This window comes from Novipirellula herctigrandis (genome assembly GCA_007859835.1).
Taxonomy (GTDB): Bacteria; Planctomycetota; Planctomycetia; order Pirellulales; family Pirellulaceae; genus Novipirellula_A; species Novipirellula_A herctigrandis.
This window is the reverse complement of the sequence record SJPJ01000001.1, coordinates 6,348,646-6,406,316: the sequence shown is the minus strand read 5'-3', so window position 1 is coordinate 6,406,316 and position 57,671 is coordinate 6,348,646. Positions and strand designations below refer to the sequence as shown.

Below are 57,671 nucleotides of genomic sequence, written 5' to 3'. Positions count from 1 at the left end.
AAACCCAACGATGGCCGAGAGTATCTTAGTAGAAGCGGAAAGTTTCGAGTCACACGGTGGATGGAGCTTGGACACGCAGTTCATTCGCGAAATGGGCTCTCCGTACATGTTAGCTCACGGTCTGGGCCGACCGGTCGAGGACGCGGTGACCCATGTAAAATTCCCTGCCCCTGGCGATTACCGCGTATCCCTACGCACCAAAGATTGAGTGGCTCGTTAGAACGCCCCCGGCCAACCGGGCCGATTTCAACTAGTCATCAACGGTCATCCACTTGAGGAAACGTTTGGCTCGAAGGGAACCGAGTGGTTCTGGCATGACGGTGGGACAGTAAATGTTTCCGACACCAACGTGGAACTGGGGCTTCATGACCTAACCGGCTTTGACGGTCGCTGCGACGCCATTTATTTTGCCTCGATCGATGAAGGCCAAACAGTGGAACCACCACCAAATGTCTCGGAACCGCTTGCGGATTGGCGTCGCGAAGTGCTTGGACTGACGGAGGCTCCCATTGCAAGAACAGGCTACGACTTGGTCGTTGTCGGCGGTGGCTATGCGGGCATGGGGGCCGCTATTTCCGCTGCTCGCATGGGATGCAAAGTGGCTCTGATTCAAGATCGCCCCGTGCTTGGCGGCAACGGCAGCAGCGAGGTTCGCGTGTGGGCGATGGGGAACATCCGTCGCGGCCGGTACCCCCATCTCGGTGAAATCATTGAAGAGTTTGCCGACAAAGCAACCAAATCGCCCGGCCGCGCCGAAGAGTTCGGAGACGAACAGAAAGAGGCTATCGTCCGAGCCGAAAAGAACATCGACCTATTCCTCAATCATCATGCGTTTGCATGCGAAAACGAGAATGGCAAACTAATTTCGGTGCAAACTTTTGACACTCGAACGAGCCAACACTCCGAGTTCTTCGGTAAGCTGTTCTGCGATTGCACCGGCCACGAAACCGTCGGAATTCTGGCGGAAGCCGACTGGGAAATGGAACCCAAAGATCGCATGGGAATGAGCAACATGTGGACTTGGGCGGAAGTAGATCAAGTGACCGATTTCCCCAAAACACCCTGGGCCCTCGAGCTGCAAATGGCGGATTTCCCTTACCCCAGAGACCATCACGGCCAGTGGTTTTGGGAAAGCGGTTTCAACAAAAATGCAGTTGCTGATGCCGAAGGCATTCGCGACCATAACCTACGCGCCGTGTATGGCGCATTTAATGCGATGAAGAATAACGACGGTGCAGAAAAGCATCGAAATGCCGTGCTGACTTGGGTAGCCTTCATCGGTGGTCCACGTGAATCGCGGCGGTTGCTCGGCGACGTGATTCTTTCACAAGAGGACGTCATAACGAAACGCGAGTTCGACGATGGCTGTGTCCCAAGCACTTGGTCGATCGATCTGCATTATCCAAAGAAACAGTATGCCGAAAAATTCCCCGACAATCCATTCATTAGTATCGCAATACACGACCGACGCATTGATCGCGAGTACGGGTATCCCGTTCCGTATCGTTGCTTTTACAGCCGCAACGTCGATAACCTATTCATGGCGGGCCGCAACATCGGCGTGACTCACCAGGCACTTGGAACGACCCGCGTCATGAAAACGTGTGGCATGATGGGCGAAGTCGTCGGACGAGCAGCGAATATCTGCGTTAAACACGCTTGCCAACCACGAGATGTATACGAGACGCATATCGAGGAACTCATCGAGCTATTGAAGTTGCCTGGCACGACACGCCACAAATCGGTCGGCGGTTCGGATACGGTTGATGCCAATGCGGTCTCGGCAATCAAAACGCACGATGCATCAAGCGGGAAATTGGAATATTCGTCACAATCGAAATAGTGACTCTGCCGCTCCAAACAGGCACTCCCATTCAGTGGTCGACTGAGCGTTATTTAAAACTTACTTAGAAATGTGTGCCATACTTTTCGAGAACAAAGCATTACCCGCGCTACATTTGCGTTCAGAATTCTCAAGAAGAGCATCGACGTGCAAGACACAGCAGAAGACTCTCTGCCGACTCCTGCGGGGGCCGAAGCAACACCGCGGATCACAACCAAGACGCAAAAACGGATCATCGATGAAGAACGCCGTTTCTTGATCGATGAACTCTTTTTTTCGACAACCGATGAACACGGTGTGATTCGTCACGGCAACGAAGTCTTCTCAAGGATTGCGGGAATTGAGCCGGAACGATTGTACGGCTCGCCACACAGTATCATTCGGCACCCCGACATGCCGCGAGTCGTTTTCAAGCTGCTGTGGGAGGCGATTCAGAACGGGCGAACGATTGCCGCATACGTGAAAAATCTGGCTAGCGATGGACGGCATTATTGGGTACTGGCCGTCGTAATGCCATCGACCGACGGTTACTTGTCGGTTCGTTTGAAACCGAGCAGTGTCATCTTTCCCAAAGTCGTCGAACTCTACGCTCGCCTACGAGAGATCGAACGCGAGATTGAACAGAAGCCCAAACAACGCGAAGCAGCAATGAAGGCTTCGGCATTGGAATTGCAAAGCAAGCTTAGTGAACTGGGATTCGCAAGCTATGACGACTTCATGCGGGAAGCACTGTCGGTTGAATTATGTAGCCGACAAGAGATCATGCGTAAGGACCACTTACGAAGAACGCAAAAGGGATCACCCCAATCGGTCCAACAATCAACAAACGAAACCTCCGAGTTTGCCCCAGCCATTTGTAGCTGCGTCCAAGTCGACGCTTTACTCCAAGACGTGTTCGATCGATTAGATGAATTCAAATCGATCAGTTTACGACTGGGTGAGAAAAGCGTTGGAATCTTAGATTCAGCTGACACGATTCGAATATTGGCGATGAATGCGGCCATTGCTGCGAACAAGCTTGGGCCGCGAGCGGGCACGCTTCGCGTTGTATCCGAATCACTCGGGTCGGTATCAAAAGAAAGCTCGGATGTGATCAATGAATTGGCCTCTCATTTGCAATCCGTTGTTTCAATGTTGAACCAATTGATTTTCGATGTGGCGGCAACGAAGCTGCAGAGCGAAATCAGCTTGGTGTTCATGTCGGAGCTTGGCTCGGACGCAGGGCTTGACAAGAATGATCGCGTGATGGCAAGTGTCCGGACGCTGTTTGAACAGATGTCGTCTCGCGTACAATATGTGTTTGAGAATCTGGCACAAGCGACGTTACGGATGAACGAGCTAGAGAGCCCGCTAGAGAATTTGGATTCCAACAATCGAACCCTTCGCTTCATTCAATTCACTGGAAAAAAAGAGTCATCGGGCTGGAGCGAAGCTCACGAATTCGCAGTGGTCCTCGAAGAAGTCCCCGCTCTGATAGCGAAGACGAAAGAGGAATGCGATTGGTTAAACCAATCGATTCAACAGCTGATGACGCACCTGAATGAACTTGCAACCCAACAGAACAAATTCGCAGCACACTTGGGCTCGCTCAACCGCCTTACGACTTCTCTTGACTAAACTCGACGAACGCCATTGGTGTTCGGCATTTTTGCAGCCCAAACGGCAACTTACACAGAAACCATTCAAAGCATGTAAGACGATTCGAAGCGACGGAATGGGAAAGAGGCTACGACGTGAATTTTGACAAGCGGTCCGTGTCAGAAATCTAATAGTCGTACCAAAGGCCAATGCCAAGGTGGTGCTCGTCTTCCATGAAGAATTCAAACTGGGGGGTTGGGCCGTTGTGATATTGAAGGCCCGTTCGAACGCGACGGCCCGATTGGAACCCTTCCCATTGCCAACCAGTCTGCACCGTAAAACCCGGATCGAAATCGACAGCTTGTCGAAGGTCAACATTCAGGGCGGTGAAGGGACTGCCCGATGTCAAGGTAGCCGGCCGGGCAATGTACTCCAATCCAGTTTGAAATTGCCAACGCTTGGCACCACCGGAACGCTTGACTGCGAGTGCCGATTCGCCATACACGCGGACTCGATCATTGGGATGGTAGCTGCCCCCGAGGATCAATGATTCGGTGACATAGTTAATCCGTTCGAATAACGGATTGCGAATCATGTATTCGTCACCCACATGCGAGCTGATGTGGAAATAGCCGAACTTGGCTCCCCACTCGCCTTGACGCGTTGTGATCAAGGTTCCAAAACGAAAATCCATCGATTCGACATCCTCTTGTTCGACGATATCAAGCCGTACCATCACGGCACCTTCGACATCCCACTGCCACCCTTCACCATTTTTATGGTTGTCGGACGAACCGTATCGCAACAGCCCCACTCTTCCTCCCAAAGTAGCGTCCCAGTAACCATTCTCATCTGTGTCGCCAAAGATAGCGGACGAGATTCTTGATTCATGCAGGCCGGCCAAGTAGGAATGCCAAAGTAGATGATCGGGAAGCGGCGTCCAACGCCACACTTTCTCGGAGGAAGGATTGCCGTAGTGGTGGTAGTGATTTGGGTCGGGCGAAGTTGCCGATGCACGGAAATAGGAATCGACCTGGTCGTCAAGCGGCAGTGTAGGAGGATCGAGCGGGGTCGGGGAGCCATCAGCGTTTTGCTGGTAATAGCTGCTCGCTTCCTTCATCCAGTCGTAGGCGGGTTCGGGCGTAAGCGACATCCCATCGCTCGCCTCGGATTCGATGGATTCACTCCGAAGCCAATCACCCGTATTACCATCCGTAATGACTCCGGCACCGATCGGGTTGCTATCATTCGGGACGCTAACATCAACCTCGACTGGCTCGGAAGCCGGCAACAAAAGGGGCATCGATAGGTCTTCCGCATGCGTACGAGGACCTAGCGTGCACACGTGAACACATACCAATAGCCCTATGAGACCAGGGACGAACCATTTGCGGCCCGCGGTATGCGTTGTTCGATGCTGCAGTTGGTGGTAAGTCACAGATTACAGTGAGTGCTGCACCGACGGGTCCCCGCCGATGATTGCCTGGTCCAAGAGAACGAAGGATTGGGAGTCAAACGCGCTGATGAGGAAAGTATCGTCCAGCAGGGCGTCAAAAATGAAGCTTGGTATTGTCAATTTATGGCAGTTATCCTTCCTGTCACCGTTGCCACACTTTTTCTAGTAATCAGGTCAATGTTGATTTTTGCAGCTTCATCAAGAATACGACTCACCTATTCGCAGCGATCGTATCGATTTTGCGGCATTTTCGATTGATTCGGCATTTTCGCCACGAATACGGCCGATCGTCGCAACCAATTGCTTTTTCCGGTTACAAAGCTTGCGTAGACTGTAGAGGACGGCGATGATTTCTCAACGATTCCCGTCTTTGAAGTCCCTTTTCTTTCGCTGCATCCTTTTCGGTTCTCGCAAACCGGGTTTTTCCTTCTTCCGTGCTTCCATCGCATTGGCATTTTTCCGATTCGACGATAGCACGATGCCCTCTCGCATCGTGGCGGCTGCGGTTCTGTCTGAACGGAATAGTGATTTTCGTTTTTGCCATGGCATTTTGGCTAAGCCAGTCTACCGTGCTTGTCGCGCAACCCCCCGGAACCAGGCCGCCAAGTGGGGTAATTGAATCCGGAAGAACGATGGACTTGCCCGCCAAACCGTCGTTGCCAGTGAAGGGATTTTTGTTTCTCGACGAATCAGGAACCCCCGTCTTGATGCCTGGGATCTCGTTCGAGGAAATCGATCGGCTTCAGAATCTTGAGGCAGGAATCGATTCACGTAGCGAAGTGTTTGATTTTCAATCACTTGAGATCACCGGGGAGGCTGCTCAGGGGCGAGCGGAGTTGAAGGTGGTGATCCGCTTGACGATCGACTCGACGAATGGCCGTACCGTCGCAATTCCACTTGAGATGCGAAATTTCCATCCACTTGGTCCGCCGGAGGTCGTCGGTTTAGACGATTTTCGTATCGGAGGTTCCGGCGGCGAATCGGGCCATTTGTTGTTGGTGAAAACGAACGAAAGATCCGAAGCAGTTGTCACGATGAACGTTGCTGCACGGGTCGAGCCGGGGCCACCGAATAGCCTCGAATTCCAGCTTCCTGATGCCCCTTCTCAAATCCGCATCACGACCGATGAATTCGACGTGACAGGTGAAGTCATTGGCCGTGGCGACGAAGTGCTCCAAGAGAAACGCCGCGATGGCGATCCGGCCCAATTTGTTGTCGAGAGCGGTGGAGGCGATTTCACATTGCGATGGGGAAAACTTGACCGCGGCTCGGACAGTTCGCCACTACTTGAAATCGATAACAGTCGTATCGTCGTCCAGTGGGATTCACCTCAAGATCAACCGATTGCATCGTGCCAAATGATTGTACGAAGCGTGCGCGGCTCGGTGAATGTTGTGAAAATTCGGTTGCCTAAAAAATCCGTCCTCATTGGAACGCCAAAATTGGGTTCGAGCGGTCAATCCGTGGAGATCATTGGTCCGACGGCGTCGTCCGACGGTGACTTGATCGAACTGCGAATGCAGGACCAGGAACCTCAACAGCGAATTGACTTGAGTTTGAACTTCCAAATGACCACCGACGCAGCTTCGGCCTCGACACCGCTCGTGTTTCGTGTACCCGAAGTGATTGGCGCGCTGAGACAACGTGGTGAGATTCAAGTGATGACCGGTGATGATTATCGGTTGCGTTGGCGATCAAGACCATGGGTCCAAAGCGTTTTGGCACAACCGTCGGATGAAAGTGGGCGATCCTATTCCTTCCGGTATGACCGTTCTTCGTTCGATTTGCCGATGTGGCTAGCGACGACTCGTCGCCAATTGCGATTGTCCACCGAATCAGAGATTTCGCTTCATGATTCGGTGGCTCGATTGGAATACCAGATCCTTTCGAGTGGGCGAGCAACAGAGGGAACCATCTTGAATGTTGACTTCGGGTCATGGAAGTTACGCTCGATCGAAAACTCGGAAACCGCACAGCGAATCGAAGCCGTTCAGAACGAAAATTTCTATGAAATCTATCTCGAATCGCTCAGCGGCACGGACCCGGCACCGATACGCATCATCGCCGAGCATGACCTAAATCGCAACGAAGACAATCGCATTGTATTTGATCTGCCGCGCATCGCGGACCTCGAAGAGACGATGCTGGTTCAATCATCCTCGGTTTCATTGGCGAGTCGTGGGCGGTCAACGATTGTGGTTGACCTCGAAGCGTCGACCAACATGGATCGATCCATTGAAACCGAGTCGGCCGGGGTGGTCGATTCGAGTCGGACACAATATCGCGTGATCCCGCCTGATGCCGCCGGAAAATTGGTGGGCCAGATTGTCGAACGGTCTCCTAGCATTTCGGTTGCCGGGGATGCGACGATCGAAACCGATGGCATGAATCTACGAACCACGCTCGATTGGGTCGTGAACTCAACATTGGATTTAGAAGGTCGATTGCCCATTCAAATCCAAACGCCTGTGACGTCCCCGCCAAAAAACGATGCGCCACCCTCGGATTCGGAGACAAGCGACGAGACTTCAACCGTCTCAGCAGTGTTACTGCAATCGAAAAATTTTCTGCGGACGTTTGAATCATCGGAGCCAACGGCCGAAGTTGCCCCAACCACCGTCGCTCCTGCTACCGCGTCAACGGCAACGACATCCACCTTACCGGCGGCCCAGTGGAGTGTGATGGTCAATAATTCGCCGGCTGTATTGGAGCGAATCGATGATGATCGATTGATGCTTATTTCGGATCAACTATCCAGTGGATCGATGTCGATCCGTTGGACTTCGGTTCGTCCAATCCCCATCGACTTATCGAAGGATCGCTTGTCATTTGACCAAATAGAACGCATTCCCATCCCGCGTCCTGTCGCGGTCGATATGACGTTTCGTGGCACCATGCGAGTGTCATTGCAGGGAGATCTTGAAACTGAACTATTGCCAACGGATTCGACGGCTTCCAAGGTAATCGTATTTGATTTCCTGCCGCGCGAACCGATCGGCGTGCGAGTTCGGTCACGCGAAGACAAAAACCAAAATTTGTTCGTTTCTAAAGCGGTTCTGCGGACCGCGGTCGGCTACGAAACACGCATGGAACAATTGCTGGCTAATGTCCAAGGTGGCCGAGAATTGCGTTTGGGATTGCCACCAGGCGAGTATGCGATTTCGGCCGAAGCATTTGTTGATTCGGATTCCGTTCATGTTCGCCGAGAAGAGAGTTCGTTGGTGGTGACATTGCCGACCGATGACCAGCCGCATTCGGTTGATTTGCGAGTATGGTTGCCGATGGTGGTGTCACCGATGATGGAAACCGTTCGCCCCGCGTTGACGTTACCGATCGGCGTGGGACGGGTCTATTGGGAAATCGCGTCGCCCAATGATAGCCACGTGATCTGGGCGTCCCCAGCGCTCGGTCGATCGATGGCTTGGCGATACGATGGTTGGCGGCTTTCTCGGGAACCAACGCAAAGTTCGCTTTCGCTGGGCAATTGGGTCGGCGACACCAAGTCAGACGATATTCCGAGCGACACCAAGTTAGTCGATATTCCGAGCGGCAATCGTTATTTGTATATCGGGTCGGATGTTCGAGCGTTTCAAGCGGTCTTTGTGTCACGAACGGTTTTGTGGATGGTGACCGGTTCGATCGTCTTGCTAATGGCAATTTTGATTTCTTTCTTCCCCCAGACACGACATCCGCTGACGGGGATCGTTTTTGCGGTCTTGTTCGCTGGGATGCTGTTAATGGCCCCCGAAGCCGCGGTGTTGGCCGGGCAATTTGGGATGATTGCAATGGTGTTAGTGGTGGTGATGGTGGCCATCCGCAGTCTGGTCCAATCAAGAGATCATTCAAGCGCATTGGCACCTCGAGCAAGAACACGACCAAAGGACAATTCATCGCGAAGGGGCAAAGAGGGTTCCTCAAAGAGTTCGGGACCACTGTCTGCGACGCGTTCGATGGCTGCCTCCTCGCGAATCAACCGCGTCAGCATTTTATTCTTCGTGTGCATACTGTGGGCCGCTTCGGGCGCCACCCCATCACTCGCTCAGCAGCCGGAAAGCCTGGAGGGGGCCGCCGCATCACCACAAGAACCGGCAACCACCGAGCCTCCAGAAGAGACGGAGCCTCCAGAAGAGACGGAGCCTGCAGAAGAGACGGAGCCTCAAAAAAAAACGGAAGACACTGACGATTCGCAGGCACTCCCTTCCGACCCACTCGAAGTATTGCCGCTTGAATTACCCGACGGGAATCGCCTGCGACCGATCGCACTTTTTCATTCTCAGCTAACGGAACTGGTCCCCGATGGATTCCAACCGGTATCAATCGACCGGTTCCGAAGTGCATTAAAAATCGCAAAGAGTTTGATACCGGACAAAAATGCGTGCCAAGTTCGCAAGTCGTTGTACGTGATCCGGCTTGAAGGCGACACGCTGATTAGTGACCGGTCCGAATTAGAAATCGAGTGTGACACGGACCAACCAAGTCGTTGTGTCCTAGGGCCAGTAAACCTAGCACTGAGTCCATCTTCGTTAGCAACCCGCACGCTTGGTACCGAATCGTTGCCACGGTTGGAATCTCAAGCAGATGGAAATCTCGTTGCCGTGGTAAGCGGAGATTCATCCATTGCATTTTCATGGAGTTTGAAAAGCAAGACGGATGAAACGACAAAGTCTTTTGATCTTCGGATTCCCGTTTCACCACAAACTCAGATTGTCTTGCAGACCGATGCATCGATCGCGATCGAAACAGCGGATGGAGTCCTGCGTTATTCGCAAAGCCCACCTCCGGAAATGGAATCGCCATCGCTTGCGGCGGATTCGGCCTATTACCTGATTGACGCAGGCGGGCTTGACCGTGTTCGATTAGTCGCCAAACGTAGAGATACGGCCGACGCGCCGGCGGCGATATTGGTGCGCAGCAGGTTCACTCAGTACGACATCGACGCGACGCGAGTGATTTGGACAAACCAAACAACGTTGCAACTTGGTCCCGATGATCGCTTGCCGCCGCTGCGAATTCGTGGCAGCACGATCGCCTCGATTAAAATCGATGACACAGAAGTTCCGTTTACATCCACGCGTGTTGCGGAGGATATCGAACAAATCGAACTCAACCTAGCTCACCGAGCAAGCGACAAGAGTAACGCACCGCTCTCTTTGCGAATTTCAGGGCAATCGGTTTGGGCTAACAGGAATGGTTGGTGCGACTTACCGCTGCCACAATTCGTTGGCGAGGCAATTGTTTCCACGGAAGTGACAAGCCAAGTCCAACTAACCATGCATACGCCACTAAGGGTGCTCCATTGGCAATTGCCGGAGGACTGGGCGGTGCAGAGCGAAACCGCGATGAGCGAACAAACGCGCACCTTAATCGCAAAAGGAACGCCCTCCTTCACAAGTGATCCCTATTGGTCGCGAGTCCGATTAGCCACCGAATCCCCGCTTCGGGAAGCGACATCGACAGTCAAAATGACGCTTGATGACAATTCCCTCGTGGCGACTTCCGAGTTGCGAGTTCGTTTAGACCCACAACGAATCGAACCGGTAGAGATTCAGTTACAACGAGGTTGGACTTTGCAATCGGTCGTGCTACCTCAATCCGGTCGTACGATTGAAACGCCGGTGGTGAACCCAAACAGTTCTCGCTTTTTGGTTTGGCCCGAAGTATCGGATGTGTTTGATTCAGAGCTTGTCGTTCGCGCGACCGGGCAAATTCGAATCGATAGAAATGACTCGCAAATCGTGATTCCACCCTCGTGGTTTCTTCGTTTCGTTGATATCCAAGGTGATTTTTTCGCATCGGTTTTGCCGCCCGCGAATCTTGACTGGTCGAGTCAAATGGCGTTACTGGACCAGCGAATCGAACGCAATGAAATCCCAGAGAGACTTCGCCCCTTTTTTGACTCTGTCGAAAGCAAGGCTCTGCTGCTTCGTGACGAAACCGGGCAAACACCCGCGATTTCACTGCAACCGCCAAGCGTTGCGATGGATGTCGCATCCACGCTCTCGTTTCAACTCGATGGCGAGGAGCTACACGAAAAGTTGGTTGTCGAGATGGCGTCGATGAATCAATCGCCTTCCGAAGTCACGATCCAAACGGGCCCCAGCCTTGATCGCCCGCCGATGACTTGGAGTCTGCGAAAAACAGACGGTGATGGTGCAGTCAGCTTGCCAGCATCCGATGTGTTCCTCGAAAACTTAGAGGGTGAAGGCATCTACAGCATCGATGTTTCAGACTGGAGTTTGCGTGGGCAACAATTGATTGGCCAACGCCGCTATCCCATCACGGATTCACTCGCGATTCGGTTACCGGTGGTTCCAAATGCAACCAGCCAATCAGCGGAAGTATCCATTGGCGAAGGCCTAACGGTCAAGCAGTGCGACGAATCGGTGTTGCGTGTTCCCGTTTATCCGGGCCTTCGTGTTGACGGCACAACCGTTCCAGCCCCGATTCCGATTGTCCTACCAGACGCGATCCCCAATCGATTGAGCGAAACGCAATACGATTTCCGCGGAGCATCGGAGCGGGCAAATCCCGCAAATTGGCTTGCTGAAACCGACATCAACACTCGGCTTCGATACGATGCAATTGATCAACCATCGATGATTCTTGCCAGAGAAAAATCGAATCCGAACGTTAGCATCGTTTGGCGTGAAACAGTGACGCTCATCGCATCGAATCATGGCACCGACCGCATCGAAGCCAAATTCAAAGTCTCGGCAAAAGAACCGGTCATCGTCCATGCGGATGCGGACATGCGAGTCGTATCGATCAGTCGCAACGGCATTGCTCAAAAGCTTCCTCAGCCTTCGTTTGGACCGCTGACAATCGAACCGAGCAAAATCCAACCGGTCGATCTGATCGAAATCGTATGGAACCGGCAAGAGTTCCAGAGACACTGGTTACGGAAGTGTGTGATTCCCCAAATTTCGATTGCAGCCGTGGTGATGCAATCACAATATCTGGTGCGCGCTTCGTCGGATTCATTCCTACCTCTGTCGCTCTGGCCAAGCAGCATCGACCGCCCTGGCTCGGCTCTCGCAGTGACCAATCCAGGCAACTCAGTCTGGTTGGTTCGTGGAAATAATGCTCTGGCATTTGGAACTTTATGCGCGATCGTGCTGTTTTCGGTTTGCTGGTTTGTGTCTCGCAAATCGCTTGTCGCAATTGTTTTCGTAACGATCATTGTTGGCGTGTTGGTTTCGCTTTGGTGGCCATGGCGATCGATTGCCGTTGGATGGATGCTTATGCCCGGGGTTACTGCGGCCTTGTTGGTTAGCAGTTTGCAGTGGAAAGAGCGGATGGCGAATCAACGGCGGAACCTTTCCAGACTTGCAAGCGAATTGGAGGAAACAACCGAGGGCAGCCGAAGGGAAGACTCTGCTGATTTTTCAGCTTCGACGTTAATGCGAGGCATCCTATTCGTGGCAGTGACGGTGCTTGCATCGCCAAGCGTCTTCGCGCAGCAGTCCCGGCCCCCCGACTCGACAGCGGTAGACCTCTTGGTGCCTGTCGATAAAGAAGGAAACTTGGTCGGCGACAAAATCTACATTCCCGGCCAGTTAAAAAGGCATCTGTTGGCCAACGAGACGCGATCGAAACCAGAAGACGCTCGAATCCAATCAGCCAACTACCGATTGCGAATTGATTCGCCGGAGGGCACGGTCCGCAACACCGCGCCTCTGGTGGAGGCCGATTTCTTAATCCACACCGATCGAGTGACCGATCGCATTCGATTGCCGATTGCCCCAGAATCGGTTCGCCGAATCGAATGGATCCAAGAGGACCAAGATCGGATCGTTCAGTACGTCGCTGAGTCACCGACCCACGGTGTTGTGAATGTGCCCAGTGCAAAACGATTACGACTTCGGATGACACTGATTCCTGAATTGCTGAGTGCCGAAAACAAGCTGCAACTGCGAATCAACGTCCCGCCGGTTGCGGCAGCACGGATGACAGTCGAAGGAAGTGGAAACCTTGAGAATGTCCACATCAAAAGTGGCAAAACCGAAGATAGAGTCCTGGGGCAGTCAATCTCGCAGCGGCAACTACAAATATGGACTGCGGATCTCGGCTCGGTCCAACAATTGAACATCGAAGTGGAATACAGCCGGGTCGTTTCACTCGTGACCGAACGCCCGCTGAGTCGACGCTATTGGATTCATGCCGGCGTCGAGCAAACGGTGGTCGAATGCCAAGTGGTCCCGTCATATCCAGTGGCGTCTGGCGACACGGTCTCATTAATGATTCGCGATTCACTGATGCCGATGGTGGTATCGCCGAATTGGGAGATCGTGCAAACCGATTTACTCAGCCCAACACGTCGGCAAGTCACCATGGCGGCGTTGGTCGAAGAACCGGGGCCAATTCAATTGCTTTGGACTTTAGCATCAAGGGTAGCCGATGCTCAGTCGGTCGAAGATGCTGTCGCGATGGTGGTTCCGGACGTGGTTCAATCCATTGCCACTGAAACGGAACCGGCTTGGGTCGCAATCAGTAACGATCCTGCAATCCGAGTATTGCCGCTCACCCGCGAACCACTTGACGCATTGACCGATGACCAATTTTTAGCTGCCTGGGCAGGTTATCGCGGTCAAAAACCCGATCGCACATTCGTGTCGATTGGCCAATTGCCATCGATTCAATTGATTCGGATTCCTAAGGGCGTGCCAACGATCAAGCAGTCCCATCAAATCCATGTTACCAAAGAAACGATGGAGATCCGCTATCACGCCGACATTAGTCAATCGCGTCAATCGCCAGCGCGTTGGCTGTTAACGTTACCCAGTGGTGTTTCATTGCGAGCCATCACGATCGATGACCAACCGGTGATGCCTCGATTGATCGAGGCCGATGGGGCGACCGAAGTGTTACTAAATGACTTGTCGGATCGCAATGCGTCGCGGTTGGATGTCATTGCAACGGCTAACATGAATCGCAACGGTCGTTTTCGCTTGCCGCGACTGCAACTGCATCCTACGTTGCTGACATCGGATCGCTACGCGTTGACGCGAGACCAGAATGTCGATGTCGCAATGGTTTCGACCGTTCCCGAACAGTTCCATGAAGTCTCCTTTGCCGAGAGCCCAGAGTATATTGCCCGCGGTTGGGTGCCAATCGCCGCTTATGAGTTTGATTCGGAACCACTCGGTGATGTTGATTGGGTACCGAACGTCACGTGGGCGGCCAAAGAACGCGAGATTGATTTTGCAACCAATCAACTGATCGCTTTGTCGTGGGCAGATGGACGCTGGAGCATGCAGACGTTGTTGCGATTGAGTGGCGGACGATTACCCGACTACATCGACATTCAAATTCCGACGCGGTGGTGCGAACAACTCGAAGTCGCTCCGGCAATTCGTTGGTCACGACAACCGGCAAGTGATCTGTCGACACAGTTGGTGCGTGTGTTCTGCGACGATGAAATTCGCGAAAGTCGAATGATCACGATTCAAGGAACGCTGTTGGCATCCGAAAAAACACGTGTCAGTGTGCCAAACATTCGTGTGTTGGGGGAAGGACGACGAACGATTCACATTTCCGTTCCCAGCCGATTGACTAACGATCCCATTCGATGGCGATCGAGTTCACTGCGTGCCGCATCGCCCCCAGCATTTTGGAGTCGCTTGGCGGATTTGAGTGGTCCCCGCGCTCAATTCATGGTGACGCAATCGGGTTGGTCGTTGGAACTGGCTCCGCTTCAGCAACAAAACGTCATCGCACGAGCATTGTCGGCCGACACGCGAGTCTATCCCGGTCAAGAGCGGGTCTTGGTGATGACACGGTGGGATTTGGTGCCTGGGGCGCTTTCTGCTGTCGACGTTGATTTACCTCGCGGAGCTCGCTGTGTTGCCGCATGGACAGCAAACCAAGCTGTCTTGCCAGAAACGATCGCTCAGCCCGCCGGGGACCGTGCGACCGTTCCCCCTAAAGACGCTCGGAATCTTGTTCGAATACCTTTGTCACTTAGCCGGCTATCGCAATCGGTTGAAATTCTAGTCGAGGTTCCGCCTGAAAGTGCGCGACGTGGCGATTTCGTTCCGAAACTGCTTCAGGTGCCTGTGTCCGAACGATGGGTTTCGGTTTATGAGCTATCCGATTCGGGAGTGAGAGCGTCGAACACAGAATCAGGCCAAACGAACCGGCTGCTCGACGGGCTACTTCAGCGTCGAGCGGAATCATTGGCACAGTCAGCCAACGCATTGGTGAAAAGTTCGAGCGACATCTTGGCCGAACGCCCCACTGCGGAAGTGAGTGCGTGGTTGCGTCCAATCGTGGCTCGCTATGAAGAGATCGCAAAGGAAGGCGGGCGTGAGATTGATTGGAAGGCTGTTTCCAATTCGCTTTCTGGGCCAGTGACAACCGACTCGGAACCGGAATCGTTCTGGATTCGTTTGGACTCAGAAATGTTGGTTCACGTTCGGCGTTATTGCTGTGATCAACCGCAGCGAGAGTTTTTGCTATCGAGTAGTTCGAATTTGAATGGTTACCGGCTCCGCCGAATTGAAAACGTTACGGAAACGACGAAGTACGACCCAGTTTTATTAGCCGACCGAAGTGAATCAAGTCTTCGTATGATCTTGATCAATTCGATCACCATGTTGTGCGCGATCGCCGTGGTGGGGATACTGTGGCCGATCCGGCGCCATATCGAACCGATCGCTGGGCACCCTGCATTTTGGTTGGCGTTAGTCGCGTTTTGTGGCTTTTTCGTCGCCCCCATCTCTGTCGCCGCCAGCCTGTTGCTAGTCGCAATCTCGTTACCGGTGTTTCCATCGAAGACATAGTCGCTGGTTTTTCTCCGATCCCCAACGACAATGCTGCCCGTCCACAATGCTGCCCGTCCACAATACTGCCCGTCCACAATACTGCCCGACGACACAGCTCGGCAATTATGCAGCTCGACGTTGACTAAGTCGCGAAACCGTCACGGGGCGACCGAGTTGCTGAGAGACCGATCGGTCACTCAACGGATAGCGAATTCGGCTGACAGCATTTTGCATCGCAACCGCATCTCGGAAACGACGACTTGGAACCGGGTCGATTGCTTTACGAATCAGTGCCACGAAATCGCTCGACAAACCTTTGCGAAGCTTTTGGTAGCCCGGCAACGGTGCTTCGAACGGATAGTCAGGCAATTCCCCGGAAAGCAATCGATAGATCACCAATCCAAGAGAAAACACATCGCTGCGATACCCGGGATGGCCCATCGCTTGCTCGGGGGCCATGAAGCCGAGCGTGCCCGAAGCCGAGACATGCTTGGCCGTGGTTTGGATTCGAGCTAAACCAAAATCGGTCAATTGAATCAATTTATTGTCAAAAAGAATAAAGTTTTCCGGCTTGATGTCCCTGTGCAAAATCCGTTGTTCGTGCGCATAGGCGACCGCGTCGATCATTTGTAACGCATAGTCGACGGCGGTCGAGCGAGCGATTCGCCGTGTGATGCGATCGGCGAGCGTTTCTTCGCCCATGGGGAAAACCATCACGAAGTGGCCATCGACAAAGCGTGCATCTTTAAGGCGTAGAATGCCCTGATGATTTAATCTCGCCATGATCCGGACTTCTCGCTGCAAATCGTCAATCGTCTGCGAGTTTTCGAGATAGCGGCTCTCGGGGATTTTCAGAGCCACCCGGCGATCTTCGATCGTGTCGTAGGCAGCATAGACGGTTGCGAATCCCCCCTCACCAAGCCTGCTAACAATGCGATATTTGTCGAGTCGCGTACCAACGCGAAGCAATTTTGGACTTTCGGATTCTTCGTTGAAAATTCGCAGGGATGGGGCCACGGGCGTCTCAGCTTATCTCGGGTAAAGGTTATCTGGTCTCTCGCTCGTATTTACCGGTCTATTTTCGTCTCAAAATCGGACTTTAGCGGTAGTAACAAATTGGTGATCGTCATAGACGCCCAACTTGTTACAATCTTATCTGTGCTCCGGTGGCAACCTCAGCACAAATAGGTATGTCTATCCCGTACAATCAGCATTGTTTATCAACAAGCTTTCACAATCCGCCCTTCAACCCCCCAGGCTTCCCTCCATGTCTAAGCCCAATTCCATGCTCAATCGACGCCAACTTCTCGCCGCCGGTATGGCAACCGGACTGACAACCGCGATCGCTCCTCGCTTCCTTCATGCTGCCAATGCAAACGATGAAATCAATGTTGGTTTCGTTAGCTGCGGGGGTCGTGCGAATGGGCTGATGGGGATGTTCGATAGTATCGACGGAGTGAACATCGCGGGTCTTTGCGATCCAGATGAGAATCGGTTGGGCGCAGCAAAACAGCGTTTCCCCAAGGCGCAAGGCTGGGCGGATTTGCGAGATTTGATTCAAAGTGATTCGATTGATGTCGTGGTTGTGGCGACATGTAACCATTGGCACTGCTTGGCCGCAATCATGGCGATGGAAGCGGGCAAGGATGTCTATGTCGAAAAGCCACTTTCGCATTCTCAGTGGGAAGGCAAACAAGCGGTTGCAGCGTCACGCAAATACGACCGAATTTGCCAAATTGGCACACAGCAACGTTCGGATCCAATGCAGGCCGAAATCAAAAAATTCTTGCACCAAGAAAAAGCGCTCGGCGACATCGTTTCGGGCCGAGTCAATCGTTATGGCATTCGGCTGCCAATCGGTTTGCGTGAAACACCGCTGGAAATTGAAAAGAACGTCGCTTACGACCTGTGGCTTGGACCGGCACAAGACCAACCCATTTATCGCAACAACTTACACTACGATTGGCACTGGGATTTCAACACCGGATCGGGTGAAATGGGCAATTGGGGTGTTCACGTTCTCGACGATTTCCGAAACAACGTCCTTCAAGATTCCGTGAAGTTGCCCCGACGGATCTTTGTCGGTGGTGGCCGACTTGGGGAGAAAGACGCCGGCAATACACCCAATGTTCACTTCGCCTACTTTGACACCGGCTCGATTCCTGTCGTAATCGGGCTTTCCGGTTTACCTGAGAAACCAGGAGCAAAGAAAAGTCCCGGACATCCTGGTCCTAACAGCGGCTACATTGCCTATTGCGAAGGAGGGCGACTTGAAGGCCAACGTGGATCGGCATCCGCGTTTGACGCGGACGGCAAAAAGATCCGCTCGTTCAAAGGTGACGCGGGAAGAACGCATCAAGCCAACTTTATTGAAGCCGTTCGAACGCGAGACCGATCGATCCAAAATGCGGACGTCGAAGTGGGTAATGACAGTACCGGGTGGTGCAACTTAGTCAACGTCGGTTTCCAAGTCGGCGCCCCTTACACGGCGGCCGAAGCGAATGGGTTGGAAATGCCTCAGTGGCAATCGTTGATCGGAGAGATGAAAACACATTTGGCCGAAAACGAGATTCAAATCGAAAGCGACCAAATCAAGTTGAGCCCAATGCTTGAGTTGGACCCCGAAACGGAACAATTTGTCGGCGAGGGCTCGGCCCAAGGAAATGCCATGCTCAAACGCCAATACCGATCGGGTTACGAAGTGCCCGAATTGGCGTAACCAGCGACTCGAAGGTTTTCGATGCAGTCACACGTGATTCTCGACCCGCTGGTTAATTCAAATAACCATTTTGCGATGCCGGAAAATCACGTTCCGCCCCAAGCGTGGCTGCTTCGAGCTTTTGATCCCCCCGCCAATCCGAATGTTTCGAGAAAAAGTTTTTTGCTCGGCATCGGTGGTTTGGGAGCCATTTTTTGTGCCTTGGCAACCTTCTTGCCGGGCGTGCAATGGTTGGTGGAGGATTCGTCACCGTTCGCAAGAACGTTTTATCCCGGGATGATCGCAGGACAAATCATCGTTTGTCCGCTGATTGCGCTATTCAGCCTTTGCATTGTCACGGCGGTGTTGTGGCACGGGCGAGTCTTGATCCGTTTTTCAGCGGCGCTGTTTTCAATCTTTTTCGGAACATTCACACTATTCCTTGTCTGGATGCCCGAGAGTCCCGATCCAAATGTTTCGGCACTTCTTTTCCAATCCACCATCGTTGCGTTTTTATCGATCGCATCGATCGCAATTGTGTTCCAGTGGTGGACGCCATGGTCGGCATCGCAATTCCGCGGTCACTTTGAACCGATTCGGCCGATGGGCATTCAAGCGATCATTGAGTTAACCGTGATCGCAGCGATTGCTTTTGCGGTCGCCACACCAATGAGATCGACGGACACACCCGAAGCAATTCTCTACGCCGGGATAGCGGGGGTTGTGTTGGGTGCAATCGCAATCGCAGCGATGTCATCATGGTTGCCAAAGCAAGCCCGATCGCTTCGAGGCACGTTTTGGGTCGCGACCAGTTGCTTTGTCGCAGTCTATGCGACGAACTCGATCTTCGTAATGAACGAATTTGGCGTGGGACAGCTTGGTGCATCGTTCCCATCGGTTCTTGCGTTAACGGTACTGGGCACGGCAATGCTTACTGGCACCTTGTGGCTAGGAATGGATTGGCTGCGAGCCACGGGCTGGTATTTCTTCAATCGCAAAGCACCCGTGATGGGCGATTATCCCATTGGAGCATTTTGCTACACCAAAGCCATGTTTCTCAAAAAACGCGCGTCAGAGATGGCGGGCGACATACGATGGGAGGGATGCGATGAGTCAACCGTGATCGATGAGCAGTACCCCGTGGACGCTTGGGTGCTTCCCAAATTAGATCTGCCGAATGGTAGCTCGATAGAAAGAACCAGTTTAATCGCGGGGTTTGCCGGGCTCTCCATAGCACTTACCGTCCTGTGCATCATGGTTCCCGTGACAATGGAGTTGATCGAGGATTTCTTTCCTGGCCAACCATCGTTTGCCATGATGATGATTGTGTTCCAATCCATCGCGTTCCCTGGGATGATCCTGTTTTCGCTTGCCATTAGCGCAGCGATGTTTTGGCACGGATCGGTTCTGCTTCGCTTCGCCATCGCCACCTTGATCGTCTCGCCAGGAACGATTGCGTTTGTGATTGCCTATCGTGTCGTGATCAATGCTAACGACATCGACTTCATCGAGGGATTTTGCGCGGTGATGTTTACTCAGATGCTTGCCACTGGATTGGTCGCGGTGGCGATCCAATTTTGGACTCCATGGACGCTCACACACTATCGCGAATCGAGCGAGGCGATACCACCGACGGGGGTTCGATCGATCATCGAATTGACGTTAATCGCAGCAGTAGGCTTCGCCGCATTTGGAGCGATCGATGTTCCTCAATTGCTTGAAGGGCTACTTTTTTTTGCGGCCGTCGGGTTGTTAGCAGGATTGATTTGCATTGGAGCGATAATCGCTTTACTGCAGGGAAAAGAACGGAATAAGCGACGACTCGCTGCCTCTGCAATCACGGCTTTTGTCGCCGCATTCGGTTTCAACGCCTTCTTTGCTGTAATGGAATATGGCTGGTATTCGATTGCTGATTATTTCTTCATTGTTTTGCCAACGTCGATTTACGGAACCGTATTGATTTTGGGGACCGTGTTGCTTTCGATTCATTGGCTGCGCGGTTGTGGATGGCAGTGCGAAAATCGCAAGGAGTTGCTACAACAGGGGCACTATGAATGATCAGCCCAATGACATCCCTGATCGCGACACGCTCGCTGCCGAATACTTTGACAAGATTCCGTACGAACCGTATCCCGTCCAAGAAGAGGCTTTGCTCGCCTATTTCACCAACGAGCAAGGCGTTTTGGTATGTGCACCGACCGGAACGGGAAAAACGTTAATTGCCGAAGCGGCCGTGTACGAAGCGTTGCGGACGGGCAAACGGATGTACTACACCACGCCGTTGATCGCACTGACGGATCAAAAACTTGACGAGCTTCGCCAATCGGCCGTTCGTTGGGGTTTTTCGGCCGACCAAGTGGGATTGGTCACCGGAAACCGCCGGGTCAATCCCGATGCGCCAGTCTTGGTGGTCGTTGCCGAGATCTTGCTCAATCGGCTGCTCAACCCCGAGTCATTCAACTTTGGCGAAGTCTCCTCCGTCGTGATGGACGAATTCCATTGTTTCAATGATCCCGAACGGGGCATTGTTTGGGAATTGACGCTGGGGATGTTGCCGCCGCATATCCGGACGTTGTTGCTCAGTGCGACCGTGGGCAATGCGATGGATTTCACCTCGTGGTTGTACCGTGCCCACAACCGTCGACTGCAGCTAGTCGTCGGCACCGAGCGAAAAGTCCCGCTGCAATATGAATGGGTCGACGACGAAATTTTGGCCGACTTCGCCGAGAAGATCGCTGCGGGTGACGAAACCGCTCGCCGGACGCCGGCTCTGCTGTTTTGTTTTAGCCGCTCGCAATGCTGGACCACAGCGGAACTGCTCAAAGGCAAGAAGCTAATCGACAAACCCCGACAAGCCGAATTGGCCGACTACTTGAACGCAGCCGATATGAGCGAAGGAGCCGGCCCGAAGTTGAAAGCAATTTTGATGCGAGGCGTCGGTGTACATCATGCGGGTGTGTTGCCGCGATACCGCCGCATCGTCGAGGAATTGTTTCAACGTAAACTCCTTTCGTTTTGTGTCTGTACCGAAACATTGGCCGCCGGGATTAACCTGCCTGCCCGAAGCGTTGTCCTGCCGAGCCTGCTAAAAGGACCACGTGATAAAAAGAAACTAGTCGATGCAGCTTCGGCTCAGCAAATTTTTGGCCGCGCCGGTCGGCCTCAATTCGACGATCGCGGCTACGTCTTTTCGCTGGCTCACGAAGACGATGTAAAAATCAACAAGTGGCGTGAAAAGTTCGATCAGATCCCCGATGACACGAAAGATCCAGGGCTACTAAAGGCGAAGAAAAAGCTCAAGAAAAAAATGCCCAAACGGCGGGCTGGAGAATCGTATTGGACGGCTTCGCAATTCGAACAATTGCAGCTGGCTGCGTCGGCCAATCTGTCCAGCCGCGGACGATTACCGTGGCGGTTGTTGGCTTACTTATTGGGCCAAGACTCAGCGGTGCAACCGATTCGCGATCTCGTCGCTCGCCGACTGTTACCACCAAAGGGGATCGAAGAAGCTCAGCGTGATTTAAATCGAATGCTAATCACGTTGTGGTCAGCTGGCTACGTCGAGCTTGATCCAAAACCGCGAGCTGCTCAGCCAAAGGCAATGAAGCCGAAAGCGGATCCAACAGAGGCACCGCCCGCGACCGAGGGGCTGTTTGGCCAAATTTTGGACCAAATGCGAGAAGGCGATTCTAGAAAACCCGAAGTGGAAACGGAAGAAAATCAAGACCCGAGTTTAATCGAAAGTCGTGGATACGAAGTCGACGATTACCAACCCCAACATGCTCGTCCGACCGAGCGGCTCGAACGATTGGTGCATTTGCGAAGCATCAATCCACTGTTTGGCGTTTATTTGGCAGATCAATTGGCGATCGCCGATCCGAACGAACGGATCGCGGCTCTCGAAAGTGTTTTGGAAGTCCCTGGGACCGTCGCTCGGTTCACTCACATGCCTTCGTACGACGATATGCCGGCGGGGACGTTGGCAACAACCCGACTCGATCCTCAACTATTGAAGTTAGGCTTGGCGACGGCCGAAGAACTTGGCGCGAAAAGTGACGATGAGGAAGAGGAGGTTCGCGACCGTGGGTTTGGCCGAGTCATGTTCGAAGAGCCGAAGGTTTGGCCGCTGACCATTGGAGAAAAATTACTCCGCCTGTTCCGAGATGCGTTTCCGCGAGTGCATAACGTCAATGTACGGCCGGTTTGGATCGTAGGAGAATTGCTCGAATTTGGTGGCGACTTCAACAAATACGTTACGGCTCGAAAGCTACAAAAAGAAGAAGGCATTTTGTTTCGACATTGCTTGCGAATGATCCTTCTACTCGACGAAATGGCAAACGTACCGCCGGCCGAATCCACCGTGGACACGTGGGAAGACCCGCTCGATGATTTAGCCGATTTGTTGACCGAAGCGTGCCGCAATATCGACCCGCAAAGCACGGACGAAATGCTGGCCGATGCGAAAAGCCCCGTCGATGACCTCGTCGGCTTAGGACGAAGGAACCAGTAGCATGGCGTTTGATTTCCGATCGGTAATGAGCGGCAAACGCAAAGACTCACTCGCAGTGTTGATGCGAACCGGCTTGTCGATCGCAAAGTTGCCCTATGGGCTAGGAGTGTGGTATCGCAATCTTAGTTTTGACAACGGTCGCAACGAAATTCATCGCTGTGGCGTTCCCGTCATCAGCGTCGGCAACTTAACCACGGGGGGAACAGGAAAAACGCCGATCGTTTGCTTTTTGGCGAAATGGTTTCGTAGCAAAGGTGTCCGTGTCGCAATTGTCAGCCGCGGTTACGGACGCGGTGAAAGTGGTTCCAATGACGAGGCGATGGAATTGCATGCCCGATTGCCCGATGTGCCTCATGTGCAAGACCCCGACCGCGTCGAAGCGGCACGAATTGCAGTCGAAGAATTGCAAACTGAATTGATCTTGATGGACGATGGTTTTCAGCATCGTCGTTTGCATCGCAATCTCGATATCGTCGTCGTCGATGCAACCGAACCATTTGGGTTTGGACATTTGTTACCGCGAGGCCTACTACGCGAACCGTTGTCGAGTTTGCGGCGCGCCGACATCGTGATGCTGTCTCGTTCCGATGCCGTTAGTGAAGAACGAACCGTTGAAATCACCCAGAGAATTCATCATGTGAAAGCGGATATTCCGGTGGTTCGTTGCACGCACGCGCCGACGTCACTACTCGAGTATCCCGATCAAACTCGGCCATTAGCGGATATCGCGGGCCAGAACATTGCGGTCGTTTCGGCGATTGGAAACCCCGAAGCCTTCAAAGAGACACTGCGAAAGTGTGGAGCCAACATTATCGATTCGCGTGACTTGCCCGACCATGACGCCTATTCGCCCGAGACAGTCAAAGGGATTCGCGAGTGGTGCCGTTCTTTCGTTGCCCCGGTTTCGATGATCGTCTGCACGCACAAGGATTTAGTGAAGTTGTGCACAGACCAACTGGGCGGAGTCCCCGTTGCAGCTTTACTAGTTGAATTGAAGCTCACATCGGATGCGAAAGTGCTAGAGAGAAAGCTCAAAGCAGCCTTACCGACCGAGAGCTAAGCACCACGTTATAAATCGACGAACTAATCGGCGGCAGCGAACTACCCACTAAGAACCTAAAAGAAAAGGGGCCTACAAGCAGAGGGTCCCCGCAATCAAAACAAACTCGTTCCCAGGTCGTTGGCCCGGGAACAAGTGCTTGGATAAACAAGTGCTTGGATATAGGTCTTTCGCGAACGAAAACCGTGCAACTCGAACTACGGAGTTTCACCAGCAGGAGTTTCGACGCCGGTGGTCGTGTTGCTGCTTGGTGTTTCAACTGCCATCGTGGTATTCGATTCGGTTGCTTCTTCAACCGTTACATCGGTCGATACGTCAGGTTTCTTCGCTGGCGGTTGGCAACCAACAGCGACCACGAGTAAAGCGGCAGCAAAGGTGGTCGTTAGAATCGTTACGAAGTTTCGCACTGTCTTAATCCTCAGTCTCAGAGTGTTGTATAGAAGTCATGTTTCGCCGTAGCGATGCATTTACTCACTTGGCTCTATTCTAAGCAAGCCTCGCACCGCCGTCAGGCATCAACGAACACTAACAGTGGAATCGCTTTTCGTAGAATTTGAAGGGGAGGACCCAAATAATCCTCAGTTTCCCCACCTAAAACCAACGAAGTGGGGCATCTTGTAACGGTCATGGTGATGCAGTGCGTCGTTAGACTCCGACTTTCTACCTAAAGCCATCGATTTGGCTGCGACTCTCCGACGCACCCTCTGTATTTTCGAAGTGAGTAACCATGAACGTCCGTTTTCCTTTTGTGATCATGATCGCTGCTACTACCTTTTCGCTGTGTACCGGTTTTCTTGGCATGCATCAACGTTCTTTTGCACAGGAAAACGAATTCGGGGACGTCGTCGATGTGCTCGACGATTTTGGTTCCATGGAGAAACCGGTCAAAGCAGACGCGGATGACCAACTCGAACGATCGAATCTGTTCGAATCGTTGTCTTCAAGTCCATCACGCGTGTCGCCACCCATTCCATCGGGTCCAACCGATACAAGTGAACTTCGTTCGAGAATGACCCCTGCCGAAATGCGGCAAGCCAGAGCGATGCTGCAAGCTCAACAGCGACTCGCCCGCCTTGAGAACCGCTTATGGACGGGATACGAACCGCTACGCCCCCGCTGGAACTCGATCCCGATGACCAGCAGTCCCTATCCAATCCGTCGGACCATCTATGTTCCCATCTACGTCCGGAACTAAATCGTGGCGGCAACGAGATTGATTGGCCGCAACACGATTAGTTGGCCGCAACACGATTGGTTGGCCGCAACACGGTTGGTAGGCCGGAGCGTGATGGCGGGCGGCTGATGGCAGAGCGAGAATGGGGAATCACGCGGGGTTGCGCCGTGGTGGTTCACGGTATCGCGTGGCGGCGATTCACAGTCATTTAACCAAATTCCAAAGAAACTTGGCGTGCCACGTTGACGGATTGGTACGGTTGAACCTACCATACGCGGCTCAAATCAATCGAATTCCCCCTCTCTATGGACCCCCAGAGATGGCCGTCCCAAAACGAAAACACTCCAACGCCCGCACGGGCTCACGTCGCGCTCACGATCACGTCAAACGACGTCAAGTGACATATTGCCCTCAATGCAGCTCCGCTGTGCCAACACACACGGTTTGCCCAAAATGCGGGTATTACCAAGGTCGTACCGTTGTTGAGCAAGCAGAAGAGTAACATCGGATCACTCGGTCTTCTGGTCTAAAAGACTCAGCTTCGAGGTCGAAAGACTCCGTTTTCTGAGCTTTCCATGGACGAGTCCCTTTTTCAGACGATCTGCTCTCAATCTCTCTTCGCAGCGTATCTCACGCTCTCTTAATCTCTACCGAAGGAGCCAATAGTGGCACTCGATGTGGAATCCCCTGGCATTTTGTTCCCTGGACAAGGTGCCCAGGCAGTCGGCATGGGCAAGTGGCTTTGCGAACAATACCCTGACGCACGCCGTCGTTTTGACGCCGCGTCCGAAGTTCTGGGGTATGACCTCGCAAGCCTTTGTTTCGATGGCCCAGCAGAAAAACTAAATTTGACCGAATTTTGCCAACCGGCGTTGTTTGTCGTTGGCATCGCTGCGGCAGACGTCTTGGCCACTTTACGGCCTGAGTTGATCCAATCGATCAAAGCCGCCGCTGGCTTAAGCCTTGGCGAATACACTGCGGTTTGCTTTGCTGGCGGAATGAAGTTCGAAGACGCCGTTCGCGTCGTCCAACGTCGTGGTGAAGCGATGCAGGCTGCTTCCAATGTGGTCGGCAGCGGAATGGCAAGTGTCGTCGGACTGGATCTTGAAAAAGTTCAATCGGTTTGCGACCAAGCTCGCGAAGAAGGCGAAGTGCTTCGCCCAGCGAATCTACTTTGCCCAGGCAATATCGCGATTTCAGGCCATTTGTCGGCAATCGATCGCGTCGAACCGATCGCCGCCGAGGCGGGCGCGATGAAAGTGATCCGTCTAACGGTCGCGGGTGCGTTCCATACTTCGCTAATGCAATCGGCGGTCGAAAAGTTGGCCGAAGCTCTTGACCAAATCGAAATCACCGACATGCGGATACCGGTCTATAGCAACGTCGACGGTAAGCCGCATACCAAAGCAAGCGAAATCAAGGACTTGCTGAGCCGCCAAGTCGTCAATCCCGTCCTCTGGGAAGCATCGGTCCGGCAAATGATGGACGATGGAATCGAAGGCTTCATCGAAGCCGGGACCGGAAAAATCCTGCAAGGGACTCTGAAGCGAATCAAACGCAAGACACCAATGGAAGGCTTTGGTGACGGTTGATCCTAATCGGGCGACCTTCAACGGGGCCAATTTTGGCGGACGGAAGGGCCCTTTGTTTCCAAAATTTTCGAAAGAACCCAAAAGATGCAATTGTCGATTTCCGTAGACCTGAAAGATCAAGTAGCAATTGTGACCGGCGCGTCACAGGGCCTGGGCAAAGCAATCGCCGTGGCAATGGGCCAAAACGGGGCCAAAGTCGTCTGCATGGCGAGAAACGCGGAGAAATTGGCTACCACCGTCAACGAGATTGAGGCCGCAGGTGGCTCTGCTGAAGCCGTTTCCGTCGATGTGACCGATCGCAAAGCGGCTGCTGAAGCCATCAATGATGTCAAGAAAAAACATGGCCGGCTCGATATCTTGGTCAACAATGCCGGGATTACTCGCGACAAGTTAATGCGAGGGATGTCGGACGAGGAATGGGACGACGTCATCGCCACGAACCTGACGAGCTGTTTCGTCTGCTGTCGCGCCGCCGCTGGGATCATGCGGAAGGCGAAATATGGCCGAATCATCAATATGTCGAGCATTTCGGGGATGATCGGAAACCCTGGCCAAGCAAATTACTCGGCTAGCAAAGCGGGGATGATTGGCATGACGCGGACAATGAGCAAGGAATTGGTCAACCGCGGCGTGACCGTCAACGCGATTTCTCCGGGATTTATTGCCAGCGAAATGACCAAAGAACTCGGCGATGTGATTCTCGACGAAGTCAAAAAACGGATTCCCGCCAAGCGAATGGGCGAACCGGAAGATGTCGCAGCGGCGGCTTTATTCCTGGCGTCCAAGGATGCGGGCTATATTTCCGGCCAAACACTCGTCGTGGACGGCGGAATGATCGGTTAATTCACCGCGGTCGCCACAACGCAACCTGCCGGAGATGGAAAAACACGGCACTTCCGCCCCAGAAAGGCCCTTCGGTGTATTGACGGGATTTAGCTGTTTGACCTATTCTTTTCCGCGAAAGCATTGGTTGTCACCGGGCTCTAATTTATTCAGATCACCGGTTTTACGAATTTGGTCTTCACCAGATCCTAACCGCCATACCTTCCTCCCCATTTCACACATTTGCTGACATTTCCCCTGGAGTATAGCCCATGGCTAGCGTCGAAGAACGCGTCGTCGATATCGTTGCTGAACAACTTGGCGTCGACAAAGACAAGATCACACTCGAAACTTCGTTTGTAAACGATCTAGGTGCCGATTCGCTCGATACCGTTGAATTGGTAATGGAACTTGAAGAAGAGTTCGACATCAGCATTCCTGATGAAGCTGCTGAAAAGATCCAAAAGGTTGGCGAAGCGGTCGCCTTTATCGAAAGCTCCAAAGGCGAAGATGTATAAGTTCGCCCCGAACTTGATGACATCTCCCCATCGAGCCAGACGCTTCAATCAACTTTGATGTTGATGATTTTGCCGCCCAAGAATGTTGCCACCGCCCGAAACACAGGTGAGTGCGATATTTCAAAGGCGGCATTTATTTTATGCCTAATGAACGTTATCCGTCAGAAGCAACGAAGATCAGTCAAAAGCAACGAAGCCCTTGCTTTGTTACCGCTCCATTTTTTTGTCCATACATCCTGCAATTTAATTTTTTCTTGAAGGCTCTTTTCGATGCAAACGCGGTCGGCACGTCGTGTGGTTATTACTGGTATGGGCGTGGTTACGCCGCTCGGAGTCGATGTTGCGACGGTTTGGCAGCGATTGGTTGCTGGTGAGTCGGGTGTCCATCCACTAACAATTCTTAACACGAAAAAATACAAAATCCATTTCGGCGGCGACATTCCCGATTTTAATCTGGATGGCATTGTGGAACGACGCGAGGTCAAACGTCTCGACCGTTTTACTCAATTTGCTGTACACGCCGGCCATCAAGCGATCAACGATTCGAAGATTGATTTTGATTCGGTCGATCGACTTCTCTGCGGTGTCGTGATCGGCAGTGGCGTAGGTGGACTGAGTGAGATCGAAGCTCAAATTGAAAAGATGATTAAGAAGGGACCTGACCGAGTCAGCCCCTTCACCGTCCCAAAGATGATGCTCAACGCGGCTGGCGGAAACATCTCAATCACCTATGGCCTTCGTGGCCCGAACTATGCAGTCGCCACCGCTTGCGCAAGTGCGACCAACGCGATGGGCGAAGCACTCCGTAGCATTCGCCTTGGTGAGACCAACGTCATGGTTACGGGCGGCAGCGAAGCAGCGATCACGCCAATGGGCTTAGCGGCCTTCCAAAACATGAAAGCCCTTTCCACTCGGAACGACGATCCACCGGCCGCTTCGCGTCCATTCGACGCTGGCCGCGATGGGTTCGTCATGGGCGAAGGCGCAGGCGTGCTCGTCTTTGAAGAACTCGAACATGCCCTCGCTCGCAAAGCGCACATCTACGCCGAAGTCCTTGGGTTTGGAACCACTAGCGACGCGGGCCACATTACCGCCCCAGACCCACACGGCACCGGAGCCTCTGCGGCAATGCAGGCTGCAATTGACGACGCAGGAATCGAACCCACCGCCGTCGATTACATCAATGCTCACGGAACCAGCACGCCATTAGGCGACAAAGCAGAAACCCAGGCAATCAAGAAAGTATTCGGTGACCACGCCTACAAGCTTTCGGTTAGCAGTACCAAAAGTGCATTGGGGCATTCGCTCGGTGCCAGTGGCGGAATCGAAGCAGTCATGACTTGCAAGATGATGGAGAACTCGCGGATCGCGCCAACGATTAATCTCGAAACGCCGGATCCTGATTGCGATTTAGATTACACGCCGAACACGGCAAGAGATCGTGCCATCAATATCGCAATGAGCAATAGCTTCGGCTTCGGCGGCCATAACGCGTGCATCGTCCTGGCAAAGCATAACGGCTGATCGACCGGCTGTAGGTCGCTCCGGCGTTCGTTACGCGGGGATAGGGCTAAGAACGCGTTGGCGTTGCAGAAGACATGGCGTTGCAGAAGACATGGCGTCTTTTTTCAGCTCCATGCAATGCCTTTCGCCCTGAGTGGCCCCATTACAAGAAGCCTCAATTAGGCCAGAAATTCGCGACGCACGCGGGTGACGTACTCTAGTAACGGACGGACCTGGTTATTCGCGTCGATCATACCGCAGTGGCTCAGGACGTGTGGCTCCGCATCGGACCACCCTTCCCAAACAATCGCATGCACACAGTGCTTTGCCAATAGCGTGCGGATCATCGGACCAGCAATACGAAGCTGATCGCTACGGCAATCTAAATCTGCTGGTGTCGCCGCCAAAGTTTCAACTGGGTAGGACGAACGCTCGTCGAAGCCACGATCACCGGGGACAGCGAGTTGTACCATCAACGGCATTCCTAAAGTCGCCCAGCGATCGATCATTTGACCAAAGTCGACCGCAGTTCGTGGCAGCGTTGCACCGCGAGCATAATTGACTCGCACATCCAACCCGATCCCCGCCATTCCAAGCCCGCTACGCGCGAGCGCATCAGCAAAGTGCAGGGGAGAAATGCCGTCACGATGATTGGCCAAATATTCGCCGAAAGGTTGATCAAAACTCATGATCGCCGGCGTATTGGGATCGTTTCGCCGGACAGTTTGCAATATCCCCACCGCCAATCGCATCACTTGTTCGTCATCAAGTTCAAGCGGCCCCGGCGTATTGAGCCCTGATGCGCAATTCCAAAGTTGAACCGATCCACGTAGCTTTAACACCGTCCGTTCAACAAATTGACACACCGACGCCAGCAGGGATTCGAAGTCTTCTTCGAGCAGGTATAACCAATGCGGCAGCAGTCGCTCGCGAAAATCAACCAACGGCCCACCGATCACACGAAGTCCCTTGGAGGCACACCAACCGATCGATTCTTCGACTGCATCGTAATCAAAGCGTCCCGAATCTGTTTCGATGTCCGCCCAACTAATTCGCACCGCAGCTGCGTTGAATGCCGAACAAAACGCGTCTGCATGCTGAGTCGTCTTGGGGCTTGGCGGCACCACCGCTGCGGCCATCAACGTCCCAATGTTCGTTTCCCGCTGCTTGCGAAATGCGATCGACTGCATCGCATAACTATCGCCTAGATCCACCAGCGCTTGGGTAAGCAACGAGATCGATTCGACAGCGATTTCGGAAGCCAATCCCGGATCACCACGTCGCTGGGCTGCGTCAAGAAACCGCTCGGTCCCTTCCTTCAACAGATCATTGAACTTGTCGCTAAGCACCAAACCGGCCCGTTCCCAAGTGTCCGATTGAATTCGTGCACGGAAACAACTCCCCCGAGCCAATTCAAGCATCAGCAGGTGCGATTCATCAATGGGACGCAAACTGCAGGTACTGAGGGTACAGAACCCCACTTTGTCGACCGGACAGGCAATGAAGAGTTTTCCGGACGAGTCGATCCCTCGGGTAATCGTCAAACGTGAACCATTGAATTCACTTCGCGATTGCCATGGGACACCTTCAATTCCGCAAATGTACGCATCATTCCACAAGGATTGGTTGATCAGCTCTTGAACGCTATCGGGGACGTCGAAATGAAACTGTCCCATTGTGTGAAGCCAAACAATCCGAGGAAAAAAGACGAAAGACGCAAAAAAACAATGCCGCTGCGACCGCTGGGCTCCCACACGCCTGTTTTCAAATAATCACAAGGGTGGAAGAGCCGAATTAGTATACTTTGTCGTCACGCTATTCGCGAGCGGAGAGCCATTCGGAATGTGGGGGGCCGCTTGCCCGATTTTGTGTGTTTTGCGAAAGTAGATACATGAATCCTCCAAATAATCACATCACTGATAGCCTGTACGAATTCGACGCCTCCGGGGCACTCCTCAAGACGAACCTGCCACTGCCCCGACGTAGTGGCAAGGTCCGGGATGTTTACGATCTCGGCAATCAATTGATGATCGTCAGCAGTGATCGAATCAGTGCCTTCGACTTCATCTTGCCCAGTGGGATTCCGGGCAAAGGCCGACTATTAACACAAATGAGCCGGTTCTGGTTCTCTACCTTAAGCGTTCGCCATCACCTTCAATCGGTCGACGTTCCGGTGTCGCTTCAACGCCAATTCGATACCGAGCCACTCGCAGGCCGGGTGATGATTGTTGAAAAAGCGAGTGTGGTCCCGTTTGAATGTGTCGTGCGAGGTTATCTCGAAGGAAGCGGACTACGAGAGTACCAAACCACCGGTGAAGTCTGTGGAAACAAGTTGCCATCTGGACTTCGGCAATGTGACAAACTGCCCGAGCCAATCTTCACCCCAGCGACCAAGGCAGAAGAGGGCGAACACGATGAGAACGTTTCGATCAATCGCATGATTGACGACTTAGGAAACGACTTGGCGATGAAGCTTCGCGAAGAGAGTTTGCGAATCTACACTGAAGCGGCTCAATACGCTGCGACCAAAGAAATCTTGATCGCCGATACCAAGTTCGAGTTTGGCCTAGTCGATGACGAGCTTGTGTTGGTGGATGAAGCACTGACCCCGGACAGCTCAAGGTTTTGGGACGCAGAAATCTATTCTCCAGGTGCGGCCCAACCGTCGTTCGACAAGCAATTCGTTCGCGAGTATCTATCGACATGCGGATGGGATAAACAAAGCGATCCTCCGCCATTGCCCGCCGAGGTGATTGAGCAGACATTGGCCAAGTACCAGGAAGCATTCCGACGCATTACCGGCGAATCCGTGTAAACACGAATTCGATTTAGCAAAATCCACCGTCGCCCGACGGAGAGCCGAATCACTCCCCAAAAAGAGATTTTGTCAGTTCCTCAATTTTTTGCGCTTCCACAGTTGCTGAAAAGCATCTCTTACCAATGCGGACTAGACTTGCAGATGGACAATATCTGCATTTCCGCCCTCGGTTTTTGCACCCCACATTGGTAGCCTCGCCATGAATCGCTTCGCTTCACGAACCGCCGCTCTGTTTCTTTTGGTTTTGTGCAGTTTAGGCGCTTTCTCGCCTCGTTTCTCAAAAGCACAAACACACACAATCCCCGAACCGCTTCAACCTTGGATGGACTGGGTGACGTGGCAAGACACACACCAAGACTGCCCAAGGGTATACCTAAATGCAGATCAACCGATTTGTTTTTGGCCATCGAAATTAGATCTTTTTGCAAACAACGATGGTGCCACTTGGCAAACAACGATCACGGTCTTTGGCGACTCTTGGGTGCCGCTTCCCGGTAGCGACAAGAATTGGCCGATGGACGTTCGTTCGGGCGAGGATGACTTGGTCGTAGTCCAGCATGACGGATACCCAGCGGTCAAATTACCTCCGGGCGAACATGAATTATCGGGAACATTTACGTGGGACACGATGCCACAGAAGATCACTGTCCCAAAGCCGATTGGAATCTTGGCACTCGCGGTCAACGGTAACGAGGTTGCTCAACCGGTCTGGGACGCAAACGGGCACGTTTGGCTCAAACGAACGCAAACCGAGGTTACCGGAAAAGATCTACTTGGCGTGCAAGTTTATCGACTCATCGAAGATGGTATTCCGGTTTGGCTACGAACAGAAATTGAGCTCACCGTTTCCGGTAAGAGTCGCGAAGAATCCTTAGGCTATGGTCTGCCCGCAGGATGGCAGCTTTCGTCGGTCGAAAGCCAAATCCCGGTCGCAGTGGATGATCGCGGACAAATCAAAGCTCAAGTCCGCGCCGGGAAATGGAGCATCACCCTTCATGCTTTCCAAACCAATGACCCGAAGCAGATTCAGTACGAAACCGAGACGCCGCCGATCGTCGCTACCGAACTTGTCGGATTCAAATCGAACACGGGATTCCGCGCTGCTCAAATCGAAGACATCCCAATGGTTGATGTCACGCAAACCACTTTCCCCACACGATGGCGAGGCGTTCCGGTCTACCAATGGGCGACAAACACATCGTTTCAAATCGTCGAAAAGATGCGTGGGATGGGTGAACAGAGCCCCGAAGGACTTCATATCAAACGCCGAATGTGGATCGACGAAAATGGCAATGGACTCACTTACCAAGATCACTTGAAAGGAACCATGCAAAGAGTGTGGCGATTGGATGTGGCCGACGACCATACGCTTGGTGCCGTCCGTATTGATGACGAAGGGCAATTGATTACAGCGAATCCGGTCTCGGGGACCAGCGGCGTCGAAATACGCAACCGCGACTTAACAATGGAGGCGATTGGCCGCGTTGATAACCTCGGTGAATTGACTGCAACAGGATGGGAAACCGATGCCGATTCGCTATCGATGACAATGACGTTGCCACCAGGATGGCGTGCATTTGCAATTTTTGGCGCTGACACAGTCCGTGGCGATTGGTTGACCGCGTGGTCGCTATTAGACATTTTCCTGCTGCTGGTCTTTTCATTGGCAGTCATGCGACTGCGAGGCATAACGGCTGGCATCATCGCACTGATTGCCTTTGGGTTGGCGTTCCATGAACCGGGCGCACCTCGATACGCGTGGCTACTTTTACTCATACCAATTGCATTATTGAAGGCGGTCGGGGAAGGCGCGGCCAAAAAATGGATCACGATTTGGAAAAACGCATCCGTTGTATTGCTATTGATATGCTTGATTCCATTCGTCGTGATACAAACCCAAAACGTCATTTATCCACAATTGGATCCTACAGGAATTCGCTATGGATCAAGAGGGATCTTTGCATTTCCAGGGTCTGGAAATTTCCCAACATCACGCTCACGTGTTTCGTACCGTTCGAGTGTGTCGGGATTGGAATCCCAAACACTTGATCAAGTGAAAGGCAGGCAAAAAACCAGCGGATCGATCAACGTTTATCAGAATTTGCGGTATGACTCGAAGGCGAAAATCCAAACGGGGCCCGCACAACCTCAATGGGATTGGAACGATGTCGTTTGTGTGTGGAACGGACCGGTGACCGCCGAACAACAGATCAAACCGTTTCTCATTTCGCTTTCGCAACATCGCGTATTGTCAATTGCTCGCGTGCTGCTGCTAATCTTGTTAGCGGCGATCTTGATTGGCGTTCAACCGTTCCATTGGCCTTGGCGACGCGCATCGGCGGCTGCAGCGTTCATTTTCGTGATGCTGCTGGTTCCCCCTAGCGCATCGGCTCAAATGCCCGATTCGGCCACACTCGATACGCTTCGCCAACGACTGCTAGAACCGTCGGATGCCTTCCCTAATGCTGCGGAAATCCCAGACGTCGTGCTATCGATCGTCGACAACAAGATGGAAATGAAGGTCAGGGTTCACGCCGCTGCGGATGTCGCCGTTCCCCTGCCCGGGCGGTTTCCTTCATGGTCGCCGCTGTCAGTATCGATCGACGGCTCCGATGCGATCGCGTGTCGACGAGAAGACTACTTATGGATACAAGCATCCAAGGGAGTTCATGATGTCGTGGTCAAAGGGTTGATTGCGGATCAAACGAACTGGGAATGGACATTCCTGCTAAAACCACGGCATGTCACGATCAATGCACCGCAATGGAAAGTCACCGGAGTCAACCGTGACGGTGTACCAGACCCACAAGTCTTTTTTGCCAAAGAGCAAGCGACTTCGAATGACAAGGCGGCTTACGATCGCACCGACTTTCATGCAATTGTCGTTGTCGACCGCCGCTTAGAAATTGGACTGATTTGGAAGATTCACAATACGGTCACACGATTATCGGGAACTGGCAAAGCAATTTCGATGAACATTCCGCTGCTGAAAAACGAAAGCGTCTTGACATCCAACCGCGATGTCGAAGGCGGATCGATCGCAGTGCGACTCGGAGCGAACGACCAAACGTTTTCTTGGGAAAGTGAGTTGCCCGTCTCGGACGCGATCGAGCTAAAGGCGACCGAATCCGTACAGTGGACGGAGCGTTGGCATTTAGTCACCTCGCCGGTTTGGAATGTAACCTACACGGGGCTGGAGCCAATTTTTGAATCCAACACAAAGGAACTGGTCCCTGTGTGGCACCCTTGGCCCAACGAGAGTGTCAAGCTCGATTTGTATAAACCGATTCCCGTGGTCGGCGACACGATGACGGTGCAACGCGTAAACCAATCGACTTCCATCGGGGATCGTCAGCGGACCAACCAACTCGATTTAGAGATCGAATCGAGTCTTTCAGGCGACTTTGCGATTGCAATGGATCCGAACGCTGAGATCACTTCTCTAAAAATTGACGCTCAAAGTATTCCCGTCCAACGTGATGGTGCTCAATTGATCCTCCCAACTAGCAGCGGCAAACAGTCGGTTTCCGTTCATTGGCGAACGACGGAACCTATCGATAGGACCGTGAGAACACCGGATATAACGTTACCCGTTGACGCGTCCAATATCACTACGGTTTTGTCGATGCCGGAAAACCGCTGGATTCTATGGGCCGATGGACCGCTTCGAGGCCCCGCAGTCCGGTTTTGGACAATTCTTGCCGTGGCAATCCTTGCCGCAATTCTGCTAGGAAGCATACCTTTGTCACCGCTTCGACGGTATGAATGGGTTCTGCTAGTGATCGGTTTGACCCAGGTGCATTTGATACCTGCAATGATCGTGATTGCTTGGCTATTTCTATTGGCGTGGCGAGGGCAACGCGATACTGAAACCTCGCCGCGACTTCGATTCAATCTGCTTCAATTAAGCATCGTTTTTCTCACCCTCGTGTCGCTCGTTATCTTAATGGTCGCCGTTGGTGCGGGACTGCTCGGTAACCCAGAAATGTTTATCATCGGAAATAACTCATGGCGCAATGAGTTGTCTTGGTTCGTGCCACGCAGTGGAGCGGACCTACCGACCGCCTACGTCGTGTCGGTGTCCGTTTGGATCTACCGACTTCTCATGCTCGGTTGGGCTTTGTGGCTGGCAACGGCATTGTTGAAGTGGCTGCGTTGGGGATGGAATCAGTTTAGTTTTGGCGGTGTTTGGTCACGAAAACGTAGAATCGAGACCTCTAAGTGAGTGCGAGTCGCTGTGCTTTCAAAACTCGTTTCGCATCGCGTTGGTGCGTCTCATAAACACCACAAGCCCGCTAAAACAGGTACCACCAAAACCAAAATGGAAACTTAGAAACCAATCCACTACCGGATCCACCGGCGAATCCGATTGTCAACGGTCTCTGTGAAAGAACGCACATCGATCATCGCCAGCCATCGCTAACGATCAAGCAGCGATCAAAGACTTGCATGAGTCCAGTTACCGTCGATGTTCCGCCATGTTTTTTCGGTTGATTTTTTATCTTGCAATAATTCTGGCAAACGATGAGGACGCACATTGTCGTAAGAGGTTAGCTTGGCAAATCGAACCAATGAGGCTGGCACTCCCACCGATGTGAATCCGGGGTGTCCTGTTGCTGGATAAGGACCGCCGTGGTTCATCGCCGGACTAACGGCCACTCCGGTTGGCATTTTGTCGTTCAGCAAACGTCCGACTTTAGGTGTAAGTTCAAACGCGACCTGCTGGTATGCATCCTCGTCACTGCCATCGCTCGATGAATAAACACATCCCGTTAGATTGCCTTCAAGCATCGAAATCGCAGCGGCCAATTGGTCGAAATTTTTGCAAACAACCATTAGCGACGCATTTCCAAATGCCTCGGTTTGAAAGCCTTCGGGGTTACGCAGAAACGCGTCGCCATCGGTTCGCAGCAGCGTATTTGCATAGGCACATCGATCCGCCACTGGCTCGCCGCCACCGGTCAACAATTTCGCGCCAAAACCGCATAGTGCTTTGACGCTATTTGACAAACTCGATGATACGGCCGGCGAAAGAAGAGTCCCTGGTTCTGCGGCTGCAAAACGGTCCTTTACAGCATCGATAAACGAGTTCGCTGGTTCGCCTTCGATCAACATCACCATCCCTGGATTGGTACAAAATTGCCCCGTCCCCATCAGTACACTTGTGACAAATTCGTCGACCAGATCATTCCCCCGCTCCTTCAACGCAGCAGGCGTGATAACAACCGGATTGACGCTCGACAGTTCCAAATAGATTGGCTTGCCTGCTTTATCGGCAATCGCTTTGAGAGCCAATCCAGCTGCGCGACTTCCGGTGTATCCGGTTGCACCATTCCGAGGATCGCTGACGAGTCGTGCCCCGTCTTCGTGGCTGGTTCGATAGATCAATTGAACCGTTGCGGGTGGCAAACCGGTTTCCTTGACCGCTTCGGTGGCTTGTTCGGCAAGCAAACGAGTTGTTTCAGGATGCGAGCTATTGGCTTTTGCGATCACGGGATTACCCGCAGCGATGGCTGCTGCAAAATCGCCTCCGGCAACACTATTGAACGCGAAAGGAAAATTGTTCGGTCCGAACACACACACTGGACCAAGCGATTCGAAACAACTTCGGATTCCTGCTTTGGTGTCGATCGTTGCCATCGCCCAGTTACCACTTCGGCATTCCGCCGCCGCTGCGCGTAACTGGTTACTGGTTCGCGGCAACTCGACATCGCCCAATCGAGGAGATCTCGCCAGGCCGGTTTCGGCAAAGGCTGCCTCGACCAACGCATCTTTTGCCGCTTCCAATCGATCGGCATAGCGATCAAGAAAATCCGCGATCTTTCCACGTGGCACCGTACGCAGTTCTCGCGCCGCCGAAGTTGCAGCATCGAGCGCAGCATCGCAATCCTCCCAAGTGCTTACCGGAAACAGCGGTGCAAGAAGTTGGCGTCTATTAGGATCGGTCGCCTGAAAAGTAGCGATGGAGGCAGCTTCACGCCACTCTCCGGCGATCAACACGGGGCAAGTGCTAGAGCTAGACAACGCGAGATACCTCAATGGAGTAAAGGGAGCAGCAATTGTTTTTTCGGTTCTAATCGCCTTGAACGATTGGGTTCACAAGCGTTCCAACGCCGTCGATCGTAATACAAACGATGTCGTCGGCACGCAAAGTGAAATCACTGGTTGGGACAATCCCAGTTCCCGTCATCAAGAACGCACCAGCGGGGAAGCTGTTGTCACGAGCAAGCCAACCGACTAGATCTTCGAAGCCACGAGCCATCTGATCGGCCGAGGTATGCTGGTCAAAAACCGTATCACCAGCTCGGACAATTTTCAGGTCGATTCCGATTTCGCTCGGCGCTGGCAGTGCGTCGAAAAGGGTCACCCAAGGGCCGAGTCCAGCACATTGGTTGTAGCATTTCGCTTGCGGAAGGTAGAGTGGGTTGTCACCTTCGATGTCTCGCGAACTCATATCATTACCAACCGTCAAGCCAACAATTTTCATGTCCGGACTCAATACCAACGTGACTTCCGGTTCCGGCACGTTCCATGAGGCATCCCTGCGGATTCGCAACGGTTGCATGTGCCCCGAGACTCGATGCGGCGTCGCTTTGAAAAACAATTCGGGCCGATCCGCCTGATAGACACGGTCATAACAAGACGCTGCCGCTTCGGATTCTTCCATTCTAGCGGTTTGGCTACGCTCATAGGTCACGCCGGCTGCCCAGACTTCTTGTTGATCAATTGGCGGCAACCAATGCACGTGTTCATCCGCCAAAATTGCATCATCCGTTTCAAGCGATTGGGCAGTGGCAATCGGATCGTCAGCAGCCAAAACGTCTGACAAATTTTCACATTGGGCGGTCGTTCGAAAGGGGACCAATTTTTCGGCCTCCACTTTTCCGATTCGCACCGATCCAGCAGCGTCGATAAACTTTGCGATTTTCATTTTGCCCGAAGCTACAATCGAGTGACGAGAGAAAGACTGCCCCCAAAAGCATGAATGCGATCTATGCGTTGGCGAGCATGTTAACGCCAGGAGTGAGCTCGAAACGAACCGCACCACCGACAATCGTGTGCGTGACACGAGCCTTTAGCTCCACTGCGTCAAGCGGATTACTGATGCAATGAGAACGAAATTGATGAGCATCGACGACCCAAGTTAAATCGGGGTCAATGATCACCACATCGCCCGGGGAGCCTTCGGCGAGAGTTCCACCAGGAACCGATGCGATTCGAGCCGGAGCGGTCGACAACCGATCGATAGCAGTCAGCCAATCCAATCGGTTTGCATCAACCAAAAAAGTCGCAACCGTCGAAAGAGTCGTTTCGAGCGTCGCGGCACCGAAGGGAGCCAAATTCAAATCGTTCATTTTCTTTTCGCGACTGCGTGGCATGTGCCCGCTTTGTATCGCGTCGATCGTGCCATCGACGACCGCTTCGATCAGGGTTTCGACATGCCTTGGGCTACGAAGTGGCGGATGAACTTTGAATCGTGAATCAAACGATTCGAGTGCTTTGTCGTTCAAGCATAGATTGTGAGGACAAACTGAAGCAGAGACTGGAATTTCTCTGGATTTGACGCGACGGATCATGTCGACCGCCCCCATCGTGCTAACAGGCCCTACGTGCAATCGCCCGTCGGTGGCTTCGGCCAACCGAACGTCACGCGCGACCGCCAAATCCTCCGCTTCGGTCGGCAACCCCTTGAGTCCAAGCACTAGCGAGACCTGTCCGTCGTGCATGACCCCGTTTTCGGCAAGCTCGGGAACTTCGGGGCGATCAATGATCAACAGTTTGAGCATACGGCAATAATCGAGCGACCGTTTCAAAAGTGCATCGTTGCACATCGGCCGTGGTGCATCACTAACCGCAACCGCTCCGGCGTCGGCCAACAGACGCAGTTCAGCCATCTGGTCACCTTCTTGTTGCCGGCTGAGGCAGCCAACCACATAGACGCGCACACCGTTTGCCTTGGCCGCCTTTTGTCGAACGTATTCAACCGCGCCGGGCGAATCAACCACGGGCGTCGTGCTAGCGGTACATAGAATCGAGGTATAGCCACCCGCTAGCGCCGCATCACTGGCCGATAAAATGGTTTCATCTTCCTCGAAACCAGGCTCGCGAAGTTCAACACCGAGGTCCACCAAACCCGGCGCAACGATTTTCCCAGAAGCATCAATGCAAGTGCATTGCGGAGGAATGTCTTCGTCGTTTGGGTCAATCGCAGCAACCAATCCTTCACGGATCAGCACTCGAGCGATTCGGTCAATTCCTTGGCTTGGATCGACCAAGCGGCCATTTTCGATCAACAAGTCGGACATAGTAGAACCACGGAGGTTAAGAGGCTTGAGGTGCAGTTTGAGGGTTTTCCGATTCGCCATGGCGCGAACCTTGTCGGTCTGCCGCTCCCGCCAATAGCCAAAGTGCGGCCATCCGAACCGCGATACCGTTAGTAACTTGTTCAAGGATCACCGAATGAGGACCATCGGCAACTTCCGGCGTGATTTCGACACCACGGTTAATCGGCCCCGGCGCCATGATCAGGATGTCTTGTTTTGCTCGACGCATACGGTCTGCATTCATCGCGTACAACGCAGCGTATTCATGCACACTCGGGAAATATCGGGCTTGTTGGCGTTCGAATTGAATCCGCAACAAATTGAGCACATCGCACCGAGGCAAAATCTCATCGAGGCTATGCGCGACTTCGAAACCGATTTCGGCCCACCGCGGGCTGACCAAAGTCGGCGGGCCACACACGATCACGTGCGCCCCCATTTTTTTGAGGCCCCACAAATTGCTTCTCGCGGTTCGACTGTGAGCGATATCGCCAACCAGAGCGACGGTTAGCCCTTCGAGTCCGCCACGATGTTGGCGGATCGTCAACATGTCTAACAAACCCTGAGTCGGATGCTCATGGGCTCCGTCACCCGCATTGAGGACACTGCAATCGAGTTCACGGGCAAGCAACTGCGGGGTCCCCGGTGTATTGTGCCGTGTAACCACCCAATCGACCCCCATCGCTTGGATGGTCTTGGCGGTGTCGACGAAGGTTTCCCCTTTTGCAACGCTGCTTCCTGCACTGCTGAACTCGAGCGTATCGGCACCGAGACGTTTCGCCGCTAGCGAGAAACTACTACGAGTCCGCGTGCTGTTCTCGAAAAACAAATTCGCACACGTTTTTCCACTCAAAAGGGAAAGCTTGTTACGTCCACCGCCGGTAAGATCTTTCAAAGTTTGAGCGGTGTCGAGCAGTGTTTGGATTTCATCCGGCCGCAAACATTGCAACTCAAGCAGGTCTCGGCGATGCCAATTGGCAGGAAAAGGTAGTTCGGTTGCACCCGTGTCAGGCATCTTGTTCGATTCCGACTAACGAGGAAATGGCAGAAGACACGATGGTCCTGACACGTTAAGAGATTCGCCCCCCTTTTGCGAGCACCCACAAGAAATTTTGTCAAATTTCGATCGCGTCGGAACCAACGCTTTCCGATCATGGTCCACTGCCGCGTTGTCGCCAAGCCAGCGGTGATTCACCTGTCACTTTTTTGAAAGCGCGGTAAAAAGTGGAGGCATCCTCAAAACCGCATTCAAAGGCAATCGCTAGGATTGGCCGATCAGTCGACTGCAACAGTCGTTTTGCGTGCTCCACACGCCGTTCCTGAATGTACGGGTGCCACGCCCGACCGGTGATTTCACGAAACAGTTGGGTAAACCTTCGCCGACTTACGCCTGTGCGGTGCGCGACGGTGTCCAATGTGTCGGATCGACAAAACGTGGTTGCCAAATTGCTAACGTAGTCGCGGACCTTGTGGGTCGCTGTAGGAGGAGCCGGTGCTTGGGGCGATTTAGCGGCTGACTCACGGTTGGCGATGTCCGCCAGAAGCAGACAGACAGCGCCCGTTTTGCGAAGATCGCTACCGAGTGACGGATAAACTTGTTCCAACAGCAAGTGCCGCATCGTATCCAGTGCCGATGTCTCGGTGCGCAGATTAGTCAGCAGCGTAGGCCGATCATTGGCGAAGCCCTCAAGCGATGTGAACGGCGGACGACTGTCAAAGCAGAGAATATAGAGCGTTAGCGGTTGGCCCTCTGTGTCGCTTAGGCGATGATCGCAGCCAGCCGGGACCACGGCCACCACCGAGCGGTGCAAGATACCCTGCGTCGTTTGCGTCAAAAGTTGCCCATGGCCGTCGACGACCAACAGGACTTTCCAATAATCATGACGAGTCCAGTCCATGCGAAAGTCATCGGAATGCCGGCTACACAAGATACATAGACCGGCACTATCAAAATGTACAGGCAGCGGTATTCGGGTTGTCGGCGTCGTCATCACTCGACATTATAATTCGTCTGCTGCCCGAATCGCAATCCAAGTTGCCCGATTCACAAAGACGGTCCGCTGCAATCTTGATAACATTTTTATGTAAGACATCGCTCGTTATGGAAGACATCATTCAACGAAGCTCGCCTGATTGCCTGATATGCGAGTGGTTCGGATCCTGGTGAAACTGGCGGACGCTGTTCGCAGCGTGGCCGTGAGTCTTGGGATTCTGAAAACCGCCCAACGAGGCAACCCAGCGATGCGCCCGAATGATGTATCCTAACCTTTCTCTTCCTAACGCAGCTCCTTCCTAACGCAGTTCCGCCCTTCCCCTGTTCCGTCCTTCCCCCCAAAGAGGAATACGAGATGCTTCCGTCCCCCCGCCTTGTCAACCGCCGCTCGTTCATGAAGCAGTCTAGCCTAACAGCAGGCGTGCTTGCCGCATCACCGTTGATCGTCCCTTCAAGCGTGCTAGGTGCGAATCCGCCTAGCGAGACCATTCGGATGGGAATGATCGGAACCGGGCGTCAATGTTACCTCAAGAATATCCCGCTTTTCCAACGTCAGCCCGATTGCCGAATCGTTGCGGTCTGCGACCCCGACGCGTGGCGTATGAACCAGGCGAAGGAGAAGGTCGACAAGTACAACCAATCGAAACACGGCATGAAGGATCAATGCGCCACGTACGCTGACTACGAAGATTTGCTCGCTCGCGATGACATTGATGCAGTCATGATTTCCACGCCCGATCACTGGCACCGCGTGATGGCGGTCGAAGCCATGAAGGCTGGAAAGGACGTGGCACTCGAGAAGCCCATTATTCGCACCATCAAAGAAGGGCAACAACTGCGCGACGCGGCCGAGAAGTACAACCGGATTTTTCGCGTGGACAGCGAGTTCCGCGTGGGAACGCCTGCTCGTCGAGCCTACAGCATTGTTCAAAGCGGCGTGCTGGGAAAGATTCACAAGGTTTATGCCTGTGTCCCTAAATCCGACATCCCACTCGATCCACAGCCGGACATGCCAGTGCCCGAGGAATTGGATTACAAACGATGGCAGGGTGCCGATAAAACCCAAGCCCCTCCGATCGAGTACACACTGAACGGCGTCCACCCACGACATGATCTTCATGGTCGGCCCGGTTGGATGCGCAAACTAAACTACTGCGATGGCATGGTCACCAACTGGGGTACCCATCTGCTCAACGGAGCACTTTGGTGCATGGGACTTGATCGCGAATTTCCGGTCGAAATCAGCGGCAAGGGTATCTATCCCGAGGCGGATAGTTTTTGGAACGTCCTGCTGGAGTTCGACGTCACCTACAAATACGCCGATGGGGTCGAGATCATCTACCGCACCGATAGACCCTACATGCGTTTTGAGGGAGACAAAGGGTGGATCGAAGCCGGATTCAATCACTTCAAAGCGAGTGACGATTCGCTGCTCAAAGCGGAGCACAAACTTGTCGACGCCCCGTTACCCAATCAAACAAGTGAGAAACGCGACTTTCTCGACAGCGTTAAATCACGCAAACCCACCTGGGAACCGGCCGATGTCGGGCACTGTGTTACCTCGACGTGCCTCTTAGGACACTTGGCCATCCACCTAAAAGAAACGCTGCAATGGGATGGCAAAAACGAACGCTTCATCGATAGCGAGCGGGCTAACGCAATGATCGACCAACCGATTGTCTCTCCAAAGCCTGCTGTTTAGATCGTTACTCGAGCACAAAACAATCATGAAGATTGACCGCATTGACGTTTATCCTCTCGAGTATCCGACCGTCGGGTATTTCAAGTTTTTTACAACACCGCGAGGGGCAACGGGACGGCCGGCCGTAATGCTGAAGATAACCGCTGACGATGGAACCGTCGGCTGGGGTCAGGCAGTTCCGGTGTCAACATGGAGCTACGAAACGCTCGAAGCGACAACGATTGTGTTGCGCAATTATTTTGCGCGGGCTCTGCTCGGATTCGATCCAACCGATATCGCCGGAGCGAATGCAGCGATGGATCGCGTGATTAGACCCGGCTTTAGCACGGGGATGCCGCTAACACGTGCCGCAGTGGACATTGCGCTGCATGACCTTGTGGGCAAAGCAACCGGCCAATCCTTAGCACAGATGTGGGGCCGGCCGCAACGTGGCACCTTGCCGTTAAGCTGGACGGTCAATGCGCGCACGATCGAGGACGTAGAGCCGACGGTAACAGAGGGACTCAGCCGAGGATACAAGCACTTCAATGTGAAAGTCGCTCCCGACCCGACGTTTGACCGTGAAGTCGTCCGCCGGGTGCGCAAGTTGTCACCGGACGGTTTTCTTTGGACCGACGCCAACGGCGGGTACGATCTCGAGACGGCTCTCGTGGCGGCACCCATACTCGCTGACCTGGGAGTGGCCATTCTCGAATCGCCACTGCCACCCAACCGAATTCGCGGATACCAAACTCTCAAGCAACAGAGTGCGTTACCAATCCTGATGGACGAAGGCGTCGTGTCGCCCACAGAGCTTGAGGAGTTCATTCATTTGGGCATGCTCGATGGCGTAGCGATGAAGCCTGCACGGTGCGGTGGTTTGACCTCCAATCGCCAGCAAATCGAACTATGCGAACGGCATGACTTGATGTGGGTCGGAAGCGGGCTGTGTGATCCTGATGTCTCGCTAGCCGCAAGCCTAACGCTATATGACGCTTATGGACTCAAGCAGGCAGCGGCCCTCAATGGCCCGCAGTTTCTCGACACGTCCCTGCTCACCGAACCAATCCAGATCGAAAACGGCGTCGCCCATGTTCCCAATGGCCCCGGCCTGGGCGTGAGTGTCGACGAAGCGAAATTAGCAGATTTGGCGGAGCGCACTGCGCATGAATGGGGGCTCTGAGATGAACCTTTCCCCCAAGTGAAACTTGGCAAAGCCCCGCGTCGTTCGTCCTAAAGATCTGACGCGTCCCCTTTCCTGGATGGCGCCCTTTTGTGGATGGTGCCCGATCCTTGCCTGGCTCGACTCGCCTCATCAGCAACGCCAACACTTGCAGTTCCAAAGCTGCAAGGCACCGACGATCTCGAATTCCAGGATCTCGAATCCTAAACAATAGCGAAACGCGTTCGAGCCAACGTAGCGTAGGAGTCAACTCCGTCAGCAAACAAGGGAAGCACGAAAAAAACCTGCAAAACACAAAGTCTTGCAGGCTGTTGATTCGTGGCGAAAACGCCATGAAGTGACCCCTACGGGACTCGAACCCGTGTCGCCGCCGTGAAAGGGCGGTGTCCTAGACCGCTAGACGAAGGGGCCGTCTATTATTTCCGAACGCAACGAGGCAAATGCCCAACTTGCTGCGATTAACGATAAAGAATGCGGTTCACTGCTGTGAGGCAGAGTTTGTAGCGAAGAGAGACCTAACCCGTCAAGGGTTCACGGTGCCAGAGAATCGATTCTGAGAGAAAAAAAATCGATTGACAGAGAATGACCGAAGAACGGGGTTAAGATTCGACCGCAGTATCGCCTGATTCAAGACTTTTTTGAATCGCATCATACACTTCACGACGATGCACGGGCACTTCACGAGGTGCTTCGACACCAAGTCGCACTTTGTCGCCACGAATCTCGACAACAACAATCTTAATGTCATTGTTGATGATGATACTCTCGTTCTTCTTTCTCGATAAAACTAACATGTTTCCAGTCCTTTTCTAACCGGCCCTGATATTCATACTTTATGTTCGCCTACAGTTCCGGTTTTTTCGGTGGAAGATCAATTCCCGTAATCACCGCCGTAGGCCGGTTGTGTCCGCAGGATCGCTCCACGAATGCCCGCTTTCCTGACACCTTGAACTCTAAGTCAAAAATTGACGCAGTCAAGGAAATAAGCCTTGACAAAGTCACTTTTTTGTCCCTCAAGTTCTGGTTCTAGCATGAAAAACCGGATTCATCCGCTCTCTTCCTGCTGTTTTAATGGGCTTCACGTCTAAAAGCGCCATGTTTCCAAAGTGCCTTTTTGTATACGCACTTACACGACTAGGATTCGATTATTTTATTTTTCGGAACCGTCTACACTTTCCATTCGTCTTACCATTGAAGTAGACACCTCTTCAAAACGAGCACTAACAATGGTCCACGCGATTCACCCAAACGACGACTTGCCCTCGGAATCGACTCACCTCAGCGGCGCGTCGTCAAAGGCCCATTTCACCGCCGACGAGGCAACCAAGATGTTGCCGCTGATTCGCCATATCCTCGATGAAGCAAGGCAATTAAGCCTGTCGATCGAACAGCAACGCCAACAATTGGCAGGAATTGACGATGCGGTCGAAACAATTGACCGAGAAGCTTGCCGAGAGGAAGTCAAGGACATGCGAGCAACGGTTGAAGATGACGAGTCCCGACTAACAGCTTGTATGGACGAGTTGACCGCGATTGGAGCCCGGCCTCACGTCCCGTTCGATGGCTGCGTTGACTTTCCAGCGATCGTCAATCGCCGTCCCGTGATGCTCTGTTGGAACCGCAGCGAACCGACCGTAAGCTATTGGCACGAGACGGATGACACTTCGTCGGATCGCCTTCGAGTCCCGCGAAATTCATTAACAAATTGACAGACACATTCACTCAACAAAGAGCCCCGAATGGACTCCGCCAAGGGAACCCCAAACACGAATGAACCGCCCGAGAAGTTGGTTCTCACGGGAGCTCGCTTTAATGTCCATGCAATGACATTGAAGGGTGCTGATGGAAAAAACTACGTTCGAGAAGTCATTCGGCATCCTGGGGCTGTCGTAATTTTGCCACTGATTGATAACGACACGGTGGTGATGATTGAGAACCATCGGCCAACGGTTGGCGAAACCCTACTAGAACTTCCCGCCGGAACACGCGAACCGGATGAGGCGGTCGAAGTCACGGCCGTAAGGGAATTGATAGAAGAAACAGGCTATCGTGCCGAATCACTCACTCTGCTACACGAGTTCTATTCCGCACCGGGCATTTGCGACGAGCGTATGTTTTTGTACGTTGCGAAAGGTTTGACCGCAGGCGAAAGTCAACGCGAAGCAACAGAGCAAATTGCCAACCGCGTGGCGAGTCGCCAGCAAATCAAACGATGGATCACGGACGGAAAAATCAACGATGCCAAAACGCTCGTTGGACTCTACGCTTTCCTCTACAACCCCGTGGTGCAAGCGTAGACGTCGCGTCTACCATCGGCGCCCAGAGTTGAATCCCGGCCACGTTGTCTTTCTATTCGAATCGTATTTCCAAGGCCACTTCGAATCGTCATCTCTGCGAGGCCACCGCGAATCGTCATCTCTGCGAGGCCACCGCGAATCGTCATCTGATCCTGCAAGCTCGATCGTTTGCGAGACGGCAGGCATGGTTGATCCTTTGTAGAGATACGCCGACACGCTAATATGCGTTTTATCGATTGGCTGGACGACACAGTAAGCAGATTGAAAAGGTGAGTCAGGGTCAACAATGATTCCGCTTAGGTTGGGATTCAATTCCAACTGAGCAACCGCTCGTTGCAGGAGGCCTTCGGCTGCATGGCGACCTTGCACGGCGCAACGTTCAGCGTCGACTCGCGCGATTGCGACTTCACTCGAGCGCAGAATCGTGATCGCTGACATCGACAAAACGGCTGCCACCAAAGTGCATAACAACAGCGCAGAACCGCTTCGACACTTGGCACGTTTCGATCGACATGAGATTGGTGGGTCCACCATAGTATTTACGCGATTCCTATGTTAGCGTCGTGGTCGTCGTGAGGGCCCTGATGTACCGGAATCACCAGATGCACTGGAATCAGAAGATGTATCCGAATCAATTGTTTGGAACTGCGGTGGTTGCGCGACCATCGTCCATACGTCAATCACGCTGCCTGTCTTTGCATCGTACGCGTCGATAGAAATTCCTATTCCAATCGTGTTGCCGGACGTGGCCGAGATCGGTTTAAAAGCAACGTCTTTTACATTATCGATGACCACTGTCTCGAGAGCGCCGTCGATCATCTGTAGCTGACTGTTTCGCAACGTCACTTCAACAACGTGGCCGTTTTGAAGTTCGAGTTTCATCGCTTTGTAGCGAGAATCATAGCCGTGAACGGTTCCTTCGCGAATCGATTGGGTCAGCCAAGCCAATCCGCTGCGAACTTCAGCATGGCTCGAAGCATTGCCTTGCGCGACGGAAATACTTTGACGTGAAGCTCGAATCACCGCTGCAATCGGAACCAACATAATCGTCACAAGCGCCGTGCATGCGATCACCTCAATCAAGCTAATGCCTCGTCGCCGTGGTCGCTGATGACGGACGATTATCTCATTATGCAATTTCATTAGGGTGCCGCCCATTCAGTGCGTGCCGATTCATGGGGCTCACCTGAATCGAACCGGCCATTGCGGTTTTCGTCATGCCATACGGTTGCGTCGATCATAAGGAGTCCGTTCGTTGTGACCGTCGTGTTTCTTGAAATGCGAACCGTGCCGATTACGGCCGGGCCATCGCCAAGTTGCAGCTTGGCAACATTTTCGGTTGGAAACGAGCTGCGCCATGCTTGATCGAACGTCGCCGGTTCCGAAAGCTGAACCTTGGTTTGCTCGATCAGTTTATCGAGCTCAAACAACATCGATTCGTGCAATTGCAAGAGACGACTGTTCTTTTGAGATCGTGACATAAGATGCAATGACGGAATCAGCATCACCGAAAATATCATCGATGCAGTCGCAACATCCAATAGCGTCAATCCGTTTCGTTTCATTCGCTTGTGTTTCATTCGATGAGTCCTAAGGCAATCGAGTGGTGACGACGCCGGTAATCGGGTTGACCTCCACTTGTCCATTCACGCCTCCCGCAGACACATTCCATCGCAGCGTTTGGTCCGCGTTTGCCATTGGCGAGAAACGGATTTCAGCAGGCGATCCCGAAAGAGTACACTCGGCTCCGATCGAAATCCATCGTTCTTGTTGGTCACGGAACGGACCGGCCATTTCCGCAACGAACAACTCCGTTGTGTCGCGGCGGACAATCACCGTCGTTTGATTCTTAACGGCCATGTTTCGCGCCATGGTCAAGACTTGCCCAATCTGTGTCGTCGTTGCGCGCACCTGAGGCCGATGAGACCAGCTTGGATTCATCAGGAATGATGTCGCCACAGCTGCCCCCGAAACCAATACGGCCACGATCACTGCTTCAAGCAATGTCACGCCATGACGGTTCGTTCTCGGATTCAAATACATGCAAACTCATTCTGGAGTTGGATGGATGACAGTGGAAACCAAGGGGGTATTCCCTCGTACAAAACCCTCGCACAAAACATCAGTCGTAAAAAAAACGGTCCGGCGCGGAACTAGTGCGAACCCTTGTTGCTTCGCACCACGCCCGCACCGGACCTCGTATTTTTCTCTTGCTTGCGGTAGCTGATAGGCGTGCAACCGCAATGCCCATAACTTTCAAGCTTCCCCACGAGGCGATTGAATGAATTCACACGCCTCTTTGTCGAGCGTCCCTCAACTCGGCGTTAGCGTTTGGAAAACACGCCAGTGGTTCGCGAGTAAGTGTAGTTACGACGAATCTTGGTGATTCGATCTTGGTCCGCTTGAGTGGTGTTCGACAGATACCCGCTGGTAACCAAGTCCACAACACTGCGTGGGAATACGCCCTCTTCGAGGAAGTAGGTCTGCGCCATGCTGTTGAGCGTCGCTGTTTCTTGTTCAACGAGTTTTTCTTCACTCTTGGCACGCATCGGAGCGACCGTAGCAACGGTAGCTGCGGCGACAACGGCCAAAATGACGACAGCCGCAATGACTTCGAGAAGCGAAAAACCATTTTTCTTAGTACGTTTCATCTGTATGAGCTCCAGTGTTGACAGAGATTCTTGGGTGCTTGAAGAACGAGGTATTTTCCCCGCCTACTTAGAACCTAGGTCAGAAAACGGAATGTGCGTTCACTGGAAGAAAAAAAAACTCTAGAAGTTCCCTTAAGAAAGGCTGACGGCGGTTTAGACCGAATGCACCGGTTCCGCGGCTTTATTCGCAGTTGTGGGCCGGGAAAACGACCTTGAATTGGCCAATGGGGCCATGTTTGAGCCAATCTGAGCCGCTTTTGCTGACCATGCTTGACGCAGACAACCCAAACCGTAAACTTTGCCCAGGTTTCCCAATTCGGCAAGCCAATGTCCCCCCACCCTTCGAGAGAAAATACTATGGTACGTATGATTTTGGCTTTGACCCTGCTCGCGGTTGCTGGCAGTGGCTTTGCTCCCCAAGCTGACGCCGGTCTTTTCGACTGCTTCAAGAAGAAGTCCGCATGCTGTGCTGCAGAAACAACCTGCTGCGAAGCAGCACCTGTTTGCTGCGAACCAGCACCAGCACCAGCACCTGTTTGCTGCGAACCAGCACCTGTTTGCTGCGAACCAGCTCCAGCACCTGTTTGCTGCGAACCAGCTCCAGCACCTGTTTGCTGCGAACCAGCACCAGCACCCGTTTGCTGCGAACCAGCTCCTGTTTGCTGCCCAGCACCCAAGAAACGTTGCGGCTTGTTCGCAAAATTGAAGGCTCGCCGCGCCGCGCGCTCGTGCTGCGAACCTACTTGCTGCAACTAATCGCAGTCAAGAAAGAGAGTTCAACTCAACGACGGGCGTTGCTTCGGCAAAGCCCGTTTTTTTTTGCGCCCACGCGAGTCTCCGTCCACCAGAAGTTGGCCCCATCAGGATCCATTCGTTGTTTGGATGGTCAATTTCGGATGTCAACGTCGCTAACGATAGCTTGATCCTAACGACGAGAAGCTCGAGGCGTCATTACGACGCGACTCGAGCCTTCGTGTACGAAGATTGTTTTTTCCGACGCGTAACCGGACAATCCTCGCATGCCTCCGCCCTACGGATGGATTGCTATTGAACGGGTAACGGTTTTCGCGAAACGGGTCTCGGGGCGAAACCAACATCAACCGAATCCGCTCGATCGTCGACGGGTTGAATACTTTCGTAGCTGATAGGCGAAATCGGGCTGGCGTTCGGTGCATTGAGCGGTTCGAGGATACTGGCGTCCGGCAGCGAATCGATCTCTGGCATCGGTACGGCTTGTCCACTCGGGTTACCCAGGGGCAGCGATTCGATCCCTTGACCGGTATCAAACATTTGCTGAGGTGATCCCATTTCGCCAAGTGGAATGTCATCGACGTCGATTGCGTCACGGTAAGGTGCCAAGTTCATGTTCAACGAATCGTTGGGATCGCCTAAGATCACCTCACCACCTCCGCTCGGTGCATAGGTCTGGCCAATGGAAGTGACCCCACTACCCATGATTTCAACCGCCGAATCGGCATCACGCACTGGCCCCGTTCGCACGACGCCCGGACGAGTCACACCATACTTGACCTGCTTACCGGCACTTCGTTCGCGAGCACGTTCGAGTGCATCCCAGTACGCTTTCTTGTTCCATGGTCCTTCACGAAGCGTGATGTTGCTGTTCGCGAGCAGCGTCCCCTTCAAGTAGTCGACATAGTTCATCGATTTATTGTATTCGCCAAGAGCACGGTAGTAATCGATTTGAGCTTGAGCACGACGTTGCTGGCTCTGCAAAACCACATTCACTGGACTTCGGCCACCTTTGAATTCCGCCAAGCGTGCTTCGACTTCTTGTTCAGAAGCTTGCCAACGCTGGGCATTGGTTTGAACCAATTGATAATGCGTCGCGACCTTTGCCGCCGCGTCACTAAGTTGACTTACCAGTAAACGTTCTTGATCTTGCAGGAACGCTCGTTCGCGGGCCAAACGCAATTGGGCATTTCGAATTCGCGTCAATTCTCGCCGTGCACCAAATGCGGGCGGAGTGATTTCCAATCGAATGGCACCTTCTTGGTAGTTTCCTTCGGTCAATTCACCCAACGCACTGCTGCCGGCAGACGGAAAATTCTGCGAGCGACGTTGAGGCGGCCCGAGTTGGTCACCGACACCGACCCAGCGATACAGTAGCGACAGATTGACTTCCGGAAGGATTTGATTCTTCGCTGAGATCAACTCCAATTCATTCTGCTTGAGTCGTGTTTTATTGCGACGCAGTTCGGGGCTGAGGTACAGCATTTGTGCGACGGATTCATTCCAATCATATTCAACCCGTGCGAGTGAAGGTTCTTCGATAGGACGAATCAATCGACCATCGGTTGGAGCGAGTCCCATCAATTCGCGAAGCAAACGTTCGTTGCCGTAGACACCAAAACGATCCGAGCCAGGCAAGTTTGACCCTGCAATCGCCGATTCGAGGACGCCACGGAATTGGTAGTATTGTTCGACAGCTTGTGCGAGCTCTTGCCGCGTACCGGTACCATTTTCCAAATTCAATCGGGCAAATTGTGCGGTCGCGATTGCACTGTTTCGGCCAATGATCGCGGTCGAAACACTGCGATAGGAAACATAGAGAGTCCAGTAAGCGTTCTCGACATCGCGGACCAAGTTACGAACTTGTGCTTCGTATTCAGCAATCGAAACGTCTTCGTTCAAACTCGCCAGAACCACTGGGATACGATTGATCAACGTACCACGATTACGCATCAATGGATGCTGAACCTGGGCTTCCACAATAGCGGTCCAATCGCTCGGGACCGATCGTGAGATAGGACTGATTTCGGCATTGTTCCTCGAGTAGATCACTTGCTGACGCAGAGTCGCTACGCCACCGGTCGCAAGCCGTTTGCTGATTGCGGATTGCTGAGTTGCGTCGACAGCTTGAAAGAATTGTGGATTAACCGTGTTGGCTGCACCAACGTTTCGAGGACGATCGGTGTTGCCATAATTGAAAAAGCCGCTCGCCTGAGCATCAAATTCGGACAAGGCATCTTCGACACCGCCGACTTGGTTCGCTCGCAACACGCCGCGTGGCAAGACACGATTGCCGCTTCCGTCGACCGTTAGAGGTACCGATTGTGTGGTCGATTGCTGAACCCCAACGTCGTAGATACTGCCGAATTGGTCGGCAGTGCCGCTGGTGAATTGGGACGCAATGTTTTGACGGAACTCAGCGTTGCCACCGGTAGTGGGAAGGATCTTGGCATTTTGCAGCGCAATCGAGACCGCTTCTTCGACGGTCAAATCCCAGAATTGATAATCGTGATTACCAACCGTTAGTGGTGGAAGTGCTTCGGTCGTTTCGGCAAGACTATCGACTTGGACATCGGGATACTCGATGGAAGTGGCTTGATTTAGATAGAACTGAAGGTCGGGCGACTCTTTCAGAAAAAACGGCTGTGTCGGCGCGCATCCTGTAGCAAACAGGATCGCAATCCCTAGCTGAAGATACGCAGCGATTCGAAACAACGAGCGATTCATGCTCTAGGCTTCCTAGTGCGGTGCCGCCGTAAACACACTGTACCAAACAGCGCATTCCCGTACGGGCCGAGTGTGGAAGCCCCCCTCCGTGCCTTCGCAAAATCGCCATGCCGGCGACAAACAAAGACCTCGTCCAAGGGAAGTTATCGGATACCGGTTAGGTAAACTTTGACGGTTCTCGAGATTTTCTTGAAGTACTCAATAACACCTGATTAGCCGTCCTACTTTAAAGGGCATTATGCTATCATCTCGCCACACAGAAAATAATTTCAGAATATCGATTCGTGTTTGACCAGACTTGTCACAACCACTGCGGATACTAAGAGTGTGGGTGAGAAAATCACGGATCACAACAAACCACCAAACACCATTTGACGACCAGCGGTCCAAACGCCCACTGGTTCGGAGGGCTTGGATAGTTGTGACCGCGACTAGACACCATTACGATATTCATGTTCACGCCTCGTTGATGCCAATACGGTTCTTTTGACGCGTGATGTTCACGGGGTTTTCCATAATAAAGGAACGAGGGAATGGCAAAGAGAAAAGCAGCGTCAAGCAAAACCGCAAAGGTCGACCCAGCTCTGAAGACAATGCTGGCACGCGAACCTGGTCTAAAGACGACGCTTCAGCAAATCGAAAAGGCATTCGGCGACGGCGCGATCATGCCGCTTGGTGCGAACCAGAAATTTGAAATTGACGGCATTCCAACCGGAAGTCTTGGTTTGGACATGGCCCTAGGGGGTCGCGGGGTTCCTCGTGGACGAATCATTGAAATCTACGGTCCCGAATCGAGTGGGAAAACCACCTTGGCACTGCACATTGGTGCGGAGGCGCAAAAGATGAACGGAATCGCAGCGATCATTGACGCCGAACATGCGTTTGACCCCAGTTGGGCTAAGAAACTCGGCGTGGAACTCGACACGTTGCTCGTTAGCCAACCGAGCTGCGGCGAAGAAGCAATGCAGATCTGTGAAATGCTGGTCAAGAGCAACGCCGTCGACGTAATCATCGTTGACTCGGTGGCCGCATTGGTCCCTAGGAAGGAATTGGAAGGCGAAATTGGTGATAGCCACGTCGGCTTGCAGGCTCGGTTGATGAGTCAGTCGATGCGAAAGCTAACCGGAGCGATTGCCAAGAGCAAATGTGCGGTCATCTTCATCAACCAGATTCGTGAAAAGATCGGCGTCAGCTTCGGCAGCCCCGAAACGACGCCTGGTGGTCGAGCATTGAAGTTCTACTGTTCGTGCCGTATCGATGTTCGCCGAATTGGTTCGCTAAAGGATGGCGACGAGCAAGTTGGCCAACGAGTGAAGGTGAAGATCGTTAAGAACAAGGTTGCACCTCCTTTCCGCATCGCTGAGTTTGACATGATGCACAGCAACGGAATTAGTTATGAAGGCGACTTGCTCGATTTGGGAACCACGCACGATATCGTTTCAAGGAGCGGATCGTGGTTCAAGTATGGGGAAACCTACTTGGGTCAAGGCAAAGAGAAGGCACGGAACTTCTTGATCGAAAACACCGATATCGCCGATGAGATTAAGCAGAAGATTTTGGCAGCGGGCGGCTATGCGGGACCGGTGGATGAGAGCCAAGAAGTCGAGAGCGAAGAGGTCGATGCCGAAGTCGCCGACGCGACCAACAGCTAAGCGGCAGGCGTCGTCGAACGAGCGTCAATGAAATCATGAGAGACGAAAACCTGGGATGAGAGTCCCAGGTTTTTTCGTATGCAGTATTTTTGCATGCAAGGCTTTTTGGATGAGAGGCTTTTTGGATGAGAGGCAATGCCGCCTAACCCGTCTTTCCCTTCGCTTCCATTTTTCCCCAAGTGTCGCGCAGGGAAACGATTCGGTTGAACACGATTCGATCTTCGGTCGAATCGGGATCGACCACAAAATAGCCGAGCCGTTCAAATTGAACTCGATCACCCAGCTTCGCTTTGCCGAGTTCCGACTCGACATAGCCAGTCACCACTTTGAGCGATTCGGGGTTTAAATAATCGACAAACGTCTTGCCTTCTTCGGGGTCGCCTGGATTTTCCACAGTAAACAGCCGGTCGTATAACCGCACATCGACCTCGACGGCGTGTTCGGCACTGACCCAGTGGATCGTTCCTTTCACTTTTCGGCCTGAGGTGTCACTTCCACTGCGACTGTCCGGATCGTAGGTACAGAGAATTTCGATCACATTGCCTTCCTTGTCCTTCACAACATCGTGGCAATCGACGATATAGCCAGCCCTCAGGCGAACGGCCCCTCCTTTTTTCAGACGAAAGAATTTCCGAGGTGCTTCTTCGCGAAAATCTTCTCGTTCGATCAGCAGACTTCCAGAGAAGGCGACTTTTCGCTTGCCTTCAGACGGATCTCCGGGGTTGTTTACGGCATCGGTCATTTCCACCTTGCCTTCAGGCCAATTCGTGATCGTCAACTTGACCGGATCGAGGACCGCCATTCGGCGCGGCGCCACCGCGTTGAGGTGTTCCCGAACGGCATTCTCAAGTCGTACGATGTCAATCGTGCTGTTGAACTTTGCAATACCGGCGTCAGCACAAAAGTTACGGATCGATTCGGGGGTGTATCCGCGACGCCGATAACCGCAAAGCGTCGGCATGCGAGGGTCGTCCCATCCCTTCACAAAGCCCTCTTTCACCATCCGCAGCATGTGACGTTTGCCAATCAGCAGGGTGCTGAGTTTCAATTTCGCAAATTCAATTTGCCGCGGGTGATGAATCCCAAGTTTTTGACAATACCAATCGTAAAGCGGACGATGGTTTTCAAATTCGAGCGTGCAGATTGAAAAGGTGATCTGTTCGAGTGAATCGCTTTGCCCGTGAGTCCAGTCATACGTTGGATAGATACACCACTTGTCGCCCGTGCGATGATGTGTGGCCCGCAAAATCCGATACATCACAGGGTCACGCATGTTGATGTTGGGTGACGCCATGTCAATTTTGGCTCGAAGCGATCGTGATCCGTCTTGGAATTCACCAGCCCGCATTCGGCGAAACAAATCGAGGTTCTCCTTAGCCGTCCGATCTCGATACGGACTATTCTTTCCTGGAGCGGTCAATGTCCCCCGGTATTCGCGAGTTTCCTCGGCCGTTAGATCACAGACGTACGCGTCACCTTCAACGATCAGTTTTTCGGCCCACTCGTAAAGCTGCTCAAAGTAGTCGCTGGCGTAATGCAGGCTGTCCCACTCGAACCCCAACCACCGGATGTCTTCCATGATCGAGTCGACATATTCGGTCTCTTCCTTGGTGGGGTTGGTATCATCAAAGCGAAGATTGCACTTGCCATCATATTCTTTTGCTAAACCGAAGTTCAGGCAAATGCTTTTGGCGTGTCCAATATGCAAGTATCCGTTCGGTTCGGGCGGAAAACGAGTGAAGACGCCCGAAAAACGGCCTGAGGCTAAGTCGGCATCGATCGCTTGCTGAATAAAATGTTTCGAATCGCGTTTTTCATTCGGATCGCGTTTTGCATCCTGCTCACTCATAAGTACTCTTCGCTCAAGCGGGAAAAGAAGACGGAATAATCGAACAAGCCTACTCTTTTTTCCCGTGTGCACCAATTGGGAGAGCGGGCAAGAGAATTTGGATGAGTATCCTAATTTGAATTAGTGGGCCGATTCGTTCACTCCACCCGAATCTCTATGCCGATGGCTTCCCCATCGAGAACCACCATGGGGAAATATCGATCCCGAAACCTCGTGGACCGCTACCTTT

38 protein-coding genes, 1 tRNA gene and 1 pseudogene (1 of these 40 running past the window's edge) are annotated in these 57,671 nt (G+C 52.9%); 21 read left to right on the top strand and 19 right to left on the bottom strand.

The annotated features are described in order from the left end of the window. The 3 genes and pseudogenes from CA13_RS36150 to CA13_RS23450 all read left to right on the top strand — a co-directional run. On the top strand, positions 1-208 hold the 3' portion of the coding sequence (locus CA13_RS36150; protein ID WP_473087482.1) for a hypothetical protein. 41 nt of this gene lie to the left of the window's left edge; only the last 208 of its 249 coding nucleotides appear in the window; its start codon lies beyond the left edge, outside the window; the stop codon is at positions 206-208. A 276-nt stretch (positions 209-484) separates the two neighbouring features. Next, a pseudogene (locus tag CA13_RS23455) lies at positions 485-1,813 on the top strand (FAD-dependent oxidoreductase); the annotation flags it as partial. Between the two features lie 177 nt (positions 1,814-1,990). Further along, positions 1,991-3,460, top strand: a complete 1,470-nt coding sequence (locus CA13_RS23450; protein WP_419194731.1) for a PAS domain-containing protein — start codon at positions 1,991-1,993, stop codon at positions 3,458-3,460. A gap of 148 nt (positions 3,461-3,608) precedes the next feature. Here the strand turns inward: CA13_RS23450 and CA13_RS23445 are convergent, their stop codons facing one another. Next, positions 3,609-4,724, bottom strand: coding sequence for a DUF1207 domain-containing protein (locus CA13_RS23445; RefSeq protein ID WP_146400826.1), 1,116 nt, complete (start codon positions 4,722-4,724; stop codon positions 3,609-3,611). 785 nt (positions 4,725-5,509) lie between these two features. Here CA13_RS23445 and CA13_RS23440 point away from each other — a divergent pair. Beyond that, positions 5,510-15,658, top strand: coding sequence for a hypothetical protein (locus CA13_RS23440; protein WP_146400824.1), 10,149 nt, complete (start codon positions 5,510-5,512; stop codon positions 15,656-15,658). A 105-nt stretch (positions 15,659-15,763) separates the two neighbouring features. Here the strand turns inward: CA13_RS23440 and CA13_RS23435 are convergent, their stop codons facing one another. Next, positions 15,764-16,657, bottom strand: coding sequence for a serine/threonine-protein kinase (locus tag CA13_RS23435; protein ID WP_146400822.1), 894 nt, complete (start codon positions 16,655-16,657; stop codon positions 15,764-15,766). Positions 16,658-16,907: 250 nt separating this feature from the next. On the opposite strand from CA13_RS23435, the gene CA13_RS23430 reads away from it, so the two are divergent. The 4 genes from CA13_RS23430 to lpxK are packed head-to-tail and all read left to right on the top strand — an operon-like array spanning position 16,908 to position 23,908. Beyond that, a complete protein-coding gene (locus CA13_RS23430) occupies positions 16,908-18,359 on the top strand; it encodes a Gfo/Idh/MocA family protein (RefSeq protein WP_146400820.1) in 1,452 nt (483 codons plus the stop codon). A gap of 21 nt (positions 18,360-18,380) precedes the next feature. After that, positions 18,381-20,396 carry a hypothetical protein gene (locus CA13_RS23425; RefSeq protein ID WP_146400818.1) on the top strand — a complete coding sequence of 672 codons (2,016 nt, stop codon included), beginning with the start codon at positions 18,381-18,383 and terminating at the stop codon, positions 20,394-20,396. Further along, positions 20,389-22,848 carry a DEAD/DEAH box helicase gene (locus CA13_RS23420; RefSeq protein ID WP_146400817.1) on the top strand — a complete coding sequence of 820 codons (2,460 nt, stop codon included), beginning with the start codon at positions 20,389-20,391 and terminating at the stop codon, positions 22,846-22,848. The genes CA13_RS23425 and CA13_RS23420 overlap by 8 nt, the downstream gene beginning before the upstream one ends. 1 nt (position 22,849) lies before the next feature. Beyond that, positions 22,850-23,908: a tetraacyldisaccharide 4'-kinase gene (gene lpxK / locus CA13_RS23415; protein WP_146400815.1), complete on the top strand. Its 1,059-nt coding sequence runs from the start codon at positions 22,850-22,852 to the stop codon at positions 23,906-23,908. A gap of 197 nt (positions 23,909-24,105) precedes the next feature. On the opposite strand, the gene CA13_RS23410 is transcribed toward lpxK, so the two are convergent. Further along, positions 24,106-24,315 carry a hypothetical protein gene (locus tag CA13_RS23410; RefSeq protein ID WP_419194730.1) on the bottom strand — a complete coding sequence of 70 codons (210 nt, stop codon included), beginning with the start codon at positions 24,313-24,315 and terminating at the stop codon, positions 24,106-24,108. Between the two features lie 320 nt (positions 24,316-24,635). On the opposite strand from CA13_RS23410, the gene CA13_RS23405 reads away from it, so the two are divergent. The 6 genes from CA13_RS23405 to fabF all read left to right on the top strand — a co-directional run bounded on the left by CA13_RS23405 (position 24,636) and on the right by fabF (position 29,538). Further along, on the top strand, positions 24,636-25,103 hold the full coding sequence (locus CA13_RS23405; RefSeq protein ID WP_146400811.1) for a hypothetical protein: 468 nt from the start codon (positions 24,636-24,638) through the stop codon (positions 25,101-25,103). 121 nt (positions 25,104-25,224) lie between these two features. Continuing rightward, positions 25,225-25,584, top strand: coding sequence for a 50S ribosomal protein L32 (gene rpmF, locus CA13_RS35535; RefSeq protein WP_419194729.1), 360 nt, complete (start codon positions 25,225-25,227; stop codon positions 25,582-25,584). A gap of 163 nt (positions 25,585-25,747) precedes the next feature. Further along, positions 25,748-26,674, top strand: a complete 927-nt coding sequence (gene fabD / locus CA13_RS23395) for an ACP S-malonyltransferase (protein ID WP_146400807.1) — start codon at positions 25,748-25,750, stop codon at positions 26,672-26,674. A gap of 84 nt (positions 26,675-26,758) precedes the next feature. Further along, positions 26,759-27,517 (top strand): 3-oxoacyl-[acyl-carrier-protein] reductase, encoded by a 759-nt coding sequence (gene fabG / locus CA13_RS23390; RefSeq protein ID WP_146400805.1) that lies wholly within the window; start codon positions 26,759-26,761, stop codon positions 27,515-27,517. A gap of 251 nt (positions 27,518-27,768) precedes the next feature. After that, positions 27,769-28,014, top strand: coding sequence for an acyl carrier protein (locus CA13_RS23385; protein WP_146400803.1), 246 nt, complete (start codon positions 27,769-27,771; stop codon positions 28,012-28,014). 270 nt (positions 28,015-28,284) lie between these two features. Next, positions 28,285-29,538, top strand: coding sequence for a beta-ketoacyl-ACP synthase II (fabF, locus tag CA13_RS23380; RefSeq protein WP_146400801.1), 1,254 nt, complete (start codon positions 28,285-28,287; stop codon positions 29,536-29,538). 158 nt (positions 29,539-29,696) lie between these two features. Here fabF and CA13_RS23375 read toward each other — a convergent pair whose 3' ends face one another. Then, on the bottom strand, positions 29,697-31,193 hold the full coding sequence (locus CA13_RS23375) for a glycoside hydrolase family 10 (protein WP_146400799.1): 1,497 nt from the start codon (positions 31,191-31,193) through the stop codon (positions 29,697-29,699). A 215-nt stretch (positions 31,194-31,408) separates the two neighbouring features. Here CA13_RS23375 and CA13_RS23370 point away from each other — a divergent pair, with 215 nt between their 5' ends. Together CA13_RS23370 and CA13_RS23365 are read left to right on the top strand one after the other, a co-directional pair. After that, the gene (locus tag CA13_RS23370; RefSeq protein WP_146400797.1) at positions 31,409-32,332 is read left to right on the top strand and encodes a phosphoribosylaminoimidazolesuccinocarboxamide synthase; all 924 of its coding nucleotides are present in this window, start codon (positions 31,409-31,411) and stop codon (positions 32,330-32,332) included. A 202-nt stretch (positions 32,333-32,534) separates the two neighbouring features. Next, positions 32,535-36,560, top strand: coding sequence for a COX15/CtaA family protein (locus CA13_RS23365; RefSeq protein ID WP_146400795.1), 4,026 nt, complete (start codon positions 32,535-32,537; stop codon positions 36,558-36,560). Between the two features lie 212 nt (positions 36,561-36,772). Here the strand turns inward: CA13_RS23365 and CA13_RS23360 are convergent, their stop codons facing one another. The 5 genes from CA13_RS23360 to CA13_RS23340 all read right to left on the bottom strand — a co-directional run bounded on the left by CA13_RS23360 (position 36,773) and on the right by CA13_RS23340 (position 42,557). Further along, on the bottom strand, positions 36,773-38,359 hold the full coding sequence (locus CA13_RS23360) for an aldehyde dehydrogenase (NADP(+)) (protein ID WP_419194728.1): 1,587 nt from the start codon (positions 38,357-38,359) through the stop codon (positions 36,773-36,775). Positions 38,360-38,408: 49 nt separating this feature from the next. Continuing rightward, complete coding sequence (locus CA13_RS23355) at positions 38,409-39,266, bottom strand: fumarylacetoacetate hydrolase family protein (protein WP_146400792.1); 858 nt, start codon at positions 39,264-39,266, stop codon at positions 38,409-38,411. A gap of 61 nt (positions 39,267-39,327) precedes the next feature. Beyond that, the gene (locus CA13_RS23350) at positions 39,328-40,641 is read right to left on the bottom strand and encodes a dihydroorotase (RefSeq protein WP_146400790.1); all 1,314 of its coding nucleotides are present in this window, start codon (positions 40,639-40,641) and stop codon (positions 39,328-39,330) included. 16 nt (positions 40,642-40,657) lie between these two features. Further along, positions 40,658-41,674, bottom strand: a complete 1,017-nt coding sequence (locus CA13_RS23345; RefSeq protein ID WP_146400788.1) for an aspartate carbamoyltransferase catalytic subunit — start codon at positions 41,672-41,674, stop codon at positions 40,658-40,660. 136 nt (positions 41,675-41,810) lie between these two features. Beyond that, positions 41,811-42,557, bottom strand: coding sequence for a helix-turn-helix domain-containing protein (locus CA13_RS23340; RefSeq protein ID WP_419194727.1), 747 nt, complete (start codon positions 42,555-42,557; stop codon positions 41,811-41,813). A 450-nt stretch (positions 42,558-43,007) separates the two neighbouring features. Between CA13_RS23340 and CA13_RS23335 the strand changes: the two genes are divergently transcribed. Further along, positions 43,008-44,354 (top strand): Gfo/Idh/MocA family protein, encoded by a 1,347-nt coding sequence (locus CA13_RS23335; RefSeq protein WP_146400785.1) that lies wholly within the window; start codon positions 43,008-43,010, stop codon positions 44,352-44,354. 25 nt (positions 44,355-44,379) lie between these two features. Further along, positions 44,380-45,516 carry a mandelate racemase/muconate lactonizing enzyme family protein gene (locus tag CA13_RS23330; RefSeq protein ID WP_146400783.1) on the top strand — a complete coding sequence of 379 codons (1,137 nt, stop codon included), beginning with the start codon at positions 44,380-44,382 and terminating at the stop codon, positions 45,514-45,516. A gap of 338 nt (positions 45,517-45,854) precedes the next feature. Here CA13_RS23330 and CA13_RS23325 read toward each other — a convergent pair. Both CA13_RS23325 and csrA read right to left on the bottom strand, forming a co-directional pair. Further along, positions 45,855-45,927 (bottom strand) — tRNA-Glu (locus CA13_RS23325). 188 nt (positions 45,928-46,115) lie between these two features. Continuing rightward, the gene (gene csrA / locus CA13_RS23320) at positions 46,116-46,310 is read right to left on the bottom strand and encodes a carbon storage regulator CsrA (protein WP_146400781.1); all 195 of its coding nucleotides are present in this window, start codon (positions 46,308-46,310) and stop codon (positions 46,116-46,118) included. Positions 46,311-46,742: 432 nt separating this feature from the next. Here csrA and CA13_RS23315 point away from each other — a divergent pair, with 432 nt between their 5' ends. Together CA13_RS23315 and CA13_RS23310 are read left to right on the top strand one after the other, a co-directional pair. Further along, on the top strand, positions 46,743-47,225 hold the full coding sequence (locus tag CA13_RS23315) for a DUF2203 domain-containing protein (protein WP_146400779.1): 483 nt from the start codon (positions 46,743-46,745) through the stop codon (positions 47,223-47,225). A gap of 30 nt (positions 47,226-47,255) precedes the next feature. Further along, the gene (locus tag CA13_RS23310; protein WP_146400777.1) at positions 47,256-47,813 is read left to right on the top strand and encodes an NUDIX hydrolase; all 558 of its coding nucleotides are present in this window, start codon (positions 47,256-47,258) and stop codon (positions 47,811-47,813) included. Between the two features lie 9 nt (positions 47,814-47,822). Here the strand turns inward: CA13_RS23310 and CA13_RS23305 are convergent, their stop codons facing one another. From CA13_RS23305 to CA13_RS23275, 7 genes are all read right to left on the bottom strand, one after another. Further along, the gene (locus CA13_RS23305; RefSeq protein ID WP_146400775.1) at positions 47,823-48,347 is read right to left on the bottom strand and encodes a hypothetical protein; all 525 of its coding nucleotides are present in this window, start codon (positions 48,345-48,347) and stop codon (positions 47,823-47,825) included. Positions 48,348-48,368: 21 nt separating this feature from the next. Continuing rightward, positions 48,369-48,956 (bottom strand): type IV pilus modification PilV family protein, encoded by a 588-nt coding sequence (locus CA13_RS23300; protein ID WP_146400774.1) that lies wholly within the window; start codon positions 48,954-48,956, stop codon positions 48,369-48,371. Next, positions 48,956-49,393, bottom strand: a complete 438-nt coding sequence (locus CA13_RS23295) for a hypothetical protein (RefSeq protein ID WP_146400772.1) — start codon at positions 49,391-49,393, stop codon at positions 48,956-48,958. The genes CA13_RS23300 and CA13_RS23295 overlap by 1 nt, the downstream gene beginning before the upstream one ends. Positions 49,394-49,403: 10 nt before the next feature. Then, positions 49,404-49,856: a pilus assembly FimT family protein gene (locus tag CA13_RS23290; RefSeq protein ID WP_146400770.1), complete on the bottom strand. Its 453-nt coding sequence runs from the start codon at positions 49,854-49,856 to the stop codon at positions 49,404-49,406. A gap of 281 nt (positions 49,857-50,137) precedes the next feature. Then, complete coding sequence (locus CA13_RS23285; protein ID WP_146400768.1) at positions 50,138-50,464, bottom strand: prepilin-type N-terminal cleavage/methylation domain-containing protein; 327 nt, start codon at positions 50,462-50,464, stop codon at positions 50,138-50,140. 445 nt (positions 50,465-50,909) lie between these two features. Then, positions 50,910-51,164 carry a hypothetical protein gene (locus CA13_RS35530; RefSeq protein WP_419194726.1) on the bottom strand — a complete coding sequence of 85 codons (255 nt, stop codon included), beginning with the start codon at positions 51,162-51,164 and terminating at the stop codon, positions 50,910-50,912. 344 nt (positions 51,165-51,508) lie between these two features. Beyond that, positions 51,509-53,941 carry a TolC family protein gene (locus CA13_RS23275; protein ID WP_146400764.1) on the bottom strand — a complete coding sequence of 811 codons (2,433 nt, stop codon included), beginning with the start codon at positions 53,939-53,941 and terminating at the stop codon, positions 51,509-51,511. A gap of 533 nt (positions 53,942-54,474) precedes the next feature. Here CA13_RS23275 and recA point away from each other — a divergent pair. Beyond that, entirely contained in the window at positions 54,475-55,593 is a 1,119-nt protein-coding gene (gene recA, locus CA13_RS23270) for a recombinase RecA (protein ID WP_146400762.1), read from the top strand. A gap of 142 nt (positions 55,594-55,735) precedes the next feature. Here the strand turns inward: recA and CA13_RS23265 are convergent, their stop codons facing one another. Continuing rightward, positions 55,736-57,442 (bottom strand): glutamine--tRNA ligase/YqeY domain fusion protein, encoded by a 1,707-nt coding sequence (locus CA13_RS23265; protein WP_146400760.1) that lies wholly within the window; start codon positions 57,440-57,442, stop codon positions 55,736-55,738. Positions 57,443-57,671 lie beyond the last annotated feature (229 nt).

What these genes read in the sequence shown, in the direction of transcription:
- CA13_RS23445 (WP_146400826.1), bottom strand. Translation starts at nt 4,724, where the DNA reads ATGCCCCTTTTGTTGCCGGCTTCCGAGCCAGTCGAGGTTGATGTTAGC.
- CA13_RS23440 (WP_146400824.1), top strand. Translation starts at nt 5,510, where the DNA reads ATGGACTTGCCCGCCAAACCGTCGTTGCCAGTGAAGGGATTTTTGTTT.
- CA13_RS23430 (WP_146400820.1), top strand. Translation starts at nt 16,908, where the DNA reads ATGTCTAAGCCCAATTCCATGCTCAATCGACGCCAACTTCTCGCCGCC.
- CA13_RS23425 (WP_146400818.1), top strand. Translation starts at nt 18,381, where the DNA reads ATGCAGTCACACGTGATTCTCGACCCGCTGGTTAATTCAAATAACCAT.
- CA13_RS23420 (WP_146400817.1), top strand. Translation starts at nt 20,389, where the DNA reads ATGAATGATCAGCCCAATGACATCCCTGATCGCGACACGCTCGCTGCC.
- lpxK (WP_146400815.1), top strand. Translation starts at nt 22,850, where the DNA reads ATGGCGTTTGATTTCCGATCGGTAATGAGCGGCAAACGCAAAGACTCA.
- CA13_RS23405 (WP_146400811.1), top strand. Translation starts at nt 24,636, where the DNA reads ATGAACGTCCGTTTTCCTTTTGTGATCATGATCGCTGCTACTACCTTT.
- rpmF (WP_419194729.1), top strand. Translation starts at nt 25,225, where the DNA reads ATGGGGAATCACGCGGGGTTGCGCCGTGGTGGTTCACGGTATCGCGTG.
- fabG (WP_146400805.1), top strand. Translation starts at nt 26,759, where the DNA reads ATGCAATTGTCGATTTCCGTAGACCTGAAAGATCAAGTAGCAATTGTG.
- CA13_RS23385 (WP_146400803.1), top strand. Translation starts at nt 27,769, where the DNA reads ATGGCTAGCGTCGAAGAACGCGTCGTCGATATCGTTGCTGAACAACTT.
- fabF (WP_146400801.1), top strand. Translation starts at nt 28,285, where the DNA reads ATGCAAACGCGGTCGGCACGTCGTGTGGTTATTACTGGTATGGGCGTG.
- CA13_RS23375 (WP_146400799.1), bottom strand. Translation starts at nt 31,193, where the DNA reads ATGGGACAGTTTCATTTCGACGTCCCCGATAGCGTTCAAGAGCTGATC.
- CA13_RS23370 (WP_146400797.1), top strand. Translation starts at nt 31,409, where the DNA reads ATGAATCCTCCAAATAATCACATCACTGATAGCCTGTACGAATTCGAC.
- CA13_RS23365 (WP_146400795.1), top strand. Translation starts at nt 32,535, where the DNA reads ATGAATCGCTTCGCTTCACGAACCGCCGCTCTGTTTCTTTTGGTTTTG.
- CA13_RS23355 (WP_146400792.1), bottom strand. Translation starts at nt 39,266, where the DNA reads ATGAAAATCGCAAAGTTTATCGACGCTGCTGGATCGGTGCGAATCGGA.
- CA13_RS23350 (WP_146400790.1), bottom strand. Translation starts at nt 40,641, where the DNA reads ATGTCCGACTTGTTGATCGAAAATGGCCGCTTGGTCGATCCAAGCCAA.
- CA13_RS23345 (WP_146400788.1), bottom strand. Translation starts at nt 41,674, where the DNA reads ATGCCTGACACGGGTGCAACCGAACTACCTTTTCCTGCCAATTGGCAT.
- CA13_RS23340 (WP_419194727.1), bottom strand. Translation starts at nt 42,557, where the DNA reads ATGGACTGGACTCGTCATGATTATTGGAAAGTCCTGTTGGTCGTCGAC.
- CA13_RS23335 (WP_146400785.1), top strand. Translation starts at nt 43,008, where the DNA reads ATGCTTCCGTCCCCCCGCCTTGTCAACCGCCGCTCGTTCATGAAGCAG.
- CA13_RS23330 (WP_146400783.1), top strand. Translation starts at nt 44,380, where the DNA reads ATGAAGATTGACCGCATTGACGTTTATCCTCTCGAGTATCCGACCGTC.
- csrA (WP_146400781.1), bottom strand. Translation starts at nt 46,310, where the DNA reads ATGTTAGTTTTATCGAGAAAGAAGAACGAGAGTATCATCATCAACAAT.
- CA13_RS23315 (WP_146400779.1), top strand. Translation starts at nt 46,743, where the DNA reads ATGGTCCACGCGATTCACCCAAACGACGACTTGCCCTCGGAATCGACT.
- CA13_RS23310 (WP_146400777.1), top strand. Translation starts at nt 47,256, where the DNA reads ATGGACTCCGCCAAGGGAACCCCAAACACGAATGAACCGCCCGAGAAG.
- CA13_RS23305 (WP_146400775.1), bottom strand. Translation starts at nt 48,347, where the DNA reads ATGGTGGACCCACCAATCTCATGTCGATCGAAACGTGCCAAGTGTCGA.
- CA13_RS23300 (WP_146400774.1), bottom strand. Translation starts at nt 48,956, where the DNA reads ATGAAATTGCATAATGAGATAATCGTCCGTCATCAGCGACCACGGCGA.
- CA13_RS23295 (WP_146400772.1), bottom strand. Translation starts at nt 49,393, where the DNA reads ATGAAACACAAGCGAATGAAACGAAACGGATTGACGCTATTGGATGTT.
- CA13_RS23290 (WP_146400770.1), bottom strand. Translation starts at nt 49,856, where the DNA reads ATGTATTTGAATCCGAGAACGAACCGTCATGGCGTGACATTGCTTGAA.
- CA13_RS23285 (WP_146400768.1), bottom strand. Translation starts at nt 50,464, where the DNA reads ATGAAACGTACTAAGAAAAATGGTTTTTCGCTTCTCGAAGTCATTGCG.
- CA13_RS23275 (WP_146400764.1), bottom strand. Translation starts at nt 53,941, where the DNA reads ATGAATCGCTCGTTGTTTCGAATCGCTGCGTATCTTCAGCTAGGGATT.
- recA (WP_146400762.1), top strand. Translation starts at nt 54,475, where the DNA reads ATGGCAAAGAGAAAAGCAGCGTCAAGCAAAACCGCAAAGGTCGACCCA.
- CA13_RS23265 (WP_146400760.1), bottom strand. Translation starts at nt 57,442, where the DNA reads ATGAGTGAGCAGGATGCAAAACGCGATCCGAATGAAAAACGCGATTCG.